Raw genomic sequence first — 57671 nt, forward strand, 5'->3', positions numbered from 1 at the left:
ATTATCAGCAACGTGCAAATGCTGGTCTCATTCTCACTGAAGCAACAGTGATTGGTTCAAAAACTGTGGGTTATGCAGACACTCCAGGACTATGGTCACAAGAGCAGGCACAAGCGTGGAACAAGATTATTGAAGCAGTTCATGCGCAAGGTTCAAAAATTGTAGTTCAACTTTGGCATGTGGGCCGTATTTCAGATCCTGAACTTTTGGATGGCGATATTCCTGTTGCACCAAGTGCGATTCAACCTGCGGGTGAAGTGAGTTTATTACGTCCTAAGCGCCCATATGTAAAACCACGTGCGCTTTCAATTGAAGAAATTCAAGAAGTTGTTGTTCAGTATAAACATTCAGCAGAGCTGGCTAAAGCAGCAGGTTTTGATGGTGTTGAGTTACACGCTGCAAATGGTTATTTAATTGACCAGTTCCTTCAAAGTAATACCAACCAACGTGATGATGAGTATGGTGGTTCGGTTGAAAACCGCGCTCGTTTATTATTAGAAGTGGTTGATGCCTTTATTGAAGTGTGGGGCGCTGGCCGAGTAGGTGTACATATTGCACCGCGTGGCGATTCTCATGATATGGGTGATGAAAATCCGTTAGCCACATTCGGTTATGTGGTTGAACAATTGAGTCAACGTAATGTAGCTTTCATTTTCTCTCGTGAATACGAAGCTGCCGATAGTATTGGTCCTAAACTTCGCGAAAAATTTAATGGCGTGTGGATTGCTAATGAAAACCTGACACCAGAGTCAGCAAAACGTATTTTGCGTGAAGGTCAGGCAGATGCTGTATCTTTTGGTAAGGCTTATATTGCGAACCCAGATCTTTTACAACGTTTAGAGCAAGGTCTACCATTAAATGAACTTCAACCAACGACTTTATATGCTAAAGGCGCTGAAGGTTATACGGACTATCCTGCTTTAGAAGCTTCATAAAATCATTATTTTATTTAGATTTACTATTTGCTGAACTTGCTCTTTTGTGAGTTCAGTCAATGACTTTTCTTGTATATGGTAGAGTTTAGGTATCGAAACTCTGCCATTTTTTTTATCTATGTTATATTTTCCCCAGTTTTTAAATTTTGACTATTTGAGGCAAACCGCTTGGCGACCCCATTTTGGTACAACACAGCACTCCATTTATTAAAACCGTTTTATCGCTGGCGGATAAAAAGACGTGCAGAAAGTCTGGAATTATATCATCAGGAATGTCTGGAAAGATTTGGGCCGTTTGAAGATCCGAAGAATGTAAAAGCCATCTGGTTTCATGCTGTTTCAGTCGGGGAAACCAATGCTGCACAGCCACTCATTGAGCACTATCTCAAACTTGGCCAGCCAGTTTTAGTGACCAATACTACAAAAACAGGTCAAGCTCGTGCCAAGTCACTTTTTTTAAAAGAACCTTATCTAGATTTATTCCAAGCAGTTTATTTGCCTGTAGACCAAAAACCGCTTTTAAAACAATTTTTCGAGTCATACCAACCGAGACTTTTAGCACTAGTTGAAACCGAGCTTTGGCCAAATTTAATCGATCAAGCCAAGTTGCAGCATGTACCATGTTTATTACTTAATGCTCGCTTATCTGAAAAGTCAGCAAAAGGTTATAGCAAAGTCTCAGGTTTAACTGCTGGTATGTTAAAGCAAATCGATTGGGTATTAGCACAAGATAGTGCAACCCGTCAGCGTTATGTCGAGCTTGGTTTAGACGAGCATAAAAGTCAGGTCGTTGGAAATATTAAGTTTGATATTCATGCACCTGAGGCTTTTATTAAGCAAGCTGCCCAATTGCATCAGCAGTGGTATTTGGCAAATCGTCAGGTTGTGACGATTGCCAGTACACATGCACCCGAAGAACAACAAATTTTGGAGGCACTTGCACCTCATTTAAATTCAGATCGTGAGTTGGTATGTATAGTTGTACCGCGCCATCCTGAACGCTTCGATGAAGTATTTGAGGTTTGCCAAAATTTAAATTTAGTCACTCATCGAAGAAGCATGGGGCAGAGTATTCATGCCAGCACGCAGGTTTACTTGGCCGATAGCATGGGGGAGCTTTGGTTATGGTACGCCTTAAGTCAGGTGTGCTTTGTAGGCGGTTCTTTAAATGAGCCGGGTGGTGGACATAATATTTTAGAACCTATGGTTTTAAATGTACCTACAGTGGTTGGACCTCGTTATTTCAACTTTCAAACAATTGTTGATGAGTTCATTGATGAAAATGGCGTACTGATTGCTCAAGATGCACAGCAGGTCGTTGATATCTGGTTGGCTTGTCTGGCAGAACCTGAAGCCACTGAACAGTTAGTGGTACAGGCGCATAAAGTATTACAGCGTAACCAAGGTTCATTACAAAAACATATTGGGGTGATTAACCGGTATTTGGCCGAAAAACCATGAATATTGTTTTACTAGAACCTGAAGATACTCAGTCAGAAATCTGGTCGATTCATTCAAAGCGCCAATTACAACATTTACGTGAACATCTTGATATTACGGCTGGCCAAAATCTGAAAGTTGGTATTCGTAATGGCGCGCGTTATGTCACTGAAATTATTTCGATTAACGAGCAAGAAGTTTGTATACGACCTATTAGTGAAGAAGCTGTCCCTGCAAAAATTCCGGTTCATTTAATCGTAGCTTTACCAAGACCCAAAGTTTTACGCCGTTTAATCATGGACAGTGTGACTTTAGGGGTTGAAAGAATTAGTTTGATTCATAGTTATCGGGTAGATAAAAGCTATTGGCAAACTCCATTTTTGCAACAACTCGATAACTATGTGACTTTAGGGCTTGAGCAAGCAGGTGACACGATTGTTCCTGAAATTCACATGTACAAACGCTTTAAACCTTTTGTTGAAGACATTCTACCAAGCTTGATCTCGAAAGAAACACCAGCCTATGTGGCTCACCCTTATGCCGAGCAGAGCATGCCAGTTGATATTCCTCATGCTTGTAGTGTAGTCGTGGGTCCCGAGGGTGGCTTTATTCCCTATGAAGTTGATTTGCTCACAAAAAACGGCTGCCAAGCTGTGAGCTTAGGCAACCGTATTTTAAGAACTGAAACGTCTATTTCTTATATTTTAGGTCGTCTCTTTAGTTGATGCTTCAGAATTTAAAAGTGGCTGATTTGCGGCCATTTTTAATTCCTGAATTGGGTAAGGAATATTAATTCCGTTCGCATTAAAAGCTTGCTTGACCTGAGCTTGAATAGTGCTCGTAGATGACGAAATATCAGTTTCAGTTGTATCAACCCACCAGCGTACAGTCAGGTTAACCGAGAAATCTGCTAACGCTGTAACGTTAACCGAGAAGGCTGGCTGACTCAGTACATTTCGGTCATTATTAAGAATATCTAAAATAATCTGTTTGGCTTTTTGTTCGTCATCGTCATATCCAATTCCGACTACAAACTCACAGCGTCGTTGTTGATAAGCAGTATTTACAGTTAAAGCACTGGTATAAACAGTTGCGTTTGGAATAACAATGCGACGACCATCTGGCGAGCGTAAGAATGTTGCACGAATTTGAATATCTTCAACAGTTCCTTCAAGCGAATTCACTACAATCGAATCGCCAATGCGGAATGGTTCGCTTAATAAGATTAAGATGCCTGACAGTAAGTTTTGAAAGATATCTTTAAATGCAAAACCAATTGCGACCGAACCAATACCTAAGGCACTCATGAGTTGGCCCGGTGTGAACCCTGGAATCATAATGACGAGAGCAATTAAGAAACCAAAGAATAAAATTGTTGTACTGCCTACACGGTTTAAAACAAGTACCAGATTTTGGCGAGTATAAGAGCGGTTTTCTAAGGTTTTACGAACAAAGAACTTAAATAATTTGGTCAGTAGCCAAAAAATAATAAAAACGATAATCGCAATACATATATAAGGCACACGTTCCCAGAAGCTATCCACGATTTTGTCGATAGTGGTATAGGCATCATGATACTTTTCAGTATGGGCTAAAACCGTTTGAGTGGTTTTAGTGCCCGCTTCTTGCAAAAGTTCGCCTGTATTTTTTGCGACATCCGTTAAGGATTTTTGTTCATCAGCCACGGCAAGTCTCAATTAAAAAAATTTATGAAAGCGATTTTCGGCTTTCATCATAGTAGGAGATAAAATGTGCGCCTACTATAATGAGTTCATCTAAATAATAAAGTGTTTTTTAATTAAAAGTATTCCGTTCCTTTTTGTAAGATTTGTGTCGGTGTTTCTAAGGTATCAGTTCCTGAGAAATAATAAAAAATTCCTGCTGTTGAAATAAGGCTAATTAAAATAGCGAATAAAATAAGCCAAGCCATGAGTTTTTCTATAAACGTTGCTGGTCGAACAGGACCGTACTCGTTTGGACCTGCTGTACCTGAGGCAAGCAGTAAATAAATCATAAAAAAGAACTGAACAACTGGAATGAACAATAGCAATCCCATCCAACCACTCTTATTTAGATCGTGCAGGCGTCGAACAACGAGAACAATATTTAAATAAATCAGGAACAGCGAAAAAGCCCAGACTACCAAGGCACTGGTTCCAGAAAGAGAGCTATAAAATTCAAAATTAAATAAATTGCTTGAAAGCTGAAAACTTCCAAGAAATGAAGCCAAAATGAAATAGCCCAAGAGGGTGACTAAATAAATCAGTCCATAACCACCCAAATAACTCATGCGGTTAAAGCGACCATGAATTGAAAAAGGGCTGTCTTTAAATGGAAGTTGTGGTGGACGTGAAGAGGGTGTTTCGGCAAACATATTATTTTATTCCTGTGCTGCGTCTAAAAGTTAAAATAATCTTTGTTGATGGTCAAAACCATCAAAACTTAAAAAAATTATAAAAGTAATGCGAGGGTCTGTTTATATTTTATCTATGATTGCGACAGAGAATACTTTTTAGATGATGGTAGGCAGATATTATGAATATTTAGTTATTCTAAATGAGTAATATCTAACGACACAGCATCAAAAAGTATTTCTGTCCCAAAGGGTTGTAGCTAAAATTACCCAAAACTGCGTTATGAAATTTGACAATAGGGGCGCTATTTTCTGCATTTCATGCCTTGTTTCGTGAAATTTTAGCTTACAACGCAATTTATATATAAAGTATGAACAGACCCTATAGACAAATGTTTTAAATCAACTTAATTTTATAAAAATGTTCACAATTTCGTATGCTTGAGTAAGTGGTTGATATGTGACCAAAGTCGGATTGTCTAGGCTTTGAAAGAGTCATCATACTGAAAAGGCATACAAATAAGATCCAGTAAAATAATAGCCACAGTCTCGAGATGGGATGCACAAGATCAAGGAAGTTGCGTATGAATGAGATCTATCCAGTACCAGAGGAATTTAAAAAAACAGCTCGTACTGTTGAAGCAGACTACTTTAAACGTTATCAACACTCTATCGAGAACCCAGATGAATTCTGGGCAGAGCAAGCTAAAATTGTCGATTGGATAAAGCCATTTACCCAAGTTAAAAATACCAGTTTTGACAAAGACAATTTCAAGATTGAATGGTTTGCTGATGGTGAGTTGAATGTATCAGCAAACTGCTTGGACAGGCATCTTAAAGAACACCCTCATAAACCTGCAATTATTTGGGAAGGGGACCATCCTTCTCGTCATAAAATCGTTTCTTATAAAGAATTACACGATGAAGTCTGCCGCTTTGCCAACGTTTTAAAGAAATATGGCATTGGTAAAGGTGACCGCGTTGTACTGTATATGCCAATGGTGACAGAGGCTGCAATTGCCATGTTAGCCTGTGCTCGTATTGGTGCGGTGCACTGCGTGGTATTTGGTGGTTTTTCGCCAGACTCATTGGCAAGTCGTATTGAAGACAGCCAAGCTAAACTGGTGATTACCGCAGACTCAAGTCTACGTGCTGGCAAACTATTACCCCTCAAAGAAAATGTCGATTTGGCTTTAGCATTGCCGGGTACCGAGTGCGTTGAAAACGTAATTGTGGTTTACCGCAATGCAAACCCGATTGAAATGAAGCCGGGCCGTGATTTGTGGTATCACCTCATTATTATGGAGGTAGATGCAGACTGTCCTCCAGAACCAATGAAGGCAGAAGACCCTTTATTTATTCTCTATACCTCGGGCTCAACAGGAAAACCCAAAGGGGTATTGCATACCACAGGCGGTTATCTGGTTTATGTAACCAGTACCTTTAAAGAAGTTTTTGATTTAAAACAAGATGACGTGTACTGGTGTACAGCTGATATTGGCTGGATTACAGGGCATAGTTATCTGATTTATGGTCCGTTGGCAAATGGTACGACTACCTTAATGTTCGAAGGTGTACCTCAATATCCAACATGGGCACGTCTTGGTCATGTGGTCGATAAACACAAAGTCTCTATTCTCTATACAGCGCCAACTGCGATTCGTGCCATGATGCGAGAAGGTGATTCGTTTGTACGTGAAAGTAACCGTAGCAGCCTGCGTTTGTTAGGTTCAGTGGGTGAACCTATTAACCCTGAGGCTTGGAATTGGTACTACAACGTTGTTGGTGAAGGCCGCTGTCCAATTGTTGATACATGGTGGCAAACCGAAACAGGCGGTATTTTGATTGCCCCATTACCGGGTGCAACAGCATTAAAACCGGGTTCAGCAACACGTCCATTATTTGGTATTCAACCCGCCATTGTAGATGGTGAGGGTAATGAGCTAGAGGGTGCGGCTGAAGGTAATCTTGTAATTAAAGATTCATGGCCGGGCCAGATGCGTACCATTTGGGGTGACCCAGACCGCTTTATTGAGGCGTATTTCTCAACCTTTAAAAATACTTATTTTACAGGTGATGGTGCTCGCCGTGATGAAGATGGCTATTACTGGATTACAGGTCGTGTTGACGATGTCTTAAACGTTTCAGGTCACCGTTTAGGTACGGCTGAAATTGAAAGTGCTCTTGTTTCACATGAATCGGTGGCAGAAGCTGCGGTGGTGGGTATGCCGCATGATATTAAAGGGCAAGGTATTTGTACTTTTGTGACCTTACAGGCGGGTGTTCCAGAGTCGGAAGAACTGCGTAAAGAGTTAATTAACTGGGTACGTAAAGTGCTTGGTCCAGTGGCTTCACCCGATGCACTGCATTGGGCACCAGCATTACCGAAAACGCGTTCTGGTAAAATCATGCGCCGTATTTTAAGAAAGATTGCGGCCAATGAGCTGGATAGTTTAGGTGACACTTCAACTTTGGCTGAACCTGCTGTAGTAGATCAGTTAATTGCAACGGTTTATCCTGATAAGCAAAAATAATCTCTAAGAAAAGCCCCATTTGGGGCTTTTCTATTGAGCTCGATTAAGAGCTTGCTAAAAAGTCAGCAGTATTTTGTACATTCGCGAATGTACTCAGCGCAGTTAAAAAAGCTGTTTGTACGTCTTCTGCTTTTGCAGTCTTCCCAGCATAGCTTAAATCACGAGTTGCCGTTGCATCTGCAATTAAGATGGGTTGATAGCCCAGTTCTTTGGCTGCGCGTGTGCCTGAATCAATACACATGTGAGTCATCATGCCTGTAATCACGAGTTGCTCAATTTGATGTGCTTTTAAACGTTCATCTAAATTGGTTTCTAAAAAACTGTTTGGATAGTGCTTTGTTACGATTAATGAATCACTGCTAGCACTAAGTTCAGGGTGAAGTAAAACCCCATCTGTATTTTCTTGGAAGAAACTCGCTTGTGGTGGGTTAATATGTTGCACATAAATGATTGGCAAGTTTTTCTCGCTAAAATATTGTTCGAGTTGTTTTATTTTTTCTAGCGCTTTCTCTGGCTCAACTAATTCCATTTTGCCATTTTTAAAATAATCATTTTGTACATCGATAATTAATAGTGCTTGTTTCATGAGATCACTCTTGTTGATATGAGATAAAACAAGATTATTCTCTGCCAGTAAAATCGGCTATAGTCAGATGAAAGCATTACCGCCAGATTTCTTTCGCCATGAAAAATGAATATTGAATTAGACCCGATTGATCTAAAAATTATTGCATTGCTTAAACAGGATTCTCGACTAACCAATAAGGAAATTGGACAGCGAGTTCATCGGACAGGGCAGGCAGTGGGTGCTCGAATTGCTCAGTTAATGGATGCTGGTGTCATTAAAAATTACACGATTGCCGTGCAGTATTCACATAAACAATTTATTCATTTGCATTTAAATGAACAACGAGCATTTGAAGAAATTGAAAATTTGGTTAAGCAATACGAACAAATCGATGAATGCTTTAAAGTCATGGGCAATGCTTGTTATATGATTGTCAGTCATTTTGAACCTGCAGCATTAAATGAATTTATTGAGGTTCTTTCAAAATGGTGCCGATATTCGGTTGAAACAGTCGTTCGAGAAGTTGAGAAACCTTAAAAAAATAAAAGCTCCAAGCCGAGTCTTGGAGCCAATAAAACTTTATTTTAATTTGTTGTTTTTATTATCTTGCGCTGTTTTTAACTGGAGTTTTTTAGGCTGATTTCGCTTGGATTTCTACCTCCTTTTCCTGCTGAAGTTCTAACTGACGAACGAGCGGCAGCACTTTTTCTCCGAAATATTCCACCTCTTCAATAAAGTGTAAGAATCCGGAAAGTACCAAATCGACACCTACATTTTTAAGCGCCACAATACGCTCTGCAATTTGCTGAGGTGTACCAATTAAATTGGTTTTAAAGCCATCGTTATATTGCACTAAATCTTCAAAAGTTGATTTTGCCCAGTTACCTTGTTGCTCTGGAGAAGCTGCACCTGCTTCACGAGTTGCATCGCCAAACGCATTTACGGCTTCAGTGTTGGCTTTATCAATAATTTCTTGCAGTACCGCTTTTGCTTCTTCTTCGGTATCTCTAGCAATAATGAACGCATTTACACCAATTTTGACGTGATGGTTATTGGCTTTTGCTTTGGTACGAATGTCTTCTACTTGTTTTTGAATTTCTTCGACGGTATTGCCGTTAGTGAAATACCAGTCAGAAACGCGAGAAGCCATATCACGTGCAGCACGTGAGCTACCACCTTGGAAAACTTCAATGTAAGGCTTTTGCAAAGGTTTCGGTTTAAGCGTGTAGTTTTGGAACTGGTAGTATTTACCATCGAAACTATAGTTGTCGGTGGTCCAGATTCCTTTTAGCGTGCGAATAAATTCTTCAGAGCGGACATAACGTTCGTCATGCTCAGGCCACTCTTCACCAATGGCATCAAACTCGCCTCTGAACCAGCCACTTACCACGTTAATCGCAATACGGCCTTGAGTTAAATAGTCAATTGTAGCCAGCTGTTTAGCCGCAAGTGCCGGTTTCCAAGGGCCGGGCAGAATAGCCGCAATCACTTTAAGTTTTTCAGTTTTTGCAAGTAATGCATGACTGAAACTCACAGATTCATGCTGGTTTTCTGCCCCATAGCCCGCCGTAAAACGAATTTGAGTGAGCGCATATTCAAAACCATTGTTTTCAGCAGCCTGTGCAAGTCGAACATTGTAGTCATAACTCCAGTCTGTACGCTGTTCGATGTTACTCACTACAAGGCCACCGCTTACGTTTGGTACCCAATAAGCAAATTTAATTGGTTGTTGTAATTGCGTCATGGTGCGCTCTCCCCATTCGTTATTTTTATTTAGCCATGTTGAGCTTAGGCAACATGCGTTAATGATTTGCCAGACTTGTGATGCAAACGAGACTCTGCTGCATCAAGATTTGGTACAGCTGCTGAAGGTAATACTTCTTCTTGCTCAATTTGCTTGTTAATACCTAGCTCTTGATTCGCTTGCTGGGTCTTAGATTTGATCACCTCGGCACGTTTACCTTTTGCTGGAGCCCATTCTAAAATTGGTAATGCACGCGCTACTGCTAGGGTGATACGGTCAGCTAATTGCTCACTTTTCACTGTATATTCAGAGGTAAAGTCACGATCTGTCGCGTATACACCAATTGGCAAAGTTTGTGCTTGGAAGAAGCTAAACAATGGGCGGAGTTGGTGCTCGAGTACGAGTGCATGACGATCACTACCACCTGATGCAGCTAAAAGTACAGGCACATCAACTAATGCTGTTTGTTCAACAAAGTCGAAAAAGTGTTTGAAAAGACCTGTAAAAGAGGCGCGATAAACAGGAGTACCTACAATTAGGGCATCTGCTGCTTCAACTGCTGCAAGGTCATCTTGTACACGCTGTGGAAGTTGGTTGCGATAAAATGCACCGCCTAATAATGGTCCAATTTCACTTAATTTAATAAAGTGAACTTTAATATCAATTGCTTCAGATAACTCATCAAGAATGGCCTGAACCAGACTTTCGGTTTTAGATGGGGTATTTAATCCACCAGAAACGGCAACAATATTTAAAGGTTTTGATGATGCGATACCAGTCATGATTTGGTTCCTAAGCCTAAAAAACAACATTGGACTTATTAATCAACAATGACGGCAAACTGTAAAATAACGAAATTGGTCAACCTTATCAGTTTTAAATATAAAACCTAAATAGTTGATTTTTATACTTTGTAATTTGTTTAAGTTTCTGTTTTTATTTCATATAATTATAGTTGATATATTTTTTATAATAAAAAGTAAGCTTATATAAAAAACAGATTAATTTTGATTAAAAGGTAAAAACATCTGAAAATTGAGGCTAAGTTCAGCATTTATCAACATTTTGCATAAAAATGGATAAGATGAGCATATCTTTCATCTAAATAGTAGGGTTACAATAGGCCATACTTATGCTCAAGATTACTTTAATCGCTTATGAATATTTTAATCGTTGATGATCATCCTTTGTTTCGTCATGCTTTAATTCAAGCAGTACGTTATAGCCTGCCACAGGCACAAATTCATGAAACAGCTTCGGTTGATGAGTTTTATGAGCGTTTGGAAAATGGGGCAGAACCTGATCTGGTATTACTCGATTTAAATTTACCGGGTGCTTCAGGCTTTTCGGCTCTGGTCTATGTAAGAGCACAATATCCAGCTATTCCTATTATTGTGGTTTCTGCACACGAAGAAGCTTCAATTATTCAACGTGCGATTGCACATGGTGCAATGGGTTATATTCCTAAATCGGCTCATCCAAGTCATATTGGTGAAGCGATTCGTCAAGTTCTAGATGGCGAAATCTGGTTACCACCAAACCTACCATCAAATATTAATCTTGACTCGCGAGCGGCAGATGAAACTGCTTTGGCTGAACGTATTCAGTCTTTAACGCCTCAGCAATTCCGTGTTTTGATGATGGTTGCAGAAGGTTTGTTAAATAAACAAATCGCTTATGAGCTCGATGTTTCAGAAGCCACCATTAAAGCGCATGTAACTGCCATTTTTAGAAAATTAGGTGTGCAAAATCGTACCCAGGCTGTATTGGCAATTAGTGCATTAAATATTGAAGATAAGAAAATCTAAAAATAAAAAAAGACCTCAATTGAGGTCTTTTTTATATGTTCCACTTAGGCAAGGCAATCTTGCTTTGGTGTTAGGCTGTCGCAGTACAGTGGGTTAAGCGCACATTGCAAATCATCAATTTGTTCTTGAGTCACATAGCCTTTGCTTTTTAAATATTCAGCCACACGGTCATCACGTAAGCTTAAGAAAGCTGCATCATAAACACCTAAATCAACAAACAGAGCAGCTGTTTCCAGACTGTTGAAGCGATCAAGGAAAATGTCATTGCCATACATTAAGAAGATATGGTCGAGTTTTGCTTTTTCATCTACATGCAAACGTTCAGCAAGTTGATGCGGAGGTGTCTTAATAAAGAGCAAGTCAGAAAGCTCATCAAACTGAGTCATATCTAACTGGTTTTCGCCAAGTTTGACATGACCTAGCCAAGCTTTGAAAACTAAAACAGCGCCACCACGGAGTAGCATGCTCCAGATTTGATGGCGTGTGTCGTGATCAAGATTTTCACTTTCAGCAGTAAGGACTTTTAAGAAGTTCTCTTCTTGTTGCGCTAACTTGTCGAATAAGCCCAAGCCTTGTGGATGATAAGCAGCAGGTGCAAATACATCAAAATTTAGATCGTGAAATACATTAAGCGCGAGAGGTACAGCACACTGATAAATTGTGTTAAGTGCTTTGATATGTGCTTCGCTTAGTTTGCTATGTGGAAAAATACTCTGCCAATCTAATTCTGGAAGTAAGGCATTGGCACTGTATTGGCGATAAAATTGTTGAGACGAAAGTTGCCCTTGCGGGTTGTTATCAGAAATATTCATGGCAGTGGTCCTTTGCGTTAATTCATGAGCAGGGGGCGATAAGGCAAAATAAATTTTCAGACAAATAAAATGCGTTTTGAATATTTATGTGTCATGCAGAAAGCAAGTAGAATACGACTAAAGTCGTATATGGTGGTTTTTAGTAAATAAATAATTATAAAAACAATGTCTTATGAAATTGTAACTAGGTGTACACGTGTTCACTTACAAAAAAGGTGGGCTTTGCCATAGAAAAAGAGTCTTTGGAAATTTTGGTCAATACTTTATTGGGTAAAAGTAGACTTTTTGAGCAGTTCTGCCTATTGGCTTAAATTTAGCCAAACGTTTTTGCCAAGAATCGCTCCCAAACCTATGAAAGGTTGAGGAGCGAAAAAAGATTAGTCTGCTGTGCTGGCAATTTTAAGCCCAGATAACCAAGCTCTTAATGAGGCAGGTTTAAGTGGTTTTTTAAGTAAAACAATATTCAGCTCTTTGAGTTGCTGTGGTAATTCTGGGTGAGAATCTGCTGTAATTAAAGCCACTGGAACATCTTCTTGACGATTTTGATTAATAAAATCAACGCCTAGCTGGTTGTTATTCAAGTGTTGGTCAATGAGCCAAACCTGAATATTTTCTTTTTGAATAATTTCTAAAGCCTGCTCAGGTTCGGTAGCTTTGAACACCTGATAACCCCATCGACCTAATAAACTACTCATACCCTCTAAAATAGTTTCATCGTTGTCTAAGCATAAAATACGGTACGCTTTGGTTTTTAAAGGCACTGCTTGTACAGTCGGAGTTGCAACTTTTGGTGGCTCGACAATAGGCACCTCAATCATAAAGCATGAGCCTTTGCCCAACTCTGAGTACACATGAACTGGGTAATTTAGCAAACCTGTCATACGTTGGACGATGGCAAGCCCTAACCCTAAACCTTGTTCACCCCAAGGTGACAAATGTCCACAACGTTCAAATTCTTGGAAAAGCTTAATTCGTTGTTCTTCAGCAATACCTGGTCCGGTATCCCAAACGCCAATTCGAATATGATTCGGCTGTTGTGCGGAACGGAGTACACCAACCACCACTCGACCTTTGGCGGTATAGCGTAAAGCATTGCTGACAAAGTTTTGAATAATACGACGAATCCACTGTGGGTCGGTATCAATCCAGAACGACACATCATGAACTTTTAGTGAGATATTTCGCTGAGCAGCGATCGACTTAAACTGTAGTTCGAGATCGCTTAATAAATCGTGTAGAGGATAAGGCTGTCTTTTCGGTTGGATACTGCCGCCTTCTAAACGAGCGATATCGAGTAGGGCAGACAGCATACTTTCGGCACCATAGAGTGCTCGGTCAAGTTGTTGTAAAGTTTGACGGTCTTCTTCTGTCGAAATACTTTGCTCAAGAACAGTACTAAACAGACGAGCAGCGTGCATAGGCTGTAATAAATCGTGACTTGCCGCGGCAATAAATCGACTTTTTGACATATTGGCCATATCGGCTTGTTCACGTGCAAGCTGTTGTTCTGTTAAGGCATCGGCAAGCTGTTGAGTTCGATCCTTTACACGAGCTTCAAGGACTGCTTCGTTCGCACGGAAAGCGGTAATATCAGCAAATGTTGTCACAAAGCCACCGCCTGAAATTGGGTTGCCTCGCATTTGAATCACACGGCCATCTTTACGAATACGTTCAAATTCGTGGGCGCTTCCGACTTTCATCCAGTGTAAGCGTTTACGAACATGTTCTTCGACTGAACCGGGACCACATTCACCGCGTTCAGCGTTATAACGAATCAGGTCGGCAATTGGGCAGCCGACATAAACTAAGTCTTTTGGATAGCCAAACAATTTTAAATATTGATTGTTCCACGCGACCAGACACATATTTTTATCAACCACACTTACCCCTTGGGTCATGTGGTCAATCATGGTCATAAGTAGGTTCTGATTAAAACGTTGCCACTGTGATGCTTGGTCTAAAATATTAGCGACTTGACCCAAAGCAAGGCCGTTATTAATCATTGCTGTGGTCAGCAATGTACGTGCAGAAGCGGCACCGATAATACCTGCCAGATATTGCTCGGTAAAACGCCACCACATGCCGTTGGCAATACTATTCGGGTTAAGGGTGAGGTGGTTTTGCTCACAAAAGTTTTCGAACGCTTGCGTAGTGGGTTGTTCACCTGTAATTCTTTTGGCTAAGGCAAATAAATCACCTACTTTTAAGCGAGCTGCATCATGGGGGAGGTAGGTTAAATCGGTAGATGTATGCGGTGAAGGTAGAGGCTTGGTTTCATAATAAAAAAAGCTTTCTGCCTGAATTTGTTCGGCTACACTTGGACGGTAAAGTTTAGAAATCCAGATATATAAAAGAATATTTAAACCGAGTGACCAAATCACACCGTGTGTTAAAGGTGCAAATGACTCAAAACCAAATAAAGACTCTGGACGTAAGGCATTAATGCCAAAAGGACCAAAAAGCAAAATACTTTGAGCAGCATCCTGATAGGCTTCAGGCAAGCTACGTAAAATCGTTGGAAATAGTAAAGTATAACTCCACATTAAAAATCCAATGATGAGTCCTGCATAAACACCTTGGCGGCTTCCACCTCGCCAATACAATCCCCCAATCAGTGCAGGTGCAAATTGAGCAACCGCACTAAAAGCCAGTAAACCAAATACTGAAAGTTGGTTAATATCATTAAAAAAATGGAAGAATAAAAAGCCGAGTAGCATCACTGCAACAATACTGATACGACGGCTAAACTTCAAAACTTTAGGTAAATGTTTGTCGTGACGTGACAGCAACTTAAAACGCCATAGGGCTGGCATAATCAGGTCGTTACTGAGCATAATAGATAATGCTACTGATGACACCAGTAACATACCTGTTGATGCAGAGAACCCGCCCAAAAAGGCCAGTAAGGCCAGCCACTCTTGGTTATAACTTAAAGGCAAGGACAGTACAGCCACATCGGGCACAGTTAGGAACTTTGGTGCGGCATGCAAAGCCCAACTTGCGATTGGAATAATCGCAAGAATAGTCAAAATGAGATAAACCGCGAACCACTTACGGGCACCGCGAATGTGTTTTTCATCGCGTAGTTCGACTACCGCCACGTGGAACTGACGTGGTAAACAAATAATGGCTAAGCCAGCCAGTAAGGTTTGAATCCAGAAGGTTTCAGGCACACCAAAGAGCTGTACTTCTTGAAAAGTCTGGTTCACATCAGAGGTCATTTGGCTGAGGTTAGCTGGCGATTCAAAAATAAAAAATAAAGCCACACAAAGTAAGGCAAATAACTTCACGAACGACTCAAATGCAACCGCCAGCATGAGTCCGCCGTGTTGCTCCGTGTTTGCGATCTGCCTTGTACCAAAAATCATGGCTAAAATCGCAAGCACACTGGTGAGCAATAACACGCTGTTAGTCGTCGTATGAATATGCGAGCTTTGCTCCATAATGACAGAGGTACTTAAAGCAATCGCACGGAGCTGTAAGGCGAGATAGGGAATAATCGCAATAACGGCAAGAATAGTCACCAAGGATGCGAGTACACCACTTTTACCATAGCGTGCTGCGACGAAGTCAGCGATTGACGAAATCGCATGATGCTGGCGAACTCGACCTAAACGCCGCCAGATATCATAGCCAAACCAGACAAATAAAAGTGGACCTAAATAAATAGGTAAAAAGATAACGCCTTCACGTACGGCAGCGCCGGTTGCACCATAAAATGTCCATGAAGAACAGTAGACACCTAAAGTTAAACTAAATAAAAACATGCGGCCACGTGTGCCGAGACGACTGGCATGCTTCTCACCAAAAAAAGCACAGACAAATAAAAGCGCAATATAAAGAGTGAGAACCCCAATAATCAGCCAGCTGTTCATATGACCTACATAAGTGAAACCTTGTGTCTATCATAACCTATGCCGAAACAAAGCTATAAATTGATTAAATTTTAACGACCAAAGTCTAAGTTACGACTAAGCTGGAATCTTGCTAACTTTAATTATGAAAAAATACATTAAAAAAAAGTGACCAAGGTTGGGCACTATGTAAGGAGTTTGGTTATGGATCAAAGCCAAGTGGAACAGATTCTACGTAATCCAAAGTTTCAAAAAATGGTCAAGACAAAAAGTGCATTAAGCTGGACCCTCACCATCATCATGTTAGTTCTCTACGTGGGCTTTATGCTACTTGTAGGCTACAACAAAGAATTTTTGATGAGTTCATTTAGTGGCGGTGTAACAACATGGGGGATCCCTCTCGGAATAGGAATTATCATTTTATCTTTCGTACTTTGTGGCGTGTATTCCTACATCGCGAATAACACCCTTGATCAGTTGAGTGAAGAAGCGTTGAAGGAAGTCGAAGCCATCACGCACGAGAAAGGATTACACTAATATGAAATGGAATTCATTAAAAGCGAAAGCCTTACTGGCTGCAGCATCGTTATATTCAACTGTTGCTATGGCTGGCCCAGATTTAGGTGAAGCAGAGCAACAAGCAACCAACTGGCATGCCATTATCATGTTTGTCATCTTTGTTGGTTTCACATTGTTTATTACTAAATGGGCTGCAAAACAAACTCAATCAGCACAAGACTTCTATACGGCTGGTGGTGGAATTAGTGGTTTCCAAAACGGTTTGGCCATTGCGGGTGACTTTATGTCAGCGGCGTCATTCCTTGGTATTTCCGCAATGGTATTTAGCTCAGGTTTTGATGGCTTGCTCTATTCACTCGGATTCATGGTAGGTTGGCCAATCGTTTTATTCTTGGTAGCAGAGCGTTTACGTAACCTCGGTAAATATAACCTTTCCGATGTCGTGTCATTCCGTCTTGAAGAAAAACCGGTTCGTACTCTAGCTGCTTTTAGCTCGCTTGTTGTTGTCGCGTTTTACTTGATTGCGCAAATGGTGGGTGCAGGTCAGCTCATCAAATTACTATTTGGTTTGAACTACAACATCGCTGTAGTCATCGTTGGTCTATTAATGATGGCCTATGTAATTTTTGGTGGCATGTTGGCAACCACATGGGTACAAATCATTAAAGCGGTGATGTTACTGAGCGGTGCAACCTTCATGGCATTCATGGTAATGAAAGCGGTTGGTTTTAGCTTCAGCAACATGTTTACTCAATCTATTGAAGTGTTTAGTAAAGTTCATAATATCAGCCTTGAAGACGCTTCAAAAATTATGGGGCCAGGTAAACTTGCTGCAAACCCAATTGATGCTTTATCTCTTGGTTTAGCACTCATGTTTGGTACAGCTGGTCTTCCACATATTCTTATGCGTTTCTTCACTGTAAAAGACGCAAAAGAAGCACGTAAGTCGGTTGTTGTAGCAACAGGTTTTATTGGTTACTTTTACCTTTTAACTTTCATTATTGGTTTCGGTGCGATCTTGTTCGTATCAAACAACCCGCAGTTCCTTGATGTTGCAAAAATGGCAGTATCAGGCAAGCTTGAGCTGGTTGGTGGTAACAACATGGCGGCTGTGCATTTAAGTGATGCTTTAGGCGGTGACTTGTTCATGGGCTTCATTTCAGCAGTAGCGTTCGCAACGATTCTTGCTGTTGTTGCTGGTTTAACACTTTCAGGTGCATCTGCAATTTCACACGACTTATACGCTAACGTATTTAAGAAAGGTCAAACAACTCCAGCTTCTGAACTTCGTATGTCAAAAATCGCGACACTTGGTTTAGCAGTTTTTGCCATGATTTTGGGTATTTTGTTTGAAAAGCAAAACGTAGCATTCATGGTAGGTTTAGCATTCTCCGTAGCGTGTTGTGCAAACTTCCCAGTACTTGTTCTTTCAATGTTCTGGAAAGGTTTAACTACACGTGGTGCAGTAATTGGTGGTGTGGTTGGCTTGGTTACAGCGGTTGTACTGATCATCTTGTCTAAAGCAGTTTGGGTTGATACTTTAAAAATCTCTGATACACCAATTAACCCGTTTAACGGCCCTGCATTATTTGCGATGCCATTGTCTTTCCTTTGCTGCTGGTTCTTCTCAGTGACTGACAACTCAGCACGTGCGAAAAAAGAACGCGCTTCTTTCGATGCACAATATGTACGTTCAATGACAGGTATTGGTGCTTCTGGCGCATCAGACCACTAATCAAAATGTATTGAACATCTCAAAAAAAGCCCTACGGGGCTTTTTTGTTTCTCTTGTATGGCTTACTCAAAAGAAGCTCCTTAATAAAGAACAACTTGTTTATCCTATTTTTTGTACAGTATGATTTTCTATAATTCAAAACATAAAGAAAAAATGGAAAATAATTAAATGCGATCTATCATCGAGTTTTGGGCAGGTTTTCGATTGTTGCCTTCGGCATGGTTGCTGTTTGTGCAGTTCATTTTACTTATTCTGGCCATGCTGACTTTTGATAATGAGGCGTATAGAACCTTCACTTGGGCATTGGGAGTTCTCGCTTTACTCATTATTGCTAAGGTTATTCGTCAGACCCCCATGTTCACTTTTCTGGGCCTTACATTTGTAAGTGGGGCAATTGTATCTTCAGTTTTTATTTTATTAGGCTACAGCAATTTAACGATCCAGATTTTTGCCCATAGTTGTGAAGCGTTAGCTTACTTTTCGGCAGCTTATGGTTTATTCCGTTATATGTTTGCCGACCGATATCTAACACGGGATGAACTGTTTGCAGCAGCAGCTGTTTTTACCTTAATCGCTTGGGGCTTTGCATTTTTATACAACATTTGTCAGCTACTCATTCCTAATAGCTTCCAAAATCCAAACCATGTCCATCACATACAAACTTGGCTAGATTTACTGTTTTTAAGCTTTAGTTTGCAGTCAGCAACAGGGCTGTCTGATCTCATGCCTCTTAGCCCACCAGCACGTGTTTTAGCAATGCTACAAATGTTTTGTGGCGTTATGTACTTGGCATTAATTGTTACGCGTTTGATCGCTTTACAGTACATCTCACACGCACCTAAAAAGAATTCTGATAAATAAAGAAGGAGGTGTTGAGTTTATTTACACCTTTGTAACTGCAATATTATTTAAGTTTACTTAAAGTATTATCGGCTTTCTCTATTGAAAGATATAACTTTGTTCATTCCTGAATGTCTTTATTGGCTTTAAGCCTGTCATTTTCATTAAAATAATATGGAGGATTTATGCCTTCCAAACAAACGAGTTGGTTCGCAAATGTTAATCCCAATGTCTTTTTGGGTACGGTCATTATTATTGCTTTATTCCTAGCAGTTGTTGTGATCGCTCCGAGTTCTTTTGAACTTCTCACGCAGCAGTTAAAACAGTGGATCACTGATTCATTTAGCTGGTTTTATGTTTTATCGGTTGCTTTCTTTCTTATACTACTGATTTATATTGCCTGTTCTTCGATAGGTCGGATTAAATTAGGCCCTGACCATAGTCAGCCCGAATACAGTAACGGGTCATGGTTTGCCATGTTGTTTACTGCGGGTATGGGTATTGGCCTAATGTTCTTTGGTGTTGCTGAACCTGTCATGCACTATGTCAATCCACCAAGTGGAGATGCACAGACCATTGATGCAGCCCAACAAGCTCTACGTGTGACCTTTTTCCACTGGGGCTTACATGCATGGGCAATTTATGCTGTGGTCGGTTTAGCACTAGCTTATTTTGCTTATCGTCATAATTTGCCTCTAAAGACCCGTTCAGCTCTTTATCCACTCATTGGTAAAAAGATTTATGGGCCATGGGGTGATAGCATCGATATATTTGCGACCATTGGTACGGTATTTGGTGTAGCGACTTCTCTCGGATTTGGTGTCACCCAGATTAACTCTGGTTTACATTATTTATTTGGTGTCGAGCAAAGTACCAATATCCAAGTTTTGCTCATTATTTTTGTGAGCATTTTAGCTTCATTATCTGTGTTCTTAGGCCTAGATAAAGGGGTCAAACGCTTATCAGAACTAAACTTAGTTTTAGCTTTAATATTATTAGTATTTGTCTTCATTGCTGGCCCTAGTATTTATTTACTCCAGACCACTATTCAAAACACAGGACAATATATCTCTAACCTTTTTACTATGACATTCAATTTATATGCTTATCAGCCAAATGGATGGATTGGGGGGTGGACCATTTTATATTGGGCTTGGTGGATTTCATGGTCGCCATTTGTGGGCATGTTTATCGCGAGGGTTTCACGTGGTCGTACCATTCGAGAGTTTATTGTAGGCGTTCTACTTATCCCGACAGGCTTTACCATTATCTGGATGGGCTTTTTAGGAAATGCTGCGCTATTTAGCATTATCCATGAACATCAAACCACTCTCATTCAGGCTGTTCAGCAAGACTCATCAGTTGCACTGTTTGAATTCTTAGGGCACCTGCCATGGTCAGGTGTTATGAACATTCTGGCTACTATTTTAGTGGTTTTATTCTTTGTGACTTCAGCGGACTCTGGAGCACTCGTTACTGACTACTTAACTGCAAAAACTGAAAATTCACCTACTTGGCAGCGCCTGTTCTGGACAGTGCTTATGGCGGTGCTGGCTATTATTTTACTCTTGGTTGGCGGTCTTGCTGCACTTCAGTCTTCCATCATTATGAGTGCGTTGCCGTTTACTGTAGTCATGCTCTTGATGAGTTGGGGGTTAATAAAAGCTTTGCATCTTGATGTTACAAAAATGCAAGCAATTCAGGAAGCTCGCATTACTCCACGTGCTATTCATAACCCTAGAAGTTGGCAACAACGTCTTGGTTTAATCATGCACTATCCTCATAGCGAAGAAGAGGTTAAGCAATATATTGAAAAGCAGGTTTCACGTGCTTTTGAAAATATTCAGCATGAGTTTAAACGCCGTCATCTTGAGGTTTCGATTAGTGAAGTTGAGGACGGTATGCAACTTCGAGTCGATCATCACCATGAAATTAATTTTATTTATAAAGTTGTTTCACGTGAAACAGTGCCACCAAGTTTTTTAATTGGGCGTACTGAAGCCGAAGATGGTCAGTATTTCCAAGCTGAGGTGTTTTTGAGAGAGGGTGGACAAAACTATGATGTAATGGACTGGACGCAGGAAGATTTAATTCAGGACATTATTGACCAGTATGAACGTCATTTACATTTCTTAAATATCGTACGTAGTTAAAAGCCATAAAAAAAGGACTCGATTGAGTCCTTTTTTTTAATTCAATTTCTAAATTAGATTAGAAACGGAATTTAGCATTTAAGCCGATAGTTTGTGTGTCGTAGCTAGACTTTTTAACGTCAGCTTTCATGTAAGACGCACCAACTGCAAGAGCAGGAGTGATGAAGTAGTTTACATTACCACCCCAAGCTTGGCGGAATTCACCAAGGTCATTACCTTTGATGTTAGCTACACCGTCGTTACCGATGAATGCAGCACCAACGCTTAACTTAGGAGTTAAGTAAAGGTCAGTTTTTAAACCGTATTGGTTTTCTTGACCGAAAGCACCAGCAGCTTCAAAACCGATTGCCATGTTAGTTCCGTCGATTGGACCTACATATTTAGCACGTGCTGTAACAGCATCTTGATCGTTTTGGATAGCAGCAGTTTGGTTAACAGCAGAGTAGATACCGTTGCCCATGATACCGAAGTTATCTAAAGCAAATTGGTTAGCTACACTTGTGTAACCAACAGCCATCAAGAAGTTAGGTAACAACATTGCACCAACTTCTAAAGCATAACGGTCGCCGTTGTCATCTTTAGAGAAGTTGTTTTTACCGTCAACGTCAGTGTGGTTATAAGTAGCGCTAGCGTATACAGGAAGGTAAGGAGTAGGAACGTAAGCCTCACCTTTAACACCGTATGTACCAATATGGTAGTTTCGGTTGTTTTGATCATATTGTTGATAGCTATAACCTAAAGACACGCTAGAAGCTTGGTTTAAGAAAGCTGCTTCAGCTAAAGGACCCTTAGCTGTATCAACATTTTTCAAATAGAATGTACCAGCAACGTCACCAGTGAAGTTTTTATCATTTGCAGTTGTGTCAACATATTCAGATTGACCTTGAACTTCAAATTGATAAGCATGAGCACCGGTCATGGCTAATAATACAGCAGTGGCTAAACCAAGTTTTTTCATAATCATTTCCAGCATTAACAAGAGATAAAGCTGGGGTCATTGTATTGTAACAATTTATGAAGTCAATAATAGATGAAACCTAATGTTAAGGAAATTTGACACTTATGTTAAAAATGGTTAAAAAAACATCAATTAAAGTGTTTTATGTCAACCTGCTAAAAAAATGAACATTAACAAGCAGCTAAACCTTAAGCTTCCTAAGGATTTGACATTAAATAGTTTAAAAATAATTACATTTACAATTGGAAAAAATGATTTTATTGATCGGATTTAACGTTAATAAGTTTGTCGATCTGTCTAATAAGTAGTCGCTCAAACATTATTCTTGTTTCAGTTTTTATATATTTTGAGTAATAGTTAACATTATTTTGATAAGTTTATCTAAATAATCTATCTATTTTGAATTATTATATAATTGAATAAGGCAAAAAAAATACGTTTTTAAATCAAAAAAACGATTAAAAAATTAATTCTGATCATTTTAATCAACTTTACAAACTTAGAGATAAGTCACAAAATTCAATTGCAAAGTTTACTATCTAACATTTTTATGGTTAGGAGTGCTTTCCCAGATACGATGTGTTATCACATCAGACTTTACGAGCTCAGCTTTCCCCAAGGTTGAGCTTTTTTTTATCTATAAGAAAACATTAACATTTATTAAAAAAATTACATGAAATTTATTCTTTTTAGTTTGTATAAAAAGAACCCAGCTTAGCGCTGGGTTTCGGATGCTGGGAGAGACATCCAAGAGGAAAAAGAACCTTTTTATAGAATTGCGAAATTTACTTCATCTGTAAAATGGAGTTTTGCTATGACCATCATTTGCTCTTTCGATCAGATTTTTATGAAATACAAACGATGAAAGCGTATATTGCGTTATTCGAACTTTGTTGCTGAACTTCTGCGCAGTAAAGTGCTAGGATGCGAGTTAACTACTTCATTCTATAGTTGTGATCATGGTAGGACATTTACGGAGTACCAGCTAGAAATGTCAGGATTACGTTCAGAACATATCAGTAATCGACTATTTTTCTTCATGTTGGTCATTATTCTGTCCTTACTGTTTATGGCTGTGCCTCTTATTGTCAGCAGTTATCAAGAGTATTTAAAAACTAAACAAGCTTTGGTTGAAATCAAAAGCTTAAAATCGATTGCTGAAGTTGCAAATAAGGTATCTAAAGAACGTGCACCGGCAAATAAATTAATGTCGAGTAACGCTGCCGACTTTTTAAAAAATCAGAAGAAGTTAAAAGAATATCGACTTACTGTCGATCAGCAAATTAATGAAACTATTCGTATTTTAAAAGAAGAAGGCTATTCCGATTTAGCACATACTTTAGATACTAAATTTAAAGATGATTTGAAGCAGGCGCGGGCTGTCGTCGACTATTATGCCGCAACACCTGAACAAGCACGAACCTCTATGCAATTCGATCATGCAATTTTGGGGATGTTCGGTGCTTGGGATAGCTGCCGAGAAATTTTGCAAAAACTTATGTTGCAGTTAAAAAGTAAAGATAGCCAAATTAATAACTATTTTACTTTGATTGTTGTATTAACCGATATGCGTGATCAGGCCGGTCGCACCGCATCTAATGTTATTGCACCAGTGACTTTTAAAGAAACCATACCCAATGATAATCGGGCGCGCTCTTTGCAGACTCAACAACAAGCTCGGTACTTATGGGCACTTGTAGATACGCTACAGTCTGAGCAGGCTAAGACTCCAGAATATCATCGCCTTTACGCGAGAGTTAAAACTGAATTTTTAGATAAAGGTGTGCCTATTGTTGGTCAACTTTTAGAAGAAAGCCAAAAACATGAGAGTTATCATTTAAATGGAACTGAACTGACAGACCAAATTGTTGATAAATTTACAACAGTCATCGATTTACAAAACTTTCTACTTAATAAAAGTGTCTTTATTGCTTCTCAAGAAAATTATTTGGCAAAAAAGAAATTCTTTCTGACTTTACTTATTTCTAGCATATCGTTAGCGGCTGCTTTACTTACCTTAATTTATGCAAAGAGAAGGGTATTTGAGCCCCTTATTCAGGCCCGTACCTTAATTCTTGATTTGTCTCATAGCAAAGATTATCCAGTAGATGAGTTGAACCCTAAAAAGGGTGAGTTTATTTCACTGTTTGAAGCGATTGACCGTTTACAAAGAATGCTTAAGCAACGAGATGCTTTCGAATTCCAACTTAAAAATATTGCAAATACAGACCCTTTAACAGGTGTATCCAATCGTTTGGCTTTATCTGAATATTTAAAAATTGTGGAGAGCTACCCTCAAAAATTTTCACAAACGTGTTTAATGATTATTGATATAGATCGCTTTAAAGATGTGAATGATCAATATGGTCATATTGTCGGTGACCAAGTGATTAAACGTATTGCCGATCAATTAAAAGCGAACGTACGCGCTTCGGATTTAATCGTTCGTTATGGTGGTGATGAGTTCTTAATCTTGTTAGAGCAGATACCATTTTTAGATGCACGTCTCTTGGCCGAAAAAATTCGTATTGCGATTTCTTTAGAAGAAGTCGATTTATCTAGTACGCATGAAAAATTACATGTATCGGTCAGTATTGGTTTTGCGATTGGAGCAACAAGCTGGATGGAACTGTTAGAAAAAGCAGACCGTTCACTTTTAAAAGCTAAAGCTCGGGGACGAAATGTTGTAGAGGGATAAAAAAGCCGGAAAATGATTTCCGGCTTTTTGTTTTATTGCTTCAACATCAGTTTTAAGAAACGTCCCGTATGGGAAATTTCAACCTCAGCGACTTGTTCAGGTGTGCCTTCGGCAATGATCATACCACCGCCCGAACCACCTTCAGGGCCTAAGTCCACAACCCAGTCCGCTGTTTTAATCACATCAAGGTTATGTTCAATCACCACAATGGTATTACCCTTGTTGCGTAGCTCATGCAAAATGTCGAGTAACTTGGCAATATCATGGAAATGCAGACCTGTTGTTGGTTCATCCAAGATATATAAAGTTTTACCCGTATCTCGTTTAGCTAACTCACGTGCAAGTTTCACACGTTGCGCTTCACCACCAGAAAGTGTAGTAGCAGCTTGACCTAAACGAATGTAGCCTAAGCCCACTTGAGTTAAGGTTTCTAAGCGGCGGTGGATGACTGGAATTGCACTAAAGAACTCAGCAGCATCTTCAACCGTCATTTCCAAAACGTCAGAAATGTTTTTGCCCTTATAACCCACTTCAAGCGTTTCACGGTTATAACGTTTGCCATGGCAGGCATCGCAAGGTACATACATGTCTGGTAAGAAGTGCATTGCGACCTTAATCATGCCATCGCCTTCACAGGCTTCACAGCGTCCACCTTTCACGTTAAACGAGAAACGGCCTGCACTATAACCACGGGCTTTCGCTTCTGGCGTTTGAGCAAATAACTCACGGATTGGTGTAAATAGCCCTGTGTAAGTTGCAGGATTAGAACGTGGTGTACGGCCAATCGGACTTTGGTCAATATCGACAACTTTATCAAGGTGTTGTAGACCATCAATTGAATCAAACTTTTCAGCGGTTAAGGTCGTTGCACCATTAAGTTGTGTTGCAGCCAATGGAAGCAAAGTACGGTTAATCAGTGTTGATTTACCCGAACCTGAAACACCCGTCACACAAGTCATAATGCCAAGTGGAATGGTTAAATCGACATTTTTTAAGTTATGGCCTGCTGCACCTGAAAGTTTGATGACTTCATCTGGACGTGGTGATTCAGTACGTTTTTTTGGCACTTCAATTTTGAGTTTGCCAGAAAGGTATTGTCCTGTGAGTGAGTCGGCATGTTTAGCCAATTCATCATAAGTACCTTCAGCAATAATCACACCACCATGTACACCCGCACCCGGCCCGATATCAATAATATGGTCAGCTGCACGAATGGCATCTTCATCGTGTTCAACAACCAATACCGTGTTGCCTAAATCACGTAAGCGAATGAGGGTTTGTAATAAACGATCATTATCGCGTTGATGCAAACCAATAGACGGTTCATCAAGGACATACATCACACCCATTAAACCTGCACCAATTTGCGAGGCTAAACGGATACGCTGTGCTTCACCACCCGATAGTGTTTCGGCAGAGCGAGCCAGACTTAAATAATTCAGACCAACACTCACCAAGAAGTGTAGACGTTCACGAATTTCTTTAAAGATTTTATCTGCGATTTCGCCTTTAGCACCTTCAAGGTTTAAATCTTGATAGTAGCTTTCCGCATCGCCAATCGACATGCGAGTAATGTCAGCAATTGTTTTATCTTTTACACGAACATTGCGTGAAATTTCATTGAGACGTGAACCATCACATGCATCACACGCTGCATTCGAGAGATATTGAGCTAAATCATCCCGTACATAGTTACTTTCTGTTTCACGGTAACGGCGTTCAAGGTGCGGCAAAATCCCTTCAAAAGGTTGTACGCGTGTATGCTTGCGGCCACGCTCATCGATATAACTTAAATCGATTTTTTCTTTGCCTGTACCTTGTAAAAATTTCTTTTGCGTATCTTTATCTAACTGATTCCAAGGGGTATCGAGTTGAAAACCAAAATGGTCGGCAACTTTTTGTAGCATCGAATAATAATAAGGACGCTGACGATCCCAACCACGAATAGCTCCTTCACTAATTGCCAACTCAGGATTTGGAATGAGCTTTTCAGAGCTAAAGTGGCTACGGGTACCTAAACCATCACAAACAGGGCAGGCACCGAACGGGTTGTTAAACGAAAACAAACGTGGCTCAAGCTCTGCCACAGCACGATCACATTCAGGACACGAGTGTTTTGCAGAAAAGACGCGATCTGGGTGTTCGCCATTCATCCATGATAAAACAGCAATATCACCACCTAAACGCAGTGCGGTTTCAAATGATTCAGCAATACGGTTACCTAAATCATCACGTACTTTGAAGCGGTCAACCACAACCTCAATAGTATGCTTTTTCTTTTTGTCGAGTTCTGGTGGCGTATCAATATCAATGATTTCACCATCAACACGGGCACGAACAAAACCTTGGCCTTGTAGTTGCTCGAACAGGTTACTGTATTCACCTTTACGCTCACGAACGACAGGGGCAAGCAACATGAGTGCTGTACCTTCTTCAAGTGTTTTTACCGCATCGACCATTTCAGAAATAGTTTGCGCAACCATTGGCAAGTCGTGTTCAGGGCAGTAAGGCGTACCGACACGTGCATAAAGCAAACGCAAATAGTCATAAATTTCGGTAATCGTACCCACCGTTGAACGTGGGTTATGACTCGTAGATTTTTGCTCAATGGCAATCGCAGGAGATAAACCTTCAATCGAATCGACTTCAGGCTTTTCCATTTGCGATAAAAACTGGCGAGCATAGGCCGAAAGTGATTCGACGTAACGGCGTTGTCCTTCGGCGTACAAGGTATCAAAGGCAAGAGAAGATTTTCCTGAACCTGATAGCCCCGTAATCACCACAAATTTGTCGCGTGGAATATCGAGTGACACATTTTTTAAGTTATGGGTACGTGCGCCTCGAATACGGATATGACTTTGGCTCATAAAACATCTCAATTATGTATTGATGAAAATTTAGGTGTTGTTTGTTTAGTCACAGGGAGATATGGCTATTTATAAACAACAGACCCTATATGATAACGATTTAAAATTGTTCAAGTAGTACAAAATGATTTAAAGCGACAAATTGTGACGGTTAAACGACAATCGACAAAATTTGTTTAAATAAGCAGATTGTATTTTTAACATTCCTCACTCTACATTTCTACTCTCGCATATTTTTACAAGCTACATAATCTTACTAGACGACTGGTCTAATAGTTGTTTATGATGTGTTCATGAAACGATTAAACAAAAGCGAAACCACGCGACAACACATTTTAGATACTAGCTTTGAGCTGGTATTACATAAAGGTTTTGTTGGTGTTGGTTTGCAAGAAATTTTAAAGGCTTGTGAGGTACCCAAAGGTTCGTTCTATCACTACTTTGCTTCAAAAGAGGCATTTGGCTGTGCTTTGCTAGAGCAGTACATGGCGGACTATAAAGTTCGTATGGAACAACTTTGGCAACACACTGAGCAAAGTGCCCACGCCCGTTTGATGGCGTTATGGCAGGCGTGGATTGATGATCCGGTCAATGGTAGCTGGGCTGAAAACTGCTTAATTGTGAAATTGGCGGCCGAAGTTTCGGACTTATCGGAAGATATGCGTCAAATTCTTAATGATGGGGTGCAGAAGCTAACACAACGTTTGGCTTTGCTACTCAAAGAAGGACAACAAGAAGGATCAATTCCAAAACATATTGAGCCTTTAAAAACTGCGCAAGTCATGTATCAGTTATGGTTGGGTGCCGCTTTACTCACAAAATTGTCTCAAGACAAAGCACATCTACACTTAGCTTTAGAAACGACCCAACAACTCTTAAAACCGATAGAGGAATAAAGAATGCGAAGTATTATCCATGGTAATTTTGGCGAACCTGTAGACGTTTTAGAGCAGGCGGATATGCCAAAGCCGGAACCAAAAGCAGGCGAAGTGCGTATTAAAACCATCATGTCTCCAATTCATAATCATGATGTATGGACAGTACGTGGAAGCTATGGCTACAAGCCAACCTTACCTGCGATTGGTGGTAGTGAAGCGGTTGGTGTTGTAGATGCATTGGGTGAAGGCGTTTCTCATGTACAGGTAGGGCAACGTATCGCAGTTGCATCTGTGCATGGCAGTTGGGCTGAATACTTTATTGCACCAGCACAAGGACTTATTCCACTCAATAATGAAATTGATGATGAAACAGCAGCACAACTGATTGGTATGCCCATTAGTGCTCTTATGCTATTGGACTTTGTAAATATTCAACCAGGTCAATGGCTCATTCAAAACACGGCAAATGGTGCAGTCGGTAAAACAGTTGCGATGATTGTTCAGGCACGTGGTTTACCTGTCATTAATTTAGTTCGTCGTACTGACGCGATTGCCGAGATGCAAGCATTAGGTATTCAACATGTTGTTGCGACTGATCAGCCAAACTGGAAAGAGCAAGTTAAACAGATTCATGGCGACCAGCCTCTCATTGCTGGTGTGGACTCGATTGGTGGCAGCGCAAGTGGTGAAATGCTAAATTTACTCAGTGAAAATAGTCTATTGGTTTCGTTTGGCAGTATGACTGGTGAAACCATGCAGATTTCATCGGGCGATTTGATTTTCAAACAAGCGACAGTAAAAGGTTTCTGGGCGAGTGTAGTCAACAAAGAAATGCCAGCAGCTCGTAAAAAGGAACTGATTGTTGAGCTATTAACGTTGGCAACTCAGAAAAAATTAATCCTTCCTGTAGAAGGTGTATTTAGTTTTGATGAGATTAAAACAGCTGCCCAAAGAGCAACACATGGTGCTCGCCAAGGCAAAGTATTGTTAAAACCGTAACACACTAAAAGATCAGTCGAGAGACTGATCTTTTTTCATATCTTTAAAATAAAAAGGAAAATTATATGATCGGACAAATATTCATTGCGCTTATTGCCATATTACATGTCTATATTTTAGTGCTAGAGATATTTTTTTGGGACAAGCCTTATGGCATGAAAGCCTTTGGGAATAATGCAGAGAAAGCAAAACTCACTAAAGTCATGGCACAGAACCAAGGTCTTTATAATGGTTTTTTAGCAGCAGGTTTATTCTGGTCTTTATTGGCTGATGCACCGTTTGCAACATCAATCGCTAATTTCTTTTTAGGCTGTGTACTCATTGCAGGTATTTATGGTGGTCTGACTGCCAGTAAAAAGATTATTTATATTCAGGCAGTTCCAGCATTGATTGCTTTAGTCGCTGTTAATTTTCTTTAAAAAGCGCACAATACAGCGTTTTGAAATGGAAATGATCAGGTAGGATCAGTGTATGTGGGCGTTATTTTTAAAATGTATGTTGGGGGCTGGGGTTGTCCTCATTATTTCGATTTTATCGAAAAGTAAGGCATTTTATATTGCTGGTTTAGTCCCACTTTTTCCTACCTTTGCTTTAATTGCTCATGTGATTGTCTATCAGCAAAAAGGAGCCGAAGCATTACAAAAAACGGCTCTGTTCGGTCTATGGTCACTTATTCCCTATGCCATTTATTTAGTTGCCGTTTATGTGCTGGCAACACGCATGTCGATGTGGTCGTGTCTAGGCTTGGCCACCTTATGTTGGGTGGTCGCTGCGGCAGGTTTGATTTACGGCTGGCAATTGTTTCAAAATTAAATTAAAGATTGACCATTTAACGAAGTAAATGGTCAGAGCCTCATCTTGTTTTAGATCTGATCTAAACCTAGCCATTGTCTTTGGTGGTAGGCGCTATCCCAAAATAACCACTCAAGTTTTGCACCCATGGTGTAAGCAGCATGCATTTTTTCTAAAGTGTCTGCATCACAACGTGCAGCAACCTTGTCTACTGTGGCAATCACATTACGAACGGCTATATGGAACTCTTCACCTGCATAGGTATCAATCCATGCTTGGTAAGGGTTATTAGGAATTGATTTATCTACAATATCTTTACCGACTTCGGCATAAATCCAGAAGCAAGGTAAAAGGGCAGCGAGTACAACAGGATAGCTCTCAGACCAAGCCGTTGCTGTTAAAAATGAAGTGTAATGATGGCCTGCCAAGGTCAACGGCGTATTTTTAAATTCTTCTTTGGTGACACCAAAGTTCTTCATGAAGTCATCATGCAAGCTACGTTCAACCACAATTGCAATTTTAGCTGCATCTGAAAACTGCATAATATCGTCAGCATCAAAAGCTTTAGCTGCTGCAACAGCCAACACACGGCCATAGGCCACTAAATATTGAGCATCTTGAATAACATAATGACAAAAAGCTTCTTTATCTAAAGTACCGTTAGCAAGTTCCTGATTAAAAGGCAGGTCGAGAATTTTTTGATATAAATTTAAATTACGTTGCCAGAGTTCTTGAGAAAAAAGCATAAAATCATTCCATTTAAAATAAGACAGCTGAACCGGATTTTAAATCAATTTTAAAATACAAAAATAATAATGGTAGATATATCGCAAGAAAATATTTAATACGATTAATAAGTTAATTAAATATTATAAATTTCTTTATTAAACATAGGGATAAAGTAAAGGTAATAACGGCATAAAACAACATCGTTTTGTGGTTAATTATCGATATAATAGCCGCGGTTTTTAAGAAAGATTAAATTTAGTTCTTGGTATAGGTCTGATCCATGAAGCATTTCCGATTTTCGATATTTTTTACGGTAGTGTGTTTAGCACTCGCTGCTTACTGGGGTTTTACCCATGGACCTGAAGCAGGCGTGTCTACCATGCTTAAAGCTTTAACCATTACTGCGATTTTAGCGGTAATGGAGGTTTCATTATCTTTTGACAATGCTGTCGTAAATGCATCGGTACTTCGTGGGTGGGATCATTTCTGGAAAATGATCTTTTTGACAGTCGGTATTTTAATCGCCGTTTTTGGTATGCGTTTGATTTTCCCTGTCTTGATCGTTTCTATGACTGCCGATATGGGCTTTATTGAAGTCGCTAAAATGGCACTCAATGATCCAAAAACTTACTCGGAACGTTTAATGGCTCACCACGCTGAAATTTCAGCTTTCGGTGGAACATTCTTATTGTTGGTTTTCTTAAACTTCTTCTTTGACGAAGAGAAAGAAACGCATTGGTTCAGATGGCTTGAAGTCAAATTATCTGACTTGGCAAACGTACCGGCAATGTCTGTTTTTATTGCACTCATCGCTTTAATTGTAATGGCTGGCTATGTTGAAGATCATGAGCGTTTAGCTGTAACCATGGCTGGCGTTTGGGGCATTGTGGTTTACATTGGTGTGCAAGTTCTTAGCCATTTATTGGGTGGCGAACCTGAAATTGATGAAGATGGTAATGCAGTCATGCAAGATGGCTCGGGTGCTGCGTCTGGTGTGATTAAAGCCGGTTTGGGCGGTTTCTTATACCTTGAAGTGTTAGATGCATCATTCAGTTTTGATGGTGTAATTGGTGCATTTGCTATTACCAGCGATGTTGTCGTGATTATGCTGGGTCTTGCAATTGGTGCAATGTTCGTTCGTTCAATGACGGTTTATCTTGTTGAAAAGGGCACATTAGACGCTTATGTGTTCTTAGAGCATGGTGCGCATTACGCAATTGGTGCTTTGGCTTTCATTATGATTGCAAGTGGTACAGGTTTACATATACCGGAAGTCGTGACAGGCCTCATTGGTGTTGCATTTATTGCATGGGCAGTGATTGCATCTATCCAATATGCGAAACGCGAACAAGAGTCGTCTTAAGCTAATTTTCAGTAAAGTTCGATAGAATAAAGAGGCTAAATGCCTCTTTATTTTTTTCAGCCGAAATCGTTATTTTAAATCATCTCTCCCGTATTTTTAGAAACGAATCGGCTTATAATTTGCCTAGTTTGATAACGTGTATTGATATGATGAATGCTTTGGAACGCCGCTCAACTTTTGCTTTAAGTAGTATTTTTGCGCTACGCATGTTGGGTTTGTTCATGATTATTCCGGTTTTTTCTGTAGTCGGGCAGTCATATCAATATGCGACTCCGGCACTCATTGGTTTAGCTGTGGGTGTTTATGGCTTAAGTCAGGCTATTTTACAAATTCCATTTAGCTTACTGGCTGACCGTTTTAGCCGTAAACCACTTGTAGTATTTGGCCTACTGCTCTTTGCTATTGGTGGAGCAATTGCGGGTTTATCAGACACGATTTATGGCGTAATTATTGGCCGTGCCATCGCTGGTGCAGGTGCAGTTTCAGCAGTTGTCATGGCGCTTTTAGCCGATGTCACACGTGAAGAACAGCGAACTAAAGCCATGGCTGCCATGGGCATGAGTATTGGTTTATCTTTTGTAGTCGCTTTTAGTCTTGGGCCTTGGCTCACCAGCATAGTTGGTATTTCTGGTCTATTCTTTGTGACCACAATTATGGGCTTGATTGCGATTGCGATGTTATTGCTTGTACCTAAAGTGACTCGCCATCATCGTAACTATCAGCAAGGCTATATGGCACAGCTTAAGCAAGTCATCCAAATGGGTGATTTAAACCGTTTACATGTTTCGGTTTTTGCATTGCATTTATTGCTGACAGCCATGTTTATTTATGTGCCTTCACAGCTTATCGAGTTCGCACATATTCCTTTAGCGAGCCACGGTTTAGTGTATTTGCCGCTTTTGGTTATTAGTTTATTTTTTGCATTTCCTAGCATTATCCTCGCTGAAAAATATCGCAAAATGCGGGGCATTTTCTTAACAGCAATTACAGGCATTATTGCGGGTTTACTGCTCCTCATATTTGGTTATCAATCTAAATATGTCCTGCTTGCGGGCCTCGGTATTTTCTTTATTGCTTTTAATGTGATGGAAGCTTTATTGCCTTCTTGGTTGTCAAAGTCCGCTCCAATTCAGTCGAAGGCCACCGCTATGGGTGTAAATGCCAGTAGCCAATTCTTAGGTGCTTTTTTTGGTGGCACCTTGGGAGGTCAATTATTGATGTTACATAATACTGCGATTGGATGGAGTGTCTTAGCAGGGATTGCTATAATATGGCTGCTAATTAGTTTTGGTTTAGCTCAGCCGCGGTATTTGTCATCGATTGTGCTGCCATTGCCGCAAGTGCAACAGGTGAATGAGTGGACCACACAGCTATTGGCAATTCGTGGTATTGAAGAAGTTGTGGTGATGCCTGACCAGCAAGTTGCTTATATTAAAGTCGATAAACAGTCTCTTGATGATGCTGCACGACGTGATTTAACGCAGTTGTTTGGTAAAGAGGTAGCCATTTAAGCATAACTCTTATAAAGTAAAACATAGAAATGAATAGGATGAAGACAGCTAATGCGTGGTGTAAATAAGGTTATTTTGGTTGGTACTTTGGGTCGTGATCCTGAAACAAAAACTTTTCCAAATGGGGGCTCGTTAACCCAGTTTTCAATCGCGACAAGTGAAGTTTGGACCGATAAAACGTCAGGTGAACGTAAAGAACAAACAGAATGGCACCGTATTGTTTTGCATAACCGTTTAGGGGAAATTGCTCAGCAATTTTTGCGTAAAGGTTCTAAGGTTTATATCGAAGGTTCATTACGTACGCGTCAGTGGACAGACCAAAATGGTCAAGAACGTTACACGACAGAAATCCGTGGCGACCAGATGCAAATGTTAGATGCTCGTCAACAAGGTGAACAAGGTTTCGCTGGCGGTAATGATTTTAACCAACCACGTTTTAACGCACCTCAACAAGGTGGCGGTTATCAAAATAACAACCAAGGTGGCGGCTACGGTCAAAACAATGGCGGTGGTTATGGTGGCCAAGGTGGTTTCGGTAATGGTGGCAACAGCCCACAAGGTGGTGGTTTTGCTCCTAAAGCGCCACAACAACCAGCATCTGCACCAGCTGATTTAGACGACGATTTACCGTTCTAGATCATATACATATAAGGGTATAACTTGTTAAGCTGATTTTGATTAATTTTAAATCAAAAACTTATGTTGAAAAATAGCTTCTTTTAGTCTGTAACTAAGGGAAGCTATTTTTTTAACTGTAGAAAATGTTAAGGTAGTCCGTTAAACATAAATATATCTAACCGGAAAAAGGCTATATGGATATAAGAGTGTTTATGAAGATGCTAGTTTTGCATGGGAGGCATAATAGTCTAGATAAGCCTGAATATCTAATGAAGGATCATTAATCCTACGAAGAATCTCACCTTTTTCAAAAGCTATCTTAGATTCTTTTAAACTATTGAATATTATCTCAGGATAATAATAATCATTTGGTTCAATAATACTAGAAATCCGTAAGATATCAGCAGGATGCTTAATTACGTTAATTTCTTTTGCTTGGCCTTGGGATAGCAGTTTTTCATTCGCATGCCAAGCTATAGACTTTAATCCTAAAAGACATTCAAGATTGACAGTAGAAATATTATCAATATCAATTTTGCATGCTGTAATGAAATGATAAATATCATCATCTAACAAAATCGCTGAGAAATTAGATATTCCATCATTTGTTTCAATAGGTGTAATATGAAGTTTAGTTGATTTTTTTTCGTCGAAATATTCAGGCTTTTTTGAGAAGAGTTCAATTTGTGCCGGTAGTTCAGTTCCTCTATTCTCGGGTCTCATAAAGCGATAAGCAGAGCCGCCAGAATTGCTTCCATTAAAAACTTTACCAATATATTCATTAGTAAGTAGAAAGTCATTAAGATGATTATAAAATTCTTCACTCTGACCATCTGTTAATAAAACAATATCAAGATCAGAGGTGGCCCTAAATTGAGTGTCTGCTAATTCAAAATTTAAAGCACATGCATTTCCACCAATTAAAATATAGTCATTCTTATATTGCTCCATATATTCAGATAAAAATTTAATACCTTCCATAAGATTTCCCCCCCTATTAATTCAGTTCGTTATATACCATATCTTCTAGTTCTGAGTATGATGATCTAACGCGAATATCATATTTATTGAACTTTGATAAAACTAAAAAGACTTTATTGAGATAATGATTCTCGATAATAGGAGGATAAGGAAAGATCTGAACCATACATTCATTACTATCAAAATATGATGGATTTTTTTCCTCATCTAACAATCTCATTACTTTAAAAAAGTATTCACCATCAATAGTTGCTGGAGTTACAGGTCTCATATATCTATCTTCGTCTTTTAAATAAACACCAAGATGTTTGACTAATGGAGATGATAATAATGAGTATTTAGCTAAGGCTGATTCCCCAGAATAAAAAGAATCTAATCCCGATAGTTTAGATTCAGAAACTGGAAGAAAACCAGTGCAAAGAGAGGAAAGCCTATTTCTATAACGATCCCATGTTTCACGACGAGTGATAGAGAACCTAAATTCATTATTTCGACCTTGTTCAAATCTTTCTATAATTCCATTTTCTAGTAACTCTTTAAAAGTTCTAGATGCAGCCATTTTAGATACACCAAATGTATTTGTTATATCTAAACTATTAAAAAAGCCACTGTATTTCCCGGATAGGTAATAAGCAATAAGATAAGAAGGAATAATGCCAAAAGGTTTATCTTTATCAATAAATTGAAAAGGTTTTTTGAAATTATCTCCTCCTTTATGAATAAACAGTGAGGGTATCAATGAAAAAGAACCTGGAATGACCCAACCCATCCCTATTGCAGATATCTTCTTCATAGAAGAATCTGTAATGTATTTTGCTACTACAATTACTGGGAGTTGGTGTTTAGCATAAATGCGTTTTAAATGTAAAAAATTATTTACTTCAAGATATTGAATATCTTCAATACATAAGAAAAGGAATAAGTTATTGTTGATCTCTACTACATAAGCAGATGATTTATTTTTGATCTGAAAAGGTAATTCATTACTTATATTTTCTCTTACTATGGGGGTAAGAAAAAAGGTCGTTTTTATATATGAAATTGCCTCATCAATTAGTTGATCCATATAGCTTCCTTGGGAGTTATTTTTGAAATAGTAACGTATATGCGTTACTATTTCAAAAAATATAATTTTGTTAAATTAACCTATTGATATTAAAAATAATAAAAAGTAACTTATATTGTATTTTTTTATTTTACTTTACTCTAATAATACAAACATGCGTTACTATTTTATATTCCTATTGAATGTAGAACGAACTATAGTAACGCATATGCGTTACTATAGTTATTTTAAATAATTAAATGCAAATAACATTTTGATTTTAAAATACAAATTTTGTAACAATAACTTTTTAAAAATATAATTTATTCTTTTTATCTTAAGCATGCGTTACAGTGGATAATGAATAGAGAAATTACAAGGTGATAGTGCTAAAGATGGCTCATGAAGGTGCTTAATTTTTTAGATGAATTTCAAAATTTTTAATAGAGAAAAAATTGTAAAGTTAAAAAAGGCGAGTTTATCTCGCCTTTTTTATTACTCAATGCCCAGCAAACGTAGAAGTGCCGTGCCAACAGCGGCCAAACAAATCACCAATAACAGAGGAACTTTTTTCCAAACCAAGAACAGTGCTAGTGCCACCCCAAATATACGTGCGAAGCCTGCGAAATATTGGCCTTCAAAAAATGTAGTGGTCACGGCAATTGCACAGAGTAAAACAGTTGCACCGTTTGAGAGTAAAACTTGGTATTTTTCAGAAAAAGAGAACTTGGCACCCAAGTGAAAACCCGCAAAACGAATACTGTAAGTACCCAGTGCAAGTAGGCCTATACCTAAAATAATAAATAACTGTTGACTCATTTCTTTCTACCCCATATCAATCCAAAAAGCGAAATCAGAATTGGAAGTCCTGAGGCCAAAAAGGGTGTAGTTATCAGCGCTAAAGTTGACCCTGCAAATGCAGCTTTTCGAGTAGATTTATTCTTTAAAGCATTAAAAGTAAGTGCAATTAAAATAGCTGGGAAAATGGCATCTAGACCAAATGTTTTTGGGTCTGGAATAGCACTTCCAATAAAATAACCCACAGTGACACCGAGTGGCCAAGTCAGCATGATGCCTATACCACATAGCCAGTAAGCGGCTTTTTTTGTCTCGAAATCGGGCTGTGCCATGCCAAACAAAACGCTTTCATCATTCATGATATGAGCCCCGAAATATCGAGAGAATTTACCTCGGATTAGTTCATTAACCGCAATGCCAAAAGGTAGATGTCTTAAATTGACGAGTAGTCCTGCAATTGCAGCCGCAATTGGACTACCACCTACCGCCAAGAATCCAATAAAAATAAATTCAGCAGTTCCTGCAAGCACAAAGACAGATAGGCAAAGCGGGATCCAGAGTGCTAAGCCATAACTTGCAGCGAGTGAACCTAAAGACATACCAACCACGCTGGTTGCTAGACATACAAAGAAAATCGAGCGGGTGGTGTCTTTACTAAGTTTTTTAATCAGAGAGTATGTAGACATAGCATGATATAACGAACGATTTTCCATTATAATGAATAAGTCTGATTGTTTTGTCAAAACGAACGATCGTTTTTTTTATAGAACGGGTAGAATGAATGTCTCAGCCAATTGAAATTATTGCCAAAGGTTTAACGCGTGAACGCCAAAGAGCAGGGCTTTCATTGGCAGAGGTGGCGCGCCGTGCAGGTGTTGCCAAATCTACACTTTCTCAATTAGAGGCAGGGCAAGGTAATCCCAGTATTGAAACCTTATGGGCACTTTGTGTTGCACTCAATATTCCATTTGCACGTTTGATGGAAGAGCCGAGCAATCAAGTGCAAGTCATTCGCTGTGGCGATGGGCCAACGGTGAGTTCGGAGATTGCCAATTACAAAGCAATTTTGTTGGCGACCTGTCCCCCCCATGCGCGCCGAGATGTGTATTTATTGATTGTTGAACCGGGTGAAGATCGACTTTCAGAACCACATCCAGTTGGTTCGGTAGAACATATTATTGTAGTGGAAGGGCGAGCTCTAGTGGGTTTAATTGATGAAGCGGTTGAGCTGGGTGTTGGAGACTATATTTGTTATCCAGCCGATCAAAAACATATATTTAGAGCTTTGGAAACAGGCACAAAGGCGTTATTAATTTCTGAGCAAAACTAAAGAAATTCAATCTGATTAAAATAAAAACAAAAAGCCATTTACCAGCATCTTCTACAAAAAGGGCCAATTTTGCGTATAAATTTTGCAATTGGCTCTCTCTTTTATTACAAAAATGGCTCTCGTTTCTTGAGTGCCGAAACGACAAATTAAAGCCATTGGAAGTATGCATACGGAAGCGCCGGATAAGCTCAGTGAATTTTCTGTTTTAGGAGTTGAGCAGAACGGCTAAATTTTTAGGGGATATTTTTTGGCTTCGGAGGATTTCCGAGACTAGCCGATATCCTCCATATATTAAGGAAAATGATATGGCAGCTCATCAAAATGGTTCTGAAGCCAATCACTCCCAAAGTTTAAAACATGGACTCAAATCACGCCACTTAACCATGATCTCGATTGCAGGGGTAATTGGTGGCTCTCTCTTTGTTGGCTCAGGCAGTATCATCTACAACACAGGTCCTGTGGTTTTCCTAACTTATGCTTTAGGTGGTTTACTCGTTTGGTTCATCATGCGTATGCTAGGCGAGATGGCCGTTTTAAACCCTGATAGTGGCTCTTTTTCAACATATGCTGACCGTGCGATTGGTCGTTGGGCAGGTTTCTCAATTGGCTGGTTGTACTGGTGTACGCTGGCGATGCTCATGGGCTGGGAAGCTTACGTAGCAGGAAAGATTTTAAACAACTGGTTTCCGTTTATACCGATCTGGGTTTATATGACCGTTGTCATCGTCGCACTGGTTGTTGTCAACTTACAAAACGTCAAGAACTATGGTGAATTCGAGTTCTGGTTTGCGCTCATCAAAGTCATCGCGATTGTTGTTTTCCTTGTGATTGGTAGTTTAGCCATCATGCATTTATGGCCTTGGGGCAATCCGGCTGCATCTGGTATAAGTAACTTAACCTCTCAAGGCTTTATGCCAAATGGTGGTTCATCAGTGATTACCGCCTTGCTTGGGGTGATGTTCGCCTATATTGGCGCTGAAATTGTTACTGTAGCAGCGGCAGAGTCTGCAAATCCATCTAAAGAAATTCGTAAAGCCTCGAACTCGGTGGTTTGGCGTATTATTTTATTCTACGTTGGTTCAATGTTTGTTGCTGTATGTCTTATTCCTCACAACAATGAACTTTTGAAAGATTCAACTTGGGGAACCTATAGCGTTACGTTGTCTGCACTTGGTATTCCGGGCGCGCGCCATATCGTAAATTTTGTAGTTCTAACATCGGTATGTAGTTGCTTTAACTCAGCGCTTTACACGTGTTCACGGATGCTATTCTCGTTGTCTAAACGTGGTGATGCACCAAAAAGTTTTGGTTCTGTAAACAGTAAAAGCAGTCCTTGGGTGGGTGTGATTGTGTCATGCTTCTTCTCTGTAATTGCGGTAATTTTAACTGCAACAGAGAGTATGAATGTTTATGACTTCTTCATGCTAACAACAGGTGCAGCAACACTATATGTGTACCTGACCATTGCTTATTCTCAGCTTCGTATGCGTAAAAAATTAGAAGCTGAAGGTGTGAAAATTGACTTTAAAATGTGGATGTTCCCTTACCTAACCTATGTGGTGATCTTTGCAATTATTGGTGCAATTCTTACCATGTTGATTGAAGGCACCTATTTTAAAGAAGTGATTTACACCACAGCATTGTTCGGCATTATTGTGTTCTTCGGGTTATTGTCTGAAAAATTGGGTTGGGGTAAAGAGCGTAGAGCGACTCATTTAACTCATAGCCATGAAGAAAAGTTAGTTTAAATTTTTAAACCAAAAGAGCCTCACAATGAGGCTCTTTTTTATTTTACTCAGATAAAAATCAATTCAGTGTGGGTACACCTGCTTCACGTAAGCATTGAAGCAAGACGCCAAAAGCCATCACCATATCTTTTTCATTTACACAGGCAAAGCCCATCAGCAGTCCGCGCTCTGCATGTGCATGCGACTGCATGTAGTACTGAGACAGTGGACGAACCTTGACGCCACGTTCAAGCGCTGTGGCTGCAATCGCGACATCATCGCAAGAGTTCGGTAGTTTTAAAACCAGATGTAATCCGGCCGCTTCATCATATTCATGAATAAATTCGGGGCCAAGATAGCGTTGAATTAAGCTCACCAAGTAATCGCGGCGTTTACCATAGAGCAGTCGCATACGGCGAATATGCGCTTCATAATGGCCTTCACGAATAAATTCAGCGAGGGCTTTTTGCTCAAGCAAGTGCCCACCACGATAAAGTTCGGCCGCAACAATACGTAGCGATGAAAATAACGGCTTAGGGACGACCAAATAGCCAATTCTTAAAGATGGATAAATAGTTTTACTAAACGTGCCCATATATAAAACAGGTGCGTTATTTTCTAAGCCTTGCAAAGATGGATAAGGCTGGCCCGAGAAACGGAACTCACTGTCATAGTCATCTTCTACAATCCAGCTATTGTGCTGGCGTGCAATCTCAATCAATTTACGTCGGCGGTTTAGGCTTAAATGAGAGCCAAGCGGATATTGGTGTGAAGGTGTGACAAAAATGAGTTTAGGCGGTACTGCCGGATTTTCTTCAGGAATAATGCCTTCAGCATCGACAGGCATGGGCTGAATATCGAGGCCATTAATCCGTAATGTATTACGCATTCCCCAATAAGCGGGATCTTCAATCCAGACTTTATCTCCCATATCACTCAGTGCACGTGAGACTAAATCAATAGCTTGGTGAATGCCTTCGGTAATAATAATCTGGTCTGCATCGCACTGGACTGAACGCGCAACACGTAAGTAATCTGCCAATGCACTTCGAAGCTCGATACAGCCACCAGCATTGCTGTAAATCAGGCGGTTAATGTCAGGCTCTCGGCTTAAACGTGCTTGAATGCGACTAAAAATATGATGTGGGAACTCAGTCACATCTGGTGCTCCCGGCACAAAAGCTCCCCATTGGTGTGGCGACGCTGCGGCATAGCCCAATAAGTTGGAACCACGCTGTGATAGCGCATAAGAATTTTGAACTTTCGGGCTTGAAACTACTTTTTTCTTGTTTTGTGTATTTAAAAAACTCTCTGGTAATTTTTCGGCAACCCATGTGCCGTGTCCCGTACGGGCTTCTAAGTAGCCTTCAGCTTGTAGCTGTTCATAGGCACTAAGCACTGTATTTCTTGAAACATGAATTTCACTGGCTAAGTCGCGTGACGCAGGTAGACGAGTCTTGGGTTGGATGACTCCATCAATAATGGCACCACGCAGGCAACGGAAAAGGCGTTGATGTAGTTTCCCTTCAGTGTCCTGTTGGAGTCGTTGTAGCAAATGATCTCCAAGTAAACTACGCAATTGGCTCTCTCCTACAGTTAAAAAGTGGCTCTCGTCAGTTGGCATCAGACGAGCGAAATTACATGCATAGGCAGTCGTTGTAAAGCACCCTGAAAATTAAGCACAGGATGCAAGAAACCAAAGCTGCAACTGATGATGAAAATATGAGGGAATCAAATGGATAATCAACATTCTGCACTTAACGCACGTAAACAGCAAGCAACTCCACGTGGTGTAGGCGTGATGTGCCAGTGGTATGCAGAAAAAGCTGAAAATGCCACGCTTTGGGACAAGGAAGGCAACCAATTTATCGACTTTGCAGGTGGTATTGCTGTTTTAAATACAGGTCATCGCCACCCTAAAGTGATTGCAGCAGTAACTGAGCAACTTACTAAATTTACTCACACTGCCTATCAAGTAACACCTTATGAAAGCTATGTGGCTTTGGCTGAACGTATTAATGAGCGCGCGCCAATTGCTGGTCCTGCGAAGTCAGCGTTTTTCACAACAGGTGCAGAAGCAGTTGAAAATGCGGTGAAGATTGCTCGCTCTTATACAGGTCGTCACGGCATTATTACTTTTGGTAACGGTTTCCACGGTCGTTCATTTATGACGATGGCAATGACAGGTAAAACTGCGCCTTACAAACGTGATTTTGGTGTAATGCCAGCGGGTGTGTTCCACGCACGTTATCCAGTACCTGCTAAAGGCATTTCAGTAGACGCAGCAATTGAAAGCGTTGAAGATATTTTCAGTGAAGATATTGCACCACATGATGTTGCGGCAATCGTACTTGAGCCAGTACAAGGTGAAGGCGGCTTCAATGTAGTACCAGCTGAATTCTTAAAACGTTTACGCGCAATTTGCGACAAACACGGCATTTTACTGGTTGCTGACGAAGTGCAATCTGGTTTTGCGCGTACTGGTAAATTGTTTGCAATGAACTATTACGAGACTAAAGCAGACCTTATCACGATGGCGAAAAGCTTGGGCGGCGGTTTCCCTATTTCGGGTGTTGTAGGCCGTGCAGAAGTCATGGATGCACCAAACCCAGGTGGTCTAGGCGGTACTTACGCAGGTAGCCCGATTGCGGTTGCAGCTGCGCACGCGGTAATTGATGCGATTGAAGAAGAAAACTTATGCGACCGTGCAAATGAATTAGGTGCTGAGTTAGTCGCTACCCTTAAAGATATTCAGCAAGCAACAGGCGACGTCGTAACTGATATTCGTGCTTTAGGTTCAATGGTTGCAGTAGAGCTTGAAACGGCTGAACAAGCAAAAGTTGTACAAAACTATGCAATGGAAAACGGGTTGTTACTTCTTACTTGTGGTAAATACGGTAATGTAATTCGTTTCTTATATCCATTAACCATTCCTGCTGAGCAATTCCGTCAAGGTCTTGATATTTTGAAACAAGGTTTTGCGACACTAAAAGCAGGTAGTGCAAAAGCAATGGAGCAATCTGCATGATTCAAAATAATTTGCAGTATTTATTAAAACATCCTGATATTGCATTAGAAGCACCTGCATCAAATGACTATATCGAGGTGAATGATGCTGCTACGGGTGAAACTTTGGCATGGGTGAAAACCTATGACCGCGCAGGGGTTGAAGCCGCAATTAACCGTTCGGCAAAAGCGCAGGCTGCTTGGAAAAAGCAAACTGCCTTGGCGCGTGCTGATGTGCTATTGGCATGGTACAACCTCATGCTTGAGCACAAAGAAAATCTGGCTCAAATCTTAACAGCTGAGCAAGGTAAGCCATTGGCAGAAGCACGTGGTGAAATTGGTTATGCAGCATCGTTCATACGCTGGTTTGCTGAGCAAGCGCGACGTATTGATGGTGAAGTCTTAACACCTACGTTACCAAACCAACGTCTGCTCGTGATTAAACAAGCAATTGGTGTTACTGCTGCCATTACGCCGTGGAACTTCCCAGCTGCCATGATTACGCGTAAAGCAGGTCCAGCGATTGCTGCGGGTTGCTCAATGTTGGTTAAACCAGCAGAGCAAACACCGTTAACTGCCTATGCACTTGAAGTATTGGCGTTACAGGCAGGTTTACCAGCTGATGTTTTAATTAACATTAGTGGTGATGCGGTTGAAGTAGGCAAAACACTATGCGAAAGCGATATTGTTCGTAAGTTAAGCTTTACAGGTTCAACACAAGTTGGCCGTATCTTGATGCAACAATGTGCGCCAACCATTAAAAAGCTTTCACTTGAACTCGGTGGTAATGCACCAGTTGTGGTATTTGACGATGCCAACCTTGAACAAGCAGTTCAGGGCATTATGGCAAGTAAATATCGTAACAGTGGTCAAACCTGTGTTTGTGCGAACCGTATTTATGTTCAAGATGGTATTTACGATGCGTTGGCAGACCGTTTGGTTGAAGCCGTGTCTAAGCTTAAAGTTGGTGATGGCCGTCAAGAAGGTTCAACTCAAGGACCTTTAATTGATGAAGATGCGATTGCAAAAGTTCAGTCTCATATTGCAGATGCAACTGAGAAAGGTGCAACCGTTCGTATTGGTGGTCAGCGTTCGGCACTTGGTGGCACATTCTTTGAACCAACAGTTTTAACTGGTGTAACGCAAGACATGAAAGTGTCTAAAGAAGAAACTTTTGGTCCGCTTGCACCGCTATTCCGCTTTAAAACTGAAGATGAAGCAGTGGCAATGGCGAATGATACCGAGTTTGGTTTAGCTGCTTATTTATTTACTCAAAGCACAGCGCGTCAATGGCGAGTGGGTGAGGCACTTGAGTACGGTATGGTCGGCATTAACACGGGCGCGATTTCAAACGAAGTTGCTCCGTTTGGTGGCGTAAAACAGTCAGGTCTAGGTCGTGAAGGTTCAAAATTCGGCATCGAAGAATATGTCGAAATGAAATACCTCTGCGTAGACTTATCTGAGTAAGGGATAAAGCGAGTTCGTTTTGTTCTGAACGAAAACATGCAGTTATGCTGTATGTGATGTTTCACAAAAACCGGTCATGCCCATTCATGACCGGTTTTTTTATTTAAGTCGGCAAATACCCTTCATGGCTTTCGGGTAAACGCCTGAGTTCTTCAATCAGAGTTTCAATGAGTTTTTCGACCACAAGGCGTTGGCCTTTTCTAGACACATAAACCAGTTGTAGCATGCCAATATTCGACTTCCAGTCAGGAAGAATATGCACAAGTGTGCCTTTACGAATTTCAGATTCGACAGTTAAAAAGGGAAGGTCGGTGATGCCTAAACCATCCATCACGGCATAGTAAACACCTGCCAAGTCATTACTTTTGATTCGTGGTTGATAAGGCACATCAACCGATTCGCCATTTCGAATATTGCATAAATGCCAAATATAATTTTGCTTTTGCGTGCCTAAGCTAATACTTGGAAAGTCTTGTAATTCAGAATAATGTTCAATGGTTCGACCTTGTAATAATTCAGGCGAAGCCACTAGGCAGTGATCGGTTTTAATTACATCACGAACAATTAAATTCGAGTCTTCATTCGGTTCAAAATTGGTCCGAATCGCAAGGTCGATGTCATCATGCAAGATATCTACTCGACGGCTGGTCAGCTCAAGAGATATTTCAACTTTAGGATAGGTTTTTAAAAACTGATTTAAAATTTTTCTAATTTGAAAATGCATCATTAAAGGTGGGCAACTTACTTTTACTAGCCCTTGAGGCTCACTTTTTTGTTTTAACAAAACGTTTTCTGCACATTCAACTTGAGCAATGACTTTGCAGCATTCCTCGTAAAACTCTTGACCTAAATCGGTCACTTTAAAATGGCGGGTTGTTCTTTGAATGAGGCTGACATTAAATTTATTTTCAAGGTCAATAATACGTCGGCTGAGCTTGGATTTACTAATATTTTCAGCTTCACTGGCCGCACTAAAGCCGCCGTGTTTTACGACTAAATAGAAATAATAAAAATCATCAAAAGAACTTATCAATGTCCGTTCAACCCCTTTAAATTCAAGATTAGAATGCTTAAGCACCCTAATCTTGGCAATAGAACTTATTTTTGGCTAGTGTTGTGATTGTAACTTGAAATCAGGTTACGGTAGTCAGGAATGTGATTTGAGAACAATGTACCCAAACCTTCAATATCATTACGCCAGTCACGGTGTAACTCACACGCCATACCAAACCAAGTCATCAGCTGAGCACCTGCTTTTGACATACGGTCCCAAGCAGCATCACGGGTTAATTCATTGAAAGTACCTGAAGCATCAGTAATCACGAATACTTCAAAACCTTCTGCGAGCGCAGATAAAGCAGGGAATGCCACACAAACCTCAGTGACCACACCTGCAATAATCAGTTGTTTTTTACCTGTTGCTTTGACTGCTTTTACGAAGTCTTCATTGTCCCAAGCATTGATTTGACCTGGACGAGGAATAAACGGAGCATCTGGGTGAATTTCTTTTAACTCAGGAACTAAAGGACCGTTTGGACCGTTTTCAAAACTGGTCGTTAAAATAGTCGGTAAGTTAAAATATTTTGCTGCATCTGCAAGTGCTAAAACGTTATTTTTAAATTTATCAGGATCGATATCTCGAACTAAAGAAAGTAAACCTGCTTGGTGGTCAACTAAAAGAACCGCAGCATTATCCTTATCTAAACGTACGTAATCTTGAGCCATTTTTATATCCTCATGTTATCAAAATAAATAATCAAAAATTATTAAGTAGGTCGTTAGTGCCTAAAATTATGCTAGTTGAGTTTGTTGTCGTGATTAAGTCTAAAAAATAGGATTAAGAATTTTAAAAATAGGACGATCTTTTAAAGAATACCTCAAACTTTAAGATTGTCTCATATATGAAATAATGTGTTGCTAAACCTCATCTATAAACTGCAATTATTGAGGCGTAAAATCAATCTCAGTTCAAGAAAATCCTACATATATAGGAGAGATCAGATGAAGAAATTTCTTGGTGCATATCAAAATAACCACATGCATTGGGTTGGTGATGGTTTCCCTGTATATAACCTGTTCTCTTATGACCGTTTAGGCCAAACCCTAAGCCCATTTTTGTTACTGGATTATGCAGCGCCTTATAACTTCTCACCAACCACCGAACAACAAGGTGTAGGTTCACATCCTCACCGTGGCTTTGAAACTGTGACTATTGCCTATCAAGGTGAAGTAACACATAAAGACTCAAGTGGCGGCGGCGGAACCATTAAAACTGGTGACGTACAATGGATGACTGCGGGTGCAGGGGTGTTACATGAAGAGTTCCATTCTCCTGAATTTGCAGAGCATGGCGGTCTGTTTGAAATGGTGCAATTGTGGGTAAATTTACCTTCACATTCAAAAATGACCCCGGGAAAATATCAAGCGATTGAAGCCAAAGATATTCCAGACATCGCGCTAGACGAGCACGGTAGTCATTTACGTGTGATTGCAGGTGAATATGCAGATGCAAAAGGTGCAGCAACGACCTTTAGCCCATTAAACGTATGGGATGGTAAATTGGCTAAAGGCCAAAAACATACCCTGTATGTGCCTGAAGGGCATACCACACTTGTGGTGGTGTTAGAGGGTGCGGTTGTGATTAATGATACAAACCGTCTTGAAGGTAAAACTGTTGCGATTTTGTCTCGTGAAGGTGTTGAGTTTAGTCTAAATGCTGAAGAAGACACTAAATTCCTAGTGTTGACTGGCCAACCACTGAATGAGCCAATCGAAGGTTATGGTCCATTTGTCATGAATACCAAAGCCGAGATTATGGAAGCGATTGATGACTTTAATCGTGGAAAATTCGGTTCAATCATGCAAGAAGCATAAATTGCTAAGCTGCGCTTAATGAACCTTTAAAAACAAAGTAATAAAAAGCCCGCTATCAAGTGTGAATAGCGGGCTTTTTCGCTGTAAAGTTTCTAGTTTTATGATGGACATCGTTATTGTGTCGGCATTGTTTTGTGTGATTCAGTTCTCATTATTATGACCCCATAATACCGCAAAAAGTTTTTCTTGTAAAACGAATGATATAAATATAGTTAAATTATCTTATTTTATTTAAAAGAATTTTTTTAAATTTTTAAAAAATATAGATTTTTATACACTTATCCTCTTTTGTAAAATTTTATGAAAATCATTTGCACGCGTTCTTTAAATTTTTTCTATATAAATTGATGCAAAAAATAAAAATCTGGTAGTTTTTAATACGGTGTTTTTTTAGGGTATGAGTGATAATCAAAAAAATTCTCGAAAAATGGGACATCATTTTGGATATCGCAATTATTGGCAGTGGAATGGCAGGACTTGCAGCAGCAAGAATTCTGAAAGATGCAGGGCATACAATCACGATATTTGAAGCACTTCCTGGCCGGGGAATGGATAGCCATAGCATTGAGTTCGATGGTGGGATTATTGATGCGCCATTGCGTGTTATGAACCCGCATCTATGGAAAAATACACTCAGCCTTGCTGCACACTTAGGTATTAAAACTTTCCCAGTTCGTACCTATATGTCTTGTAGCTGGTTATTTGAAGATCGTACTGAAACATGGTTAACCACATCTCGTAGCCGTATTGGTAATTTCCCGATTATCAATAACCGTAAAGGCATCCAGCAGTACGGCTGGCGTCTTGTGAAAGGGATGTTGCAATTAAAAACTGCGATTCACCAGTTTTTCAAATCTAAAAATCAAGATATTACTCTCGCTGAATTTATTAATCAGAACGACATAGAAGAAGTATTCTGGCATGGCGTAGTGATGCCAGTGCTCTATACCATTTGTACATGTAACCCAAAAACAATTGGCGACTGGCCTGCAAAAAACCTTCTAGAGTTTTTACGCCATTTAACTGATGGCGACATGCTATTGCGTATGAAAGGTGGTACACCTGCATTTGTAGACAGCTTAATTAAAGGCATTGATATCCATAGCGGTTCGGCAATTAAGAAAGTTGAGCAACAAGGCGAAAAAGTACTGGTTGAAAATGCGCAGGGCGATAAGGGCACATTTGACCGCGTTATTGTGGCGACACCAACATCTAAGATTGAAGAGTTCTTAAACCCTGAGCAGTTTGCAGATGATATGAATCTACTTAAACAGTTCCGCTTTGAGCAAGGTGACTTAGTTATTCATACTGACGCAACAGTGATGCCACCACGCCGTAAGGATTGGTCAGTGCTGAGCTATATGATGGACCGTAAGTTTACTCGTCAGCAGTTTACAGTTTGGATGAACGCTGTTGAGCCATCACTTGTGGGCAAAAATCCTGTATTCCAAACTTGGCGTCCAGTGACTGATATTGATCCTAAAAAAATCATTTCAAAAGTGACCTTAACGCGTGCAGTTGTAGACTCGCAAACCATTGCTCTAAACAAAGAGCTACAGCAACGTCATTTAGAACCAAATCGTAAAGTATTTTACTGTGGTTCATGGTCATGTGATGGCTTGCCAATTTTAGAATCAGCCGTGACTTCTGCAATGCACATTGCTGAAATTTTAGGTGCTCCTTTACCATTTGTAGGTTTAAAACCTCAGGTTGAAGTTGCCCCAGAACTCGGTTACTAAAATTGTGAAAACAAAAGTTCGAGCAGCTCTCTCTCGATTCATTCCTCATAAATATGCCATTGATGCATCAAGTTTGGGGGATGATGGAGAACTAGCTTGGACAAATTTGGGTTTTTGGAAAAATACCCAAAACTACCCTGAAGCTTGTCGCCAATTGGCTGACCATTTGGCACAAGCTGTCAATTTAAATTCAAAAGATTATTTACTCGATTTAGGCTGCGGACAGGGCGCAAGTTTATTGCACTGGTTACAAAACTATCAGCCCAAAAGTATGAGTGCCGTTGAGCTACAAGCCCAATGTGTTCATAAAATTCAAAAACTTATTCCTAAAATAAGTCAGATTTTCTGTGGTTCATTTTTAAATTTAAAACAATTTGAATTCAAACAACCATTCGATGTGGTGCTCTGTATCGATGCGGCTTACCACAGTCATTTAAATTCATTTCTAGATTCGGTCACTCCAGTTTTAAATTCAAAAGGTCGATTAGGTTTTCATTACTTAATGCGTGCAGAGTCATGCCAAAACATGACCATGCTACAAGAACAAAAGCATCGTTATTTACTCAAAGCAGCCGATGTCGCTTGGGATGCTGTACCAACTGAACAAATACTAAGAACGACTTTGCAACAGCAAGGTTTTACAGATATTCAAATTGAAGATTTATCTGAACAAGTATTATTCGGTTTTTCAGAGTATATTCAAAAACGGCAAGGACAATCTCATAGCCGAGGGTTGGCGAATTTTAAAATTCAAATGACTGCAAAGTTATGTCAGCAACTCTACCAAAGTGGATATGTCCGTTATATTCAAATAACAGCAATAAAAAAATAGGATGAGCCATGTCAGCCAAATATCAAGGATCGTGTTTATGTGGAGCGGTGAGCTACCAAAGCGAAGTAGAGCCACGTTATAGCTTTAATTGCCATTGTCGAGATTGCCAAAAGGCAACAGGTTCGGCATATGCACCAATCGCTTTTTTTCACCAATCTGAATTAAAAATAACGGGCGAACTTAAATATTTTGAGACTCTAGGTTCTTCTGGCCGAGCAATTAAAAGAGCCTTTTGTCCAACGTGTGGATCCCAGCTTTTTGGTTTACCTGAAATTGCCCCTGAAATGATTTCAATACGTGCAGGTACGCTGGATGACCCAAGTCTTTACCAACCTAAAGCGGAAGTCTTTGTAAGCCAAGCCTATGCTTGGGATATGCTAAACCCGAACCTTAAACACTTTGAAAAAATGATAGAGAAGAAAAAAGAAGGCTAGAGGTATTCTGACAAGCCCGTACGCTTTTTCGTACATACATTCGGGAAATTGGCGTCTTTTTAGAACTCTATTAATTACCTATGATGAACTCATCAGGAACAGGAAGTTCCGAAACGTAAAACAACAATAATAAGTTTAAGCATCAGGACGTGAGGTATTACAGGATGTATACCTAGTAACGAAATACGAAAAAAGCCCAACAGGATGTTGGGCTTTTTTCATTTCTTATTAACGAATTTCTTTTCCGCCTAAGGCAGCACAATCAAATGGTGTATTCCATTTTACCGCAATACCTGTAAGTACTGGACGAACAATACGCCATGGCCAGAAACCAAATCTTTGTCTCTGCTCATAATCAATCACTACATCTGCACCATATTTACGTGCTGCGTTTGCTAATTTAGGTTTTATTTCTTCATAGCCGCCATATATTCCTTTTGCGACTTTAATGCGTTTAAGAGACTTATAGTGGTCAGCAGAAGGTAGAGTCTCAAGTACGCAGACTGGTGATTTTAAAATGTTTTCTGCTTGAGCCGCAGAACTCGTGTTTTGAGCTTGTACTGTAAAAGGCAACATTATAAATAAAGTAGGCAAAACAAAACGTAGTTTCATCTTTTCCCCGTTGAATGTAGTAATGAATGAATGTTTATAAAATAGGGCTTATTATCATGACCTTATTTGGGGGCGCATTATAATCGTATCTTGTTAATATTTCTTATTTTTAAATCTATTTTTTAAAAAAATTAAGAAAGTAAGATTTGTGTTTTGGAGGAAATAAATTCTTTTAAGAAAATCATTTTGAAGCTCAGGTTTATAATAATATTTTGGAAAAATATATACCTTTAAAAATATGATGGACATACTAGGTCTCAAAATATAACAACAGCAAAAGAACTGATTAAAGAATTGGGGAAAATAATTATAAATGACGTATTTTAAAATCTATAGACAACAAAAAACCCCATAAATCAAATATTCATGAGGTTTAATGATGGTGCCGGCACACGGATTCGAACTGTGGACCTACTGATTACAAGTCAGTTGCTCTACCAACTGAGCTATGCCGGCGATGTGGAGTGAATTTTACAGTTTCTTAAAAAAAATACAAGCCAAAAAATGAGCATTTAAATTTTTTCTCTCAAATTTTAAATATTCATCCGGTTAAGCTCTAGCAATAACTTAAGGTTTCAGCGTATAAATAAATGAATCAACACGTTCGCCACTATTTAGAGTGACTTGTACAGGCACTCTTTCGTACTCTTCACCTTCAAAGTCATCTAGTAATTTCCAGTTTGCATCTAAATGTTCTGAGCTAAAAACAAAGCCTTGCACTTGATTGGTACTATCATCGAGTACAATTCCCGGATAGCCTAAATCCGCGCCCCAACCTTCATTACGTAAACTTCCATTTACCCAACCTTCTGCCCACTGGCCGCCAATATTTTCAAGTATATGGGCATTAGGGCGACCAGGGCCTAAAGTGCCATAAACAAATAAACTCGACATGTGAATTTCCTTTCATGTATCAATTAATACGCTTTTGCGTGTTTTGTATAAATTACTAAAAATATTCCAAGTAATGACAGTACAACGGTCAAGGCTACAATCGCACTCCAGCCGCCGTGTAACCAAAACCAACCACCTGCCGAACCGACAATACTTGATCCCATATAGTAAAACAGCAAGTAAAGCGAACTGGCATGAGCTTTGGCTTGTTTGCTTTCAGCGCCGACTGAACTACTGGTAAGTGAATGGGTAATAAAGAAACCCGTGGTAATAAATGCAATGCCAATAATAATGCCGAAAAGAGAGCTGAGCAGGGTCATGAGGCTACCCACAATCATGAGCGCAAAGCCACTCATCATCATGGTTTTTTTACCAAAGCGATCGGCTAATCCACCTGCCAATGATGAAGACACCATCCCAAAGCTATATGACAAGAAAATAAGGCTAATTTGAGTCTGACTCAGTGAATAAGGCGCGCCGCTTAAACGGAAAGTCGCGTAATTAAACAGAGTCACAAACACACTGGTGAGCAAGAACCCAATAGCAAACAGACGTAATAATTTAGTATTGCTTAAATGAGCACGCCACATTTGCATATGAAAGCCTAAATTCAGTCCTTTTTTCTGGACGAAATTACGCGAAGCAGGAAGTAGGTTTAAAAAGGCAATTGAGCAAATAAAACAGATTGCCCCAAGTAAACCTAAAGCGGTGCGCCAAGAAAAATATTCAACCAAAATACCCATGCCGACACGGCCCATCATGCCACCAAAAGCAGTACCTGCAATATACAACCCCATGGTTTTACCCAAGTGTTCAGGTGCGATTTCTTCAGCAATCCAAGCCATTGTTACTGCGGGTACACCACCGAGCAGTAAACCTTCTAATGCACGCGCCATCAGTAAACTGTGCCAGTTCGGGGTAAACATTGAGACAATATTAAGAATTGCTGCACATAGCATAGATGTAAAGATTACCCCGCGACGGCCAATCGCTTGTGAAAACGCGCTTGATAGCACAATCGAAATCGCTAAAAAAGCAGTCGTTAACGACAGCGCCAAAGAGCTACTCGCAGGACTAATCTGGAAGCTTTGGCTAAATGCAGGCAACAGCGGTTGTACACAATAAATCAGTGAGAAACTGGCAAAACCTACAAGGAACAAAGCGAAACCTGCATGTTTATAGGCTCTAGTTCCTTTGTGAATCCACTCACGGGAAAGCACAGAAGTTGCTTCAGTGTTTAAAGTGCTGGGTGTAGATGAAGAGCTCATATCATGACCATGACAGAAAAAAGAGCAGTGCTTTGGGCATGCTGCATCGAGAAAATTCGATGAATTAAAATTAGCAATTTAGAGGGTATTTTTCTAATATATTTAACAATAGGTCATAATACGTTTTATATATAGCAATGGAACTAAGACATATACGCTACTTTTTAGCGGTAGCAGAAGAAAAAAATTTTACTAAAGCGGCGCATCGTTTAAACATGAGCCAGCCGCCTTTAAGCATGCAAATACGCGACTTAGAAGAAGAACTCGGTGCAGATTTATTTATTCGTTCGCCTCATGGGGTGGAGCTGACCGAAGCGGGGCTTGCCTTTTTAAATGCAATTCAGCCAGTGCAGCAGCGTGTAGAAGATGCAGCCAACCTTGTAAAACAAGTGGCAAATGGCGAAGTGGGTCAATTAAGGTTAGGCTTTACAGGTACTTCAATGTTGAATCCTTTAATTCCTAAATGTGTTCGCTATTTCCAGCAGCAATACCCGAAAGTAAATTTAAAGCTTGAAGAAGCCAACACCTTACTACTCATTGACCTATTACTTGAAGATCGTTTAGATGTTGCGATTATTCGCTCACCCCGCAACATTCCAGATAGTCTCATTCTTCAAGAATTATTAGCAGAACCACTCATTGCTGCTTTGCCTTCCGAGTCTTTGAGTTTAGATGATTCAACACAAGAAATTGATTTAACCACACTGCGAGAGCTTGATTTTATTGTCTCACCACCATCCATTAGTGCAGGGCTTTTTGATGCAATTAAACAAGCCTGTCATGAGCGTGGTTTTGAACCGAAAATTGGACAAAACGCCCCGCAAATTGTGTCGATTTTATCTTTGGTGTCTGCAAACTTAGGGGTATCTTTGGTGCCAGAGTCGACCAAACAATTACAAATACAAGGTGTGGCTTATCGCTCTTTGAAAGCACCTGTCCCTACGGTGGGTTTAGGGCTTGCCTATAAAAAACATGCCCCTTCACAAATGGCGATTAACTTTGCCAGTGTGGTGCAAGTGGCTTGCCACCACACCAACGAAATTGATGAAATAAGCTAAATTATGATTTAGGCGCTTTATTCATTAAAAAGATGCCTGAAATAATGAAAATTGCACCATATAAAAACGATAAAGTTGGCTGTTCATGAATGAAGACCCAAGCCATAAGCGCTGCAAAAATAGGCTCGGAAAGCTCGGTCACTTGTACCTTTGCGGCACTCATATAAGACAACGCTTTAGTGGTACAGAAAAAGCCAAGTATGGTTGGCAGAACAGCTAATCCAATCAAACCTAAAACAATGTCAGTATTAAAATGAATACTATGCAAGTTTATTAAAAAAGGAACGGCAAGATAAACACTACCAAATAGCAATAAATACTTGGTAAGAAACAGCCCGCCGTTTAATTTGAACCTTTTAACTAAAACCGAAAATAGGCCATAACCCGTACCGGCAATTGAAGCGTTGATCAGCATTAATAAACTATTTCCACCTTTCCAAGAAATAATACTAATGCCAGCAACTGCCAATAATGTTCCTACAAGAGAATGCAGGTAGATGCTTTCTTTTAATATGAACCGACCAAAAAATAGGGCAGAAATAGCAGCCGATGCCATGAGTACTACAACGACATTGGCTGCAGCACCATGGTTGTAGGCAATGGTCTCGAAAAAGAATAGAGAGAAAATCCCTAAAAAAGCACAGATGGCAATTTGAGTAAAAACACTGAGCTTACTTGGATTGCTACTTATATAGGCAATCTTTTGGCTCACAGGCACTTTAAATAAAAAAACACTTAAAAAGAAAAAGGCAATAATGGTTTTTAAAAAGGCAATGTCTTGTGGGTTTAAACCACTGTGCATGAGTAATTTACTAATTACACCAATAGATGCATTTAAAGCCGCTGCACAAAGTGCAAATAGGGTTCCAATAACTAGATTATTCACTCTTATAATTCTTCCTAAGTTTTACGCATGCAGTCTACATTATTTTTTGGATGAATATTCAACTAAAATAATCAGTTAATGAGTAATATTTATAAAGATTTCTTTGGAATTTATTTAATAAACTTTATAAAAACTTAAATGCTTCTAATAGACTTTTGTTTCAAATAATTGTGATTTATAAAACTTACTCATATTATATAATTAGTTAATTATTAAAGAATTTTAAAAATGATTAAATCTATTATTTCAGGTTACGCGGTTCTTACACTTTCGGCTCTGGCGGTCACGCATGCAGAGTTTTCTTTTGAACAAGAATTACAACAAGGCTGTAATAAAGTGAAGCAATACGCGAGCTTAGGTAAGAAAAACTACGACCAAAAACAATATAAAAAGGCGCTCGAAAACTTCCAAAGCCAAGCCTCTTGGACTGCCTTTTGTAAAGCCAATGAAGATGAAACCACGGTTAAATTTACCGACCGTGATATTGAAGTTGCCAACAATAACGTGGGTTTAGCCTACGCCAAATTGGGTCAGCCACTGTGGGCGAGAGCATGGTTTATGCTCGATGAAAAATCAAAGTCGAGTCTGTTTAACCTTCAACAGTTACCAGCCCCTAAAGCGTCAAATGATTTGTCGGGTGAGTATGTGCGTTACTCGGGTTTTGGTGAGTGGGATCACATCACGGTAAGTCGTAAACAGGGCCAGTATGCGATTGGCTATTCGGGTGTTTATATGGGCTTACGAAGCTTAATTTATGGCCCAAACATGGGTCAGTTCGATACCAAAATGCCGACCAATGCCAAACAAACCATTTATAAAGATGAAGACTGTCGTATTCAGCTCGATTTTAAAACGAGTGCGAAATTAGGCAATTACATTCAAGTTAAACAAAACGAGGGCAACTCGGGTTGTGGCTTTGGGCATAACGTTTATGCAGACGGCACTTATTTAAAAGTTGAGTCTGGAAAATAAACTTAAAAACTCTAGGAACTAAATAATGAAAAATATATTTGCACCTTTACTGCTTGTTTCGACGGTTATTTTGTCTGCTCAGGTCTATGCGGATGTGGCAAATACAACATGTAAAGAAGTGAAATTTCAAAAAGCCGATGAGGCGTGGAGTGGGCACTACTATTTACATGGTGTGATGGAAGTTGGTTCAGAACTTTTACTTCAGCCAGACGGCAAGTTTAAATGGATGCTTGCAGTGGGGGCGTTGGACCAATATGCCGAAGGCACATGGTGGAAAAACGGTGACTGTATTGGTTTAAAACCAGAGGCTAAATTTAAAAAATATTTAAGTATTTTCCCTGAAAGCTTAACGATTTCGGATAAATCTTTAGACGCGATCTGGCAGGGTGGACGTCAACAAGGCACATATAGCAAAGACTAAATAAAAAAGTCCGACACTGAGTCGGACTTTTTTATGGCTTATATTTTAGTGGTTGACCGCAGCAAGTTGCTGAGCGTTATAGCGTGCGCCCATGTTTGGGTATCTCGCAATAATCGCTTCAATTTCTGCCAAGTCTGCCGCTGTTAAATGAAGGTCTACAGCACCAGCATTTTCCACGAGACGTTCGATTTTACGTGTACCCGGAATTGGAATAATGTCGTCACCTTGCGCCAAAATCCAAGCCAAAGCCAGTTGAGCTGCTGTCGCATTTTTGCTTTGGGCAAATTCGCTAAATGCCTGCGCTAAGCTTTGGTTATTTTTCCAGTTATCACCTTGGTAGCGTGGCAACTGACGACGGAAATCGTTTTCATCTAGGCTACCCACATCAAGCGTATTGGTGATTAAACCACGCGAAAGCGGTGAATACGGCACAAGGCTAATGCCTAACTCACGAATGGTTTGAAAGTGCGTATCTTCCAGCTCACGAGTAAGCAATGAATATTCGTGTTGAACCGCTGCAATTGGGTGAATTGCATGTGCTTTACGAATGGTTTCCGCCGATGCTTCACTGAGTCCTAAATAACGAACTTTACCTTGTTTGACCAAGTCGGCCATTGCG

At 39.9% G+C, this 57671-nt stretch carries 51 protein-coding genes and 1 tRNA gene (2 of these 52 cut by a window edge); 29 read left to right on the plus strand and 23 right to left on the minus strand.

Annotation, left to right across the window (positions count from 1 at the left end; translation table 11 throughout):
* The 3 genes from ACIF8R_RS07165 to ACIF8R_RS07175 form a co-directional block, all read left to right on the plus strand.
* Window positions 1-935, plus strand: the 3' portion of a protein-coding gene (locus ACIF8R_RS07165) for an alkene reductase (RefSeq protein WP_396479934.1). 124 nt of this gene lie to the left of the window's left edge; the window shows 935 of its 1059 coding nt (coding positions 125-1059); the start codon falls outside the window, past its left edge; the stop codon is at window positions 933-935.
* Between the two features lie 168 nt (window positions 936-1103).
* Window positions 1104-2396, plus strand: a complete 1293-nt coding sequence (locus ACIF8R_RS07170) for a 3-deoxy-D-manno-octulosonic acid transferase (protein WP_396463022.1) — start codon at window positions 1104-1106, stop codon at window positions 2394-2396.
* The gene (locus ACIF8R_RS07175) at window positions 2393-3100 is read left to right on the plus strand and encodes a 16S rRNA (uracil(1498)-N(3))-methyltransferase (protein ID WP_396479936.1); all 708 of its coding nucleotides are present in this window, start codon (window positions 2393-2395) and stop codon (window positions 3098-3100) included. The genes ACIF8R_RS07170 and ACIF8R_RS07175 overlap by 4 nt, the downstream gene beginning before the upstream one ends.
* Here ACIF8R_RS07175 and ACIF8R_RS07180 read toward each other — a convergent pair.
* Both ACIF8R_RS07180 and ACIF8R_RS07185 read right to left on the minus strand, forming a co-directional pair.
* Window positions 3080-4060, minus strand: a complete 981-nt coding sequence (locus ACIF8R_RS07180) for a mechanosensitive ion channel family protein (protein ID WP_111855199.1) — start codon at window positions 4058-4060, stop codon at window positions 3080-3082. The two genes, ACIF8R_RS07175 and ACIF8R_RS07180, sit on opposite strands and share 21 nt — an antisense overlap.
* 113 nt (window positions 4061-4173) lie before the next feature.
* Window positions 4174-4749, minus strand: coding sequence for a DUF805 domain-containing protein (locus tag ACIF8R_RS07185; RefSeq protein WP_396479939.1), 576 nt, complete (start codon window positions 4747-4749; stop codon window positions 4174-4176).
* Between the two features lie 563 nt (window positions 4750-5312).
* Here ACIF8R_RS07185 and acs point away from each other — a divergent pair.
* Window positions 5313-7262 carry an acetate--CoA ligase gene (acs, locus tag ACIF8R_RS07190; protein WP_396479941.1) on the plus strand — a complete coding sequence of 650 codons (1950 nt, stop codon included), beginning with the start codon at window positions 5313-5315 and terminating at the stop codon, window positions 7260-7262.
* 43 nt (window positions 7263-7305) lie between these two features.
* Here the strand turns inward: acs and ACIF8R_RS07195 are convergent, their stop codons facing one another.
* A complete protein-coding gene (locus ACIF8R_RS07195) occupies window positions 7306-7848 on the minus strand; it encodes a cysteine hydrolase family protein (RefSeq protein ID WP_396479943.1) in 543 nt (180 codons plus the stop codon).
* 105 nt (window positions 7849-7953) lie between these two features.
* Here ACIF8R_RS07195 and ACIF8R_RS07200 point away from each other — a divergent pair, with 105 nt between their 5' ends.
* Window positions 7954-8367: an Lrp/AsnC family transcriptional regulator gene (locus tag ACIF8R_RS07200; protein ID WP_396479945.1), complete on the plus strand. Its 414-nt coding sequence runs from the start codon at window positions 7954-7956 to the stop codon at window positions 8365-8367.
* Window positions 8368-8461: 94 nt separating this feature from the next.
* On the opposite strand, the gene sfnG is transcribed toward ACIF8R_RS07200, so the two are convergent.
* Window positions 8462-9574 (minus strand): dimethylsulfone monooxygenase SfnG, encoded by a 1113-nt coding sequence (gene sfnG, locus ACIF8R_RS07205; protein ID WP_396479947.1) that lies wholly within the window; start codon window positions 9572-9574, stop codon window positions 8462-8464.
* Window positions 9575-9618: 44 nt separating this feature from the next.
* Complete coding sequence (gene msuE, locus ACIF8R_RS07210; protein ID WP_396479949.1) at window positions 9619-10356, minus strand: FMN reductase; 738 nt, start codon at window positions 10354-10356, stop codon at window positions 9619-9621.
* Window positions 10357-10731: 375 nt separating this feature from the next.
* Between msuE and ACIF8R_RS07215 the strand changes: the two genes are divergently transcribed.
* The gene (locus ACIF8R_RS07215) at window positions 10732-11382 is read left to right on the plus strand and encodes a response regulator (RefSeq protein WP_396479951.1); all 651 of its coding nucleotides are present in this window, start codon (window positions 10732-10734) and stop codon (window positions 11380-11382) included.
* 44 nt (window positions 11383-11426) lie between these two features.
* Here the strand turns inward: ACIF8R_RS07215 and ACIF8R_RS07220 are convergent, their stop codons facing one another.
* Together ACIF8R_RS07220 and ACIF8R_RS07225 are read right to left on the minus strand one after the other, a co-directional pair.
* Window positions 11427-12194: a hypothetical protein gene (locus ACIF8R_RS07220; protein WP_209045261.1), complete on the minus strand. Its 768-nt coding sequence runs from the start codon at window positions 12192-12194 to the stop codon at window positions 11427-11429.
* Between the two features lie 377 nt (window positions 12195-12571).
* Window positions 12572-16069 (minus strand): PAS domain-containing hybrid sensor histidine kinase/response regulator, encoded by a 3498-nt coding sequence (locus ACIF8R_RS07225; protein WP_031955591.1) that lies wholly within the window; start codon window positions 16067-16069, stop codon window positions 12572-12574.
* Window positions 16070-16252: 183 nt separating this feature from the next.
* Between ACIF8R_RS07225 and ACIF8R_RS07230 the strand changes: the two genes are divergently transcribed.
* The 4 genes from ACIF8R_RS07230 to ACIF8R_RS07245 all read left to right on the plus strand — a co-directional run bounded on the left by ACIF8R_RS07230 (window position 16253) and on the right by ACIF8R_RS07245 (window position 21295).
* Entirely contained in the window at window positions 16253-16585 is a 333-nt protein-coding gene (locus ACIF8R_RS07230) for a DUF485 domain-containing protein (RefSeq protein ID WP_396479953.1), read from the plus strand.
* Between the two features lies 1 nt (window position 16586).
* A complete protein-coding gene (locus ACIF8R_RS07235) occupies window positions 16587-18302 on the plus strand; it encodes a cation acetate symporter (RefSeq protein ID WP_396479955.1) in 1716 nt (571 codons plus the stop codon).
* A gap of 168 nt (window positions 18303-18470) precedes the next feature.
* Complete coding sequence (locus ACIF8R_RS07240; protein ID WP_311069932.1) at window positions 18471-19163, plus strand: ion channel; 693 nt, start codon at window positions 18471-18473, stop codon at window positions 19161-19163.
* 164 nt (window positions 19164-19327) lie between these two features.
* Window positions 19328-21295: a BCCT family transporter gene (locus tag ACIF8R_RS07245; RefSeq protein WP_396479957.1), complete on the plus strand. Its 1968-nt coding sequence runs from the start codon at window positions 19328-19330 to the stop codon at window positions 21293-21295.
* A 58-nt stretch (window positions 21296-21353) separates the two neighbouring features.
* Here the strand turns inward: ACIF8R_RS07245 and omp33-36 are convergent, their stop codons facing one another.
* Window positions 21354-22253, minus strand: coding sequence for a porin Omp33-36 (omp33-36, locus tag ACIF8R_RS07250; RefSeq protein WP_396479959.1), 900 nt, complete (start codon window positions 22251-22253; stop codon window positions 21354-21356).
* 991 nt (window positions 22254-23244) lie between these two features.
* Here omp33-36 and ACIF8R_RS07255 point away from each other — a divergent pair.
* Window positions 23245-24951: a GGDEF domain-containing protein gene (locus ACIF8R_RS07255; RefSeq protein WP_396479961.1), complete on the plus strand. Its 1707-nt coding sequence runs from the start codon at window positions 23245-23247 to the stop codon at window positions 24949-24951.
* Between the two features lie 32 nt (window positions 24952-24983).
* On the opposite strand, the gene uvrA is transcribed toward ACIF8R_RS07255, so the two are convergent.
* Window positions 24984-27818, minus strand: a complete 2835-nt coding sequence (gene uvrA / locus ACIF8R_RS07260; RefSeq protein WP_396479963.1) for an excinuclease ABC subunit UvrA — start codon at window positions 27816-27818, stop codon at window positions 24984-24986.
* Window positions 27819-28111: 293 nt separating this feature from the next.
* On the opposite strand from uvrA, the gene ACIF8R_RS07265 reads away from it, so the two are divergent.
* The 4 genes from ACIF8R_RS07265 to ACIF8R_RS07280 all read left to right on the plus strand — a co-directional run bounded on the left by ACIF8R_RS07265 (window position 28112) and on the right by ACIF8R_RS07280 (window position 30508).
* Window positions 28112-28714, plus strand: coding sequence for a TetR/AcrR family transcriptional regulator (locus tag ACIF8R_RS07265; RefSeq protein ID WP_396479965.1), 603 nt, complete (start codon window positions 28112-28114; stop codon window positions 28712-28714).
* A 3-nt stretch (window positions 28715-28717) separates the two neighbouring features.
* The gene (locus ACIF8R_RS07270; RefSeq protein ID WP_396479967.1) at window positions 28718-29695 is read left to right on the plus strand and encodes a zinc-binding dehydrogenase; all 978 of its coding nucleotides are present in this window, start codon (window positions 28718-28720) and stop codon (window positions 29693-29695) included.
* Between the two features lie 65 nt (window positions 29696-29760).
* Window positions 29761-30114, plus strand: coding sequence for a DUF1304 domain-containing protein (locus tag ACIF8R_RS07275; protein ID WP_396479969.1), 354 nt, complete (start codon window positions 29761-29763; stop codon window positions 30112-30114).
* 52 nt (window positions 30115-30166) lie between these two features.
* Window positions 30167-30508, plus strand: coding sequence for a GlpM family protein (locus ACIF8R_RS07280; protein WP_016143750.1), 342 nt, complete (start codon window positions 30167-30169; stop codon window positions 30506-30508).
* 50 nt (window positions 30509-30558) lie between these two features.
* Here ACIF8R_RS07280 and tenA read toward each other — a convergent pair whose 3' ends face one another.
* Window positions 30559-31233, minus strand: coding sequence for a thiaminase II (tenA, locus tag ACIF8R_RS07285; protein WP_396479971.1), 675 nt, complete (start codon window positions 31231-31233; stop codon window positions 30559-30561).
* A 263-nt stretch (window positions 31234-31496) separates the two neighbouring features.
* Here tenA and ACIF8R_RS07290 point away from each other — a divergent pair, with 263 nt between their 5' ends.
* From ACIF8R_RS07290 to ssb, 3 genes are all read left to right on the plus strand, one after another.
* Complete coding sequence (locus ACIF8R_RS07290; protein WP_304391371.1) at window positions 31497-32579, plus strand: DUF475 domain-containing protein; 1083 nt, start codon at window positions 31497-31499, stop codon at window positions 32577-32579.
* 146 nt (window positions 32580-32725) lie between these two features.
* A complete protein-coding gene (locus ACIF8R_RS07295) occupies window positions 32726-34090 on the plus strand; it encodes an MFS transporter (RefSeq protein WP_331422604.1) in 1365 nt (454 codons plus the stop codon).
* 51 nt (window positions 34091-34141) lie between these two features.
* Window positions 34142-34726 carry a single-stranded DNA-binding protein gene (ssb, locus tag ACIF8R_RS07300; protein ID WP_002053972.1) on the plus strand — a complete coding sequence of 195 codons (585 nt, stop codon included), beginning with the start codon at window positions 34142-34144 and terminating at the stop codon, window positions 34724-34726.
* Between the two features lie 192 nt (window positions 34727-34918).
* Here ssb and ACIF8R_RS07305 read toward each other — a convergent pair whose 3' ends face one another.
* The 4 genes from ACIF8R_RS07305 to ACIF8R_RS07320 form a co-directional block, all read right to left on the minus strand.
* Window positions 34919-35689, minus strand: coding sequence for a hypothetical protein (locus ACIF8R_RS07305; RefSeq protein ID WP_396479973.1), 771 nt, complete (start codon window positions 35687-35689; stop codon window positions 34919-34921).
* Between the two features lie 16 nt (window positions 35690-35705).
* Window positions 35706-36755 carry a hypothetical protein gene (locus ACIF8R_RS07310; RefSeq protein WP_396479975.1) on the minus strand — a complete coding sequence of 350 codons (1050 nt, stop codon included), beginning with the start codon at window positions 36753-36755 and terminating at the stop codon, window positions 35706-35708.
* A gap of 474 nt (window positions 36756-37229) precedes the next feature.
* Window positions 37230-37553: an AzlD domain-containing protein gene (locus ACIF8R_RS07315; RefSeq protein ID WP_396479977.1), complete on the minus strand. Its 324-nt coding sequence runs from the start codon at window positions 37551-37553 to the stop codon at window positions 37230-37232.
* The gene (locus ACIF8R_RS07320; protein ID WP_396479979.1) at window positions 37550-38245 is read right to left on the minus strand and encodes an AzlC family ABC transporter permease; all 696 of its coding nucleotides are present in this window, start codon (window positions 38243-38245) and stop codon (window positions 37550-37552) included. The genes ACIF8R_RS07315 and ACIF8R_RS07320 overlap by 4 nt, the downstream gene beginning before the upstream one ends.
* Before the next feature lie 68 nt (window positions 38246-38313).
* Between ACIF8R_RS07320 and ACIF8R_RS07325 the strand changes: the two genes are divergently transcribed.
* Window positions 38314-38862, plus strand: coding sequence for a helix-turn-helix domain-containing protein (locus tag ACIF8R_RS07325; RefSeq protein ID WP_000081859.1), 549 nt, complete (start codon window positions 38314-38316; stop codon window positions 38860-38862).
* Between the two features lie 305 nt (window positions 38863-39167).
* Window positions 39168-40610, plus strand: coding sequence for an amino acid permease (locus ACIF8R_RS07330; RefSeq protein WP_000718865.1), 1443 nt, complete (start codon window positions 39168-39170; stop codon window positions 40608-40610).
* 58 nt (window positions 40611-40668) lie between these two features.
* Here the strand turns inward: ACIF8R_RS07330 and ACIF8R_RS07335 are convergent, their stop codons facing one another.
* Window positions 40669-42168 carry a PLP-dependent aminotransferase family protein gene (locus tag ACIF8R_RS07335; protein ID WP_396479981.1) on the minus strand — a complete coding sequence of 500 codons (1500 nt, stop codon included), beginning with the start codon at window positions 42166-42168 and terminating at the stop codon, window positions 40669-40671.
* 156 nt (window positions 42169-42324) lie between these two features.
* Between ACIF8R_RS07335 and gabT the strand changes: the two genes are divergently transcribed.
* Together gabT and ACIF8R_RS07345 are read left to right on the plus strand one after the other, a co-directional pair.
* Window positions 42325-43617 carry a 4-aminobutyrate--2-oxoglutarate transaminase gene (gabT, locus tag ACIF8R_RS07340; RefSeq protein ID WP_004705036.1) on the plus strand — a complete coding sequence of 431 codons (1293 nt, stop codon included), beginning with the start codon at window positions 42325-42327 and terminating at the stop codon, window positions 43615-43617.
* Entirely contained in the window at window positions 43614-45062 is a 1449-nt protein-coding gene (locus tag ACIF8R_RS07345; protein WP_151750016.1) for an NAD-dependent succinate-semialdehyde dehydrogenase, read from the plus strand. Before gabT ends, ACIF8R_RS07345 begins: the two co-directional genes overlap by 4 nt.
* A 103-nt stretch (window positions 45063-45165) precedes the next feature.
* Here ACIF8R_RS07345 and ACIF8R_RS07350 read toward each other — a convergent pair whose 3' ends face one another.
* Together ACIF8R_RS07350 and ycaC are read right to left on the minus strand one after the other, a co-directional pair.
* Window positions 45166-46140 (minus strand): LysR substrate-binding domain-containing protein, encoded by a 975-nt coding sequence (locus tag ACIF8R_RS07350; protein ID WP_396479983.1) that lies wholly within the window; start codon window positions 46138-46140, stop codon window positions 45166-45168.
* A gap of 20 nt (window positions 46141-46160) precedes the next feature.
* Window positions 46161-46787 carry an isochorismate family cysteine hydrolase YcaC gene (gene ycaC, locus ACIF8R_RS07355; protein WP_005078592.1) on the minus strand — a complete coding sequence of 209 codons (627 nt, stop codon included), beginning with the start codon at window positions 46785-46787 and terminating at the stop codon, window positions 46161-46163.
* 276 nt (window positions 46788-47063) lie between these two features.
* Here ycaC and ACIF8R_RS07360 point away from each other — a divergent pair, with 276 nt between their 5' ends.
* The 4 genes from ACIF8R_RS07360 to ACIF8R_RS07375 all read left to right on the plus strand — a co-directional run bounded on the left by ACIF8R_RS07360 (window position 47064) and on the right by ACIF8R_RS07375 (window position 50941).
* A complete protein-coding gene (locus ACIF8R_RS07360; protein ID WP_227062560.1) occupies window positions 47064-47936 on the plus strand; it encodes a pirin family protein in 873 nt (290 codons plus the stop codon).
* A gap of 440 nt (window positions 47937-48376) precedes the next feature.
* A complete protein-coding gene (locus tag ACIF8R_RS07365) occupies window positions 48377-49675 on the plus strand; it encodes an FAD-dependent oxidoreductase (RefSeq protein WP_060465166.1) in 1299 nt (432 codons plus the stop codon).
* A 4-nt stretch (window positions 49676-49679) separates the two neighbouring features.
* Complete coding sequence (locus ACIF8R_RS07370) at window positions 49680-50507, plus strand: SAM-dependent methyltransferase (protein ID WP_396479986.1); 828 nt, start codon at window positions 49680-49682, stop codon at window positions 50505-50507.
* Between the two features lie 8 nt (window positions 50508-50515).
* The gene (locus ACIF8R_RS07375; protein ID WP_343568901.1) at window positions 50516-50941 is read left to right on the plus strand and encodes a GFA family protein; all 426 of its coding nucleotides are present in this window, start codon (window positions 50516-50518) and stop codon (window positions 50939-50941) included.
* A 228-nt stretch (window positions 50942-51169) separates the two neighbouring features.
* Here ACIF8R_RS07375 and ACIF8R_RS07380 read toward each other — a convergent pair whose 3' ends face one another.
* The 4 genes from ACIF8R_RS07380 to ACIF8R_RS07395 form a co-directional block, all read right to left on the minus strand.
* On the minus strand, window positions 51170-51553 hold the full coding sequence (locus tag ACIF8R_RS07380) for a hypothetical protein (protein WP_396479988.1): 384 nt from the start codon (window positions 51551-51553) through the stop codon (window positions 51170-51172).
* Between the two features lie 380 nt (window positions 51554-51933).
* A tRNA-Thr gene (locus ACIF8R_RS07385) sits at window positions 51934-52009 on the minus strand.
* 111 nt (window positions 52010-52120) lie between these two features.
* Window positions 52121-52447 (minus strand): gamma-glutamylcyclotransferase family protein, encoded by a 327-nt coding sequence (locus ACIF8R_RS07390; protein WP_396479990.1) that lies wholly within the window; start codon window positions 52445-52447, stop codon window positions 52121-52123.
* Between the two features lie 23 nt (window positions 52448-52470).
* Window positions 52471-53715 carry an MFS transporter gene (locus tag ACIF8R_RS07395; protein ID WP_396479991.1) on the minus strand — a complete coding sequence of 415 codons (1245 nt, stop codon included), beginning with the start codon at window positions 53713-53715 and terminating at the stop codon, window positions 52471-52473.
* 137 nt (window positions 53716-53852) lie between these two features.
* Between ACIF8R_RS07395 and ACIF8R_RS07400 the strand changes: the two genes are divergently transcribed.
* The gene (locus ACIF8R_RS07400; protein ID WP_396479993.1) at window positions 53853-54773 is read left to right on the plus strand and encodes a LysR family transcriptional regulator; all 921 of its coding nucleotides are present in this window, start codon (window positions 53853-53855) and stop codon (window positions 54771-54773) included.
* A gap of 1 nt (window position 54774) precedes the next feature.
* Here ACIF8R_RS07400 and ACIF8R_RS07405 read toward each other — a convergent pair whose 3' ends face one another.
* Window positions 54775-55659 (minus strand): DMT family transporter, encoded by an 885-nt coding sequence (locus ACIF8R_RS07405; RefSeq protein ID WP_396479995.1) that lies wholly within the window; start codon window positions 55657-55659, stop codon window positions 54775-54777.
* A 228-nt stretch (window positions 55660-55887) separates the two neighbouring features.
* On the opposite strand from ACIF8R_RS07405, the gene ACIF8R_RS07410 reads away from it, so the two are divergent.
* Both ACIF8R_RS07410 and ACIF8R_RS07415 read left to right on the plus strand, forming a co-directional pair.
* The gene (locus ACIF8R_RS07410; protein ID WP_396479997.1) at window positions 55888-56631 is read left to right on the plus strand and encodes a hypothetical protein; all 744 of its coding nucleotides are present in this window, start codon (window positions 55888-55890) and stop codon (window positions 56629-56631) included.
* 25 nt (window positions 56632-56656) lie between these two features.
* Window positions 56657-57052 (plus strand): hypothetical protein, encoded by a 396-nt coding sequence (locus ACIF8R_RS07415; RefSeq protein WP_396479999.1) that lies wholly within the window; start codon window positions 56657-56659, stop codon window positions 57050-57052.
* A gap of 45 nt (window positions 57053-57097) precedes the next feature.
* Here the strand turns inward: ACIF8R_RS07415 and ACIF8R_RS07420 are convergent, their stop codons facing one another.
* Window positions 57098-57671, minus strand: partial view of an aldo/keto reductase gene (locus ACIF8R_RS07420; RefSeq protein ID WP_396480001.1) — the 3' portion only. The gene runs 428 nt beyond the window's last position; the window shows 574 of its 1002 coding nt (coding positions 429-1002); its start codon lies beyond the right edge, outside the window; the stop codon is at window positions 57098-57100.

It is taken from the genome of Acinetobacter sp. ABJ_C4_1, assembly GCF_044538495.1.
In the GTDB taxonomy this organism is placed as follows: domain Bacteria; phylum Pseudomonadota; class Gammaproteobacteria; order Pseudomonadales; family Moraxellaceae; genus Acinetobacter; species Acinetobacter nosocomialis_A.

Bases quoted from the DNA above. Each gene is read 5' to 3' on its own strand.
- ACIF8R_RS07315 (WP_396479977.1), bottom strand. From the start codon at position 37,553: ATGAGTCAACAGTTATTTATTATTTTAGGTATAGGCCTACTTGCACTG.
- ACIF8R_RS07325 (WP_000081859.1), top strand. From the start codon at position 38,314: ATGTCTCAGCCAATTGAAATTATTGCCAAAGGTTTAACGCGTGAACGC.
- ACIF8R_RS07290 (WP_304391371.1), top strand. From the start codon at position 31,497: ATGAAGCATTTCCGATTTTCGATATTTTTTACGGTAGTGTGTTTAGCA.
- ACIF8R_RS07265 (WP_396479965.1), top strand. From the start codon at position 28,112: ATGAAACGATTAAACAAAAGCGAAACCACGCGACAACACATTTTAGAT.
- sfnG (WP_396479947.1), bottom strand. From the start codon at position 9,574: ATGACGCAATTACAACAACCAATTAAATTTGCTTATTGGGTACCAAAC.
- ACIF8R_RS07345 (WP_151750016.1), top strand. From the start codon at position 43,614: ATGATTCAAAATAATTTGCAGTATTTATTAAAACATCCTGATATTGCA.
- ACIF8R_RS07280 (WP_016143750.1), top strand. From the start codon at position 30,167: ATGTGGGCGTTATTTTTAAAATGTATGTTGGGGGCTGGGGTTGTCCTC.
- gabT (WP_004705036.1), top strand. From the start codon at position 42,325: ATGGATAATCAACATTCTGCACTTAACGCACGTAAACAGCAAGCAACT.
- uvrA (WP_396479963.1), bottom strand. From the start codon at position 27,818: ATGAGCCAAAGTCATATCCGTATTCGAGGCGCACGTACCCATAACTTA.
- ycaC (WP_005078592.1), bottom strand. From the start codon at position 46,787: ATGGCTCAAGATTACGTACGTTTAGATAAGGATAATGCTGCGGTTCTT.
- ACIF8R_RS07200 (WP_396479945.1), top strand. From the start codon at position 7,954: ATGAATATTGAATTAGACCCGATTGATCTAAAAATTATTGCATTGCTT.
- ACIF8R_RS07245 (WP_396479957.1), top strand. From the start codon at position 19,328: ATGCCTTCCAAACAAACGAGTTGGTTCGCAAATGTTAATCCCAATGTC.
- ACIF8R_RS07360 (WP_227062560.1), top strand. From the start codon at position 47,064: ATGAAGAAATTTCTTGGTGCATATCAAAATAACCACATGCATTGGGTT.
- ACIF8R_RS07330 (WP_000718865.1), top strand. From the start codon at position 39,168: ATGGCAGCTCATCAAAATGGTTCTGAAGCCAATCACTCCCAAAGTTTA.
- ACIF8R_RS07380 (WP_396479988.1), bottom strand. From the start codon at position 51,553: ATGAAACTACGTTTTGTTTTGCCTACTTTATTTATAATGTTGCCTTTT.
- ACIF8R_RS07390 (WP_396479990.1), bottom strand. From the start codon at position 52,447: ATGTCGAGTTTATTTGTTTATGGCACTTTAGGCCCTGGTCGCCCTAAT.
- ACIF8R_RS07395 (WP_396479991.1), bottom strand. From the start codon at position 53,715: ATGAGCTCTTCATCTACACCCAGCACTTTAAACACTGAAGCAACTTCT.
- ACIF8R_RS07235 (WP_396479955.1), top strand. From the start codon at position 16,587: ATGAAATGGAATTCATTAAAAGCGAAAGCCTTACTGGCTGCAGCATCG.
- omp33-36 (WP_396479959.1), bottom strand. From the start codon at position 22,253: ATGAAAAAACTTGGTTTAGCCACTGCTGTATTATTAGCCATGACCGGT.
- ACIF8R_RS07275 (WP_396479969.1), top strand. From the start codon at position 29,761: ATGATCGGACAAATATTCATTGCGCTTATTGCCATATTACATGTCTAT.
- ACIF8R_RS07220 (WP_209045261.1), bottom strand. From the start codon at position 12,194: ATGAATATTTCTGATAACAACCCGCAAGGGCAACTTTCGTCTCAACAA.
- ACIF8R_RS07195 (WP_396479943.1), bottom strand. From the start codon at position 7,848: ATGAAACAAGCACTATTAATTATCGATGTACAAAATGATTATTTTAAA.
- ACIF8R_RS07400 (WP_396479993.1), top strand. From the start codon at position 53,853: ATGGAACTAAGACATATACGCTACTTTTTAGCGGTAGCAGAAGAAAAA.
- ACIF8R_RS07410 (WP_396479997.1), top strand. From the start codon at position 55,888: ATGATTAAATCTATTATTTCAGGTTACGCGGTTCTTACACTTTCGGCT.
- ACIF8R_RS07310 (WP_396479975.1), bottom strand. From the start codon at position 36,755: ATGGATCAACTAATTGATGAGGCAATTTCATATATAAAAACGACCTTT.
- msuE (WP_396479949.1), bottom strand. From the start codon at position 10,356: ATGACTGGTATCGCATCATCAAAACCTTTAAATATTGTTGCCGTTTCT.
- ACIF8R_RS07225 (WP_031955591.1), bottom strand. From the start codon at position 16,069: ATGAACAGCTGGCTGATTATTGGGGTTCTCACTCTTTATATTGCGCTT.
- ACIF8R_RS07240 (WP_311069932.1), top strand. From the start codon at position 18,471: ATGCGATCTATCATCGAGTTTTGGGCAGGTTTTCGATTGTTGCCTTCG.
- ACIF8R_RS07295 (WP_331422604.1), top strand. From the start codon at position 32,726: ATGATGAATGCTTTGGAACGCCGCTCAACTTTTGCTTTAAGTAGTATT.
- ACIF8R_RS07175 (WP_396479936.1), top strand. From the start codon at position 2,393: ATGAATATTGTTTTACTAGAACCTGAAGATACTCAGTCAGAAATCTGG.
- ssb (WP_002053972.1), top strand. From the start codon at position 34,142: ATGCGTGGTGTAAATAAGGTTATTTTGGTTGGTACTTTGGGTCGTGAT.
- ACIF8R_RS07185 (WP_396479939.1), bottom strand. From the start codon at position 4,749: ATGTTTGCCGAAACACCCTCTTCACGTCCACCACAACTTCCATTTAAA.
- ACIF8R_RS07230 (WP_396479953.1), top strand. From the start codon at position 16,253: ATGGATCAAAGCCAAGTGGAACAGATTCTACGTAATCCAAAGTTTCAA.
- ACIF8R_RS07255 (WP_396479961.1), top strand. From the start codon at position 23,245: ATGTCAGGATTACGTTCAGAACATATCAGTAATCGACTATTTTTCTTC.
- ACIF8R_RS07415 (WP_396479999.1), top strand. From the start codon at position 56,657: ATGAAAAATATATTTGCACCTTTACTGCTTGTTTCGACGGTTATTTTG.
- ACIF8R_RS07215 (WP_396479951.1), top strand. From the start codon at position 10,732: ATGAATATTTTAATCGTTGATGATCATCCTTTGTTTCGTCATGCTTTA.
- ACIF8R_RS07320 (WP_396479979.1), bottom strand. From the start codon at position 38,245: ATGGAAAATCGTTCGTTATATCATGCTATGTCTACATACTCTCTGATT.
- ACIF8R_RS07270 (WP_396479967.1), top strand. From the start codon at position 28,718: ATGCGAAGTATTATCCATGGTAATTTTGGCGAACCTGTAGACGTTTTA.
- tenA (WP_396479971.1), bottom strand. From the start codon at position 31,233: ATGCTTTTTTCTCAAGAACTCTGGCAACGTAATTTAAATTTATATCAA.
- acs (WP_396479941.1), top strand. From the start codon at position 5,313: ATGAATGAGATCTATCCAGTACCAGAGGAATTTAAAAAAACAGCTCGT.
- ACIF8R_RS07305 (WP_396479973.1), bottom strand. From the start codon at position 35,689: ATGGAAGGTATTAAATTTTTATCTGAATATATGGAGCAATATAAGAAT.
- ACIF8R_RS07375 (WP_343568901.1), top strand. From the start codon at position 50,516: ATGTCAGCCAAATATCAAGGATCGTGTTTATGTGGAGCGGTGAGCTAC.